61 protein-coding genes (1 of these 61 cut by a window edge) are annotated in these 56498 nt (G+C 54.5%); 24 read left to right on the forward strand and 37 right to left on the reverse strand.

The window, feature by feature from the left end; translation table 11 throughout:
- Nucleotides 1-135: 135 nt before the first annotated feature.
- Genes ACHUEV_RS05815 through ACHUEV_RS05825 form a run of 3 tightly spaced genes read left to right on the forward strand, consistent with a single transcriptional unit; the run spans nt 136 to nt 1936 of the window.
- Nucleotides 136-564 carry a VOC family protein gene (locus ACHUEV_RS05815; RefSeq protein WP_394178119.1) on the forward strand — a complete coding sequence of 143 codons (429 nt, stop codon included), beginning with the start codon at nt 136-138 and terminating at the stop codon, nt 562-564.
- The gene (locus ACHUEV_RS05820; protein WP_394178120.1) at nt 558-1262 is read left to right on the forward strand and encodes a DUF1194 domain-containing protein; all 705 of its coding nucleotides are present in this window, start codon (nt 558-560) and stop codon (nt 1260-1262) included. The genes ACHUEV_RS05815 and ACHUEV_RS05820 overlap by 7 nt, the downstream gene beginning before the upstream one ends.
- Nucleotides 1259-1936, forward strand: coding sequence for a DUF1194 domain-containing protein (locus ACHUEV_RS05825; protein ID WP_394178121.1), 678 nt, complete (start codon nt 1259-1261; stop codon nt 1934-1936). Before ACHUEV_RS05820 ends, ACHUEV_RS05825 begins: the two co-directional genes overlap by 4 nt.
- Nucleotides 1937-2009: 73 nt before the next feature.
- Here the strand turns inward: ACHUEV_RS05825 and ACHUEV_RS05830 are convergent, their stop codons facing one another.
- The 4 genes from ACHUEV_RS05830 to ACHUEV_RS05845 all read right to left on the reverse strand — a co-directional run bounded on the left by ACHUEV_RS05830 (nt 2010) and on the right by ACHUEV_RS05845 (nt 4214).
- Entirely contained in the window at nt 2010-2531 is a 522-nt protein-coding gene (locus tag ACHUEV_RS05830; protein ID WP_394178122.1) for a MarR family winged helix-turn-helix transcriptional regulator, read from the reverse strand.
- Between the two features lie 154 nt (nt 2532-2685).
- Complete coding sequence (locus ACHUEV_RS05835) at nt 2686-3396, reverse strand: leucine-rich repeat domain-containing protein (RefSeq protein WP_394178123.1); 711 nt, start codon at nt 3394-3396, stop codon at nt 2686-2688.
- Nucleotides 3397-3549: 153 nt separating this feature from the next.
- Nucleotides 3550-3822 (reverse strand): succinate dehydrogenase assembly factor 2, encoded by a 273-nt coding sequence (locus ACHUEV_RS05840; protein ID WP_394178124.1) that lies wholly within the window; start codon nt 3820-3822, stop codon nt 3550-3552.
- Entirely contained in the window at nt 3819-4214 is a 396-nt protein-coding gene (locus ACHUEV_RS05845; RefSeq protein ID WP_394178125.1) for a helix-turn-helix domain-containing protein, read from the reverse strand. Before ACHUEV_RS05845 ends, ACHUEV_RS05840 begins: the two co-directional genes overlap by 4 nt.
- An 82-nt stretch (nt 4215-4296) precedes the next feature.
- On the opposite strand from ACHUEV_RS05845, the gene ACHUEV_RS05850 reads away from it, so the two are divergent.
- Complete coding sequence (locus tag ACHUEV_RS05850) at nt 4297-5499, forward strand: pyridoxal phosphate-dependent aminotransferase (RefSeq protein WP_394178126.1); 1203 nt, start codon at nt 4297-4299, stop codon at nt 5497-5499.
- Nucleotides 5496-5903 carry a hypothetical protein gene (locus tag ACHUEV_RS05855; protein ID WP_207766504.1) on the forward strand — a complete coding sequence of 136 codons (408 nt, stop codon included), beginning with the start codon at nt 5496-5498 and terminating at the stop codon, nt 5901-5903. The genes ACHUEV_RS05850 and ACHUEV_RS05855 overlap by 4 nt, the downstream gene beginning before the upstream one ends.
- A 6-nt stretch (nt 5904-5909) precedes the next feature.
- Here the strand turns inward: ACHUEV_RS05855 and ACHUEV_RS05860 are convergent, their stop codons facing one another.
- The 4 genes from ACHUEV_RS05860 to ACHUEV_RS05875 form a co-directional block, all read right to left on the reverse strand.
- Nucleotides 5910-6857 (reverse strand): 2-hydroxyacid dehydrogenase, encoded by a 948-nt coding sequence (locus ACHUEV_RS05860; protein WP_394178127.1) that lies wholly within the window; start codon nt 6855-6857, stop codon nt 5910-5912.
- Nucleotides 6854-7192, reverse strand: coding sequence for a tRNA-binding protein (locus ACHUEV_RS05865; protein ID WP_394178128.1), 339 nt, complete (start codon nt 7190-7192; stop codon nt 6854-6856). Before ACHUEV_RS05865 ends, ACHUEV_RS05860 begins: the two co-directional genes overlap by 4 nt.
- Entirely contained in the window at nt 7185-8000 is an 816-nt protein-coding gene (gene proC / locus ACHUEV_RS05870; RefSeq protein WP_394178129.1) for a pyrroline-5-carboxylate reductase, read from the reverse strand. Before proC ends, ACHUEV_RS05865 begins: the two co-directional genes overlap by 8 nt.
- 76 nt (nt 8001-8076) lie before the next feature.
- Nucleotides 8077-8580, reverse strand: a complete 504-nt coding sequence (locus ACHUEV_RS05875; RefSeq protein WP_106355229.1) for a type III secretion system chaperone family protein — start codon at nt 8578-8580, stop codon at nt 8077-8079.
- Nucleotides 8581-8813: 233 nt separating this feature from the next.
- Between ACHUEV_RS05875 and ACHUEV_RS05880 the strand changes: the two genes are divergently transcribed.
- Together ACHUEV_RS05880 and ACHUEV_RS05885 are read left to right on the forward strand one after the other, a co-directional pair.
- Nucleotides 8814-9845 carry a M42 family metallopeptidase gene (locus tag ACHUEV_RS05880; RefSeq protein ID WP_394178130.1) on the forward strand — a complete coding sequence of 344 codons (1032 nt, stop codon included), beginning with the start codon at nt 8814-8816 and terminating at the stop codon, nt 9843-9845.
- Complete coding sequence (locus ACHUEV_RS05885; RefSeq protein WP_394178131.1) at nt 9842-10699, forward strand: aminoglycoside phosphotransferase family protein; 858 nt, start codon at nt 9842-9844, stop codon at nt 10697-10699. The genes ACHUEV_RS05880 and ACHUEV_RS05885 overlap by 4 nt, the downstream gene beginning before the upstream one ends.
- An 18-nt stretch (nt 10700-10717) precedes the next feature.
- Here the strand turns inward: ACHUEV_RS05885 and ACHUEV_RS05890 are convergent, their stop codons facing one another.
- From ACHUEV_RS05890 to ACHUEV_RS05900, 3 genes are all read right to left on the reverse strand, one after another.
- Complete coding sequence (locus ACHUEV_RS05890) at nt 10718-10909, reverse strand: hypothetical protein (protein WP_394178132.1); 192 nt, start codon at nt 10907-10909, stop codon at nt 10718-10720.
- Between the two features lie 222 nt (nt 10910-11131).
- Nucleotides 11132-11275, reverse strand: coding sequence for a hypothetical protein (locus ACHUEV_RS05895; RefSeq protein ID WP_394178133.1), 144 nt, complete (start codon nt 11273-11275; stop codon nt 11132-11134).
- A 232-nt stretch (nt 11276-11507) separates the two neighbouring features.
- Nucleotides 11508-11747 (reverse strand): accessory factor UbiK family protein, encoded by a 240-nt coding sequence (locus ACHUEV_RS05900; protein WP_106355225.1) that lies wholly within the window; start codon nt 11745-11747, stop codon nt 11508-11510.
- Nucleotides 11748-11850: 103 nt separating this feature from the next.
- On the opposite strand from ACHUEV_RS05900, the gene lgt reads away from it, so the two are divergent.
- The 4 genes from lgt (at nt 11851) to ACHUEV_RS05920 (ending at nt 15667) form a co-directional block, all read left to right on the forward strand.
- Nucleotides 11851-12729, forward strand: a complete 879-nt coding sequence (lgt, locus tag ACHUEV_RS05905) for a prolipoprotein diacylglyceryl transferase (RefSeq protein WP_394178134.1) — start codon at nt 11851-11853, stop codon at nt 12727-12729.
- Nucleotides 12726-13784 carry a class I SAM-dependent methyltransferase gene (locus tag ACHUEV_RS05910; protein ID WP_394178135.1) on the forward strand — a complete coding sequence of 353 codons (1059 nt, stop codon included), beginning with the start codon at nt 12726-12728 and terminating at the stop codon, nt 13782-13784. Before lgt ends, ACHUEV_RS05910 begins: the two co-directional genes overlap by 4 nt.
- On the forward strand, nt 13781-14536 hold the full coding sequence (pgeF, locus tag ACHUEV_RS05915) for a peptidoglycan editing factor PgeF (RefSeq protein ID WP_394178136.1): 756 nt from the start codon (nt 13781-13783) through the stop codon (nt 14534-14536). Before ACHUEV_RS05910 ends, pgeF begins: the two co-directional genes overlap by 4 nt.
- A gap of 363 nt (nt 14537-14899) precedes the next feature.
- On the forward strand, nt 14900-15667 hold the full coding sequence (locus tag ACHUEV_RS05920) for a Hint domain-containing protein (protein WP_394178137.1): 768 nt from the start codon (nt 14900-14902) through the stop codon (nt 15665-15667).
- Between the two features lie 12 nt (nt 15668-15679).
- Here ACHUEV_RS05920 and ACHUEV_RS05925 read toward each other — a convergent pair whose 3' ends face one another.
- From ACHUEV_RS05925 to ACHUEV_RS05945, 5 genes are all read right to left on the reverse strand, one after another.
- Nucleotides 15680-17032 (reverse strand): MATE family efflux transporter, encoded by a 1353-nt coding sequence (locus ACHUEV_RS05925; protein WP_394178138.1) that lies wholly within the window; start codon nt 17030-17032, stop codon nt 15680-15682.
- A gap of 188 nt (nt 17033-17220) precedes the next feature.
- Nucleotides 17221-18831, reverse strand: coding sequence for a DUF4166 domain-containing protein (locus ACHUEV_RS05930; RefSeq protein WP_394178139.1), 1611 nt, complete (start codon nt 18829-18831; stop codon nt 17221-17223).
- Complete coding sequence (locus ACHUEV_RS05935; RefSeq protein ID WP_394178140.1) at nt 18828-19232, reverse strand: thiol-disulfide oxidoreductase DCC family protein; 405 nt, start codon at nt 19230-19232, stop codon at nt 18828-18830. Before ACHUEV_RS05935 ends, ACHUEV_RS05930 begins: the two co-directional genes overlap by 4 nt.
- A 21-nt stretch (nt 19233-19253) precedes the next feature.
- Nucleotides 19254-19649 (reverse strand): GFA family protein, encoded by a 396-nt coding sequence (locus ACHUEV_RS05940; protein WP_394178141.1) that lies wholly within the window; start codon nt 19647-19649, stop codon nt 19254-19256.
- A 54-nt stretch (nt 19650-19703) separates the two neighbouring features.
- Nucleotides 19704-20588: an NAD-dependent epimerase/dehydratase family protein gene (locus tag ACHUEV_RS05945; protein WP_394178142.1), complete on the reverse strand. Its 885-nt coding sequence runs from the start codon at nt 20586-20588 to the stop codon at nt 19704-19706.
- A gap of 142 nt (nt 20589-20730) precedes the next feature.
- Here ACHUEV_RS05945 and parE point away from each other — a divergent pair, with 142 nt between their 5' ends.
- Both parE and ACHUEV_RS05955 read left to right on the forward strand, forming a co-directional pair.
- Nucleotides 20731-22692 (forward strand): DNA topoisomerase IV subunit B, encoded by a 1962-nt coding sequence (parE, locus tag ACHUEV_RS05950; protein WP_106355201.1) that lies wholly within the window; start codon nt 20731-20733, stop codon nt 22690-22692.
- A 22-nt stretch (nt 22693-22714) separates the two neighbouring features.
- Complete coding sequence (locus ACHUEV_RS05955; protein ID WP_394178143.1) at nt 22715-23299, forward strand: hypothetical protein; 585 nt, start codon at nt 22715-22717, stop codon at nt 23297-23299.
- Between the two features lie 302 nt (nt 23300-23601).
- Here the strand turns inward: ACHUEV_RS05955 and ACHUEV_RS05960 are convergent, their stop codons facing one another.
- From ACHUEV_RS05960 to proS, 6 genes are all read right to left on the reverse strand, one after another.
- Nucleotides 23602-23991: a c-type cytochrome gene (locus ACHUEV_RS05960; protein ID WP_394178144.1), complete on the reverse strand. Its 390-nt coding sequence runs from the start codon at nt 23989-23991 to the stop codon at nt 23602-23604.
- A gap of 53 nt (nt 23992-24044) precedes the next feature.
- Entirely contained in the window at nt 24045-24728 is a 684-nt protein-coding gene (locus ACHUEV_RS05965) for an ABC transporter ATP-binding protein (RefSeq protein WP_394178145.1), read from the reverse strand.
- Entirely contained in the window at nt 24721-25977 is a 1257-nt protein-coding gene (locus ACHUEV_RS05970; protein ID WP_394178146.1) for an ABC transporter permease, read from the reverse strand. The genes ACHUEV_RS05965 and ACHUEV_RS05970 overlap by 8 nt, the downstream gene beginning before the upstream one ends.
- Nucleotides 25978-25993: 16 nt before the next feature.
- Nucleotides 25994-26704, reverse strand: coding sequence for a ThuA domain-containing protein (locus ACHUEV_RS05975; RefSeq protein ID WP_394178147.1), 711 nt, complete (start codon nt 26702-26704; stop codon nt 25994-25996).
- Nucleotides 26701-27318: a DUF2937 family protein gene (locus ACHUEV_RS05980; RefSeq protein ID WP_394178148.1), complete on the reverse strand. Its 618-nt coding sequence runs from the start codon at nt 27316-27318 to the stop codon at nt 26701-26703. Before ACHUEV_RS05980 ends, ACHUEV_RS05975 begins: the two co-directional genes overlap by 4 nt.
- A 154-nt stretch (nt 27319-27472) precedes the next feature.
- On the reverse strand, nt 27473-28813 hold the full coding sequence (gene proS / locus ACHUEV_RS05985) for a proline--tRNA ligase (protein ID WP_394178149.1): 1341 nt from the start codon (nt 28811-28813) through the stop codon (nt 27473-27475).
- 172 nt (nt 28814-28985) lie between these two features.
- Here proS and ACHUEV_RS05990 point away from each other — a divergent pair, with 172 nt between their 5' ends.
- The 4 genes from ACHUEV_RS05990 to ACHUEV_RS06005 are packed head-to-tail and all read left to right on the forward strand — an operon-like array spanning nt 28986 to nt 34552.
- Nucleotides 28986-30089: an AI-2E family transporter gene (locus tag ACHUEV_RS05990; protein ID WP_394178150.1), complete on the forward strand. Its 1104-nt coding sequence runs from the start codon at nt 28986-28988 to the stop codon at nt 30087-30089.
- A 2-nt stretch (nt 30090-30091) separates the two neighbouring features.
- Nucleotides 30092-30745, forward strand: coding sequence for a P-loop NTPase family protein (locus ACHUEV_RS05995; protein WP_394178151.1), 654 nt, complete (start codon nt 30092-30094; stop codon nt 30743-30745).
- 57 nt (nt 30746-30802) lie between these two features.
- A complete protein-coding gene (locus ACHUEV_RS06000; RefSeq protein ID WP_394178152.1) occupies nt 30803-32971 on the forward strand; it encodes an RNA degradosome polyphosphate kinase in 2169 nt (722 codons plus the stop codon).
- Between the two features lie 33 nt (nt 32972-33004).
- Nucleotides 33005-34552 carry a Ppx/GppA family phosphatase gene (locus ACHUEV_RS06005; RefSeq protein WP_394178153.1) on the forward strand — a complete coding sequence of 516 codons (1548 nt, stop codon included), beginning with the start codon at nt 33005-33007 and terminating at the stop codon, nt 34550-34552.
- Between the two features lie 4 nt (nt 34553-34556).
- On the opposite strand, the gene ACHUEV_RS06010 is transcribed toward ACHUEV_RS06005, so the two are convergent.
- The 5 genes from ACHUEV_RS06010 to scpA all read right to left on the reverse strand — a co-directional run bounded on the left by ACHUEV_RS06010 (nt 34557) and on the right by scpA (nt 39503).
- Nucleotides 34557-35555 carry an endonuclease/exonuclease/phosphatase family protein gene (locus ACHUEV_RS06010; RefSeq protein ID WP_394178154.1) on the reverse strand — a complete coding sequence of 333 codons (999 nt, stop codon included), beginning with the start codon at nt 35553-35555 and terminating at the stop codon, nt 34557-34559.
- A complete protein-coding gene (locus ACHUEV_RS06015; RefSeq protein ID WP_394178155.1) occupies nt 35552-36232 on the reverse strand; it encodes a TerB family tellurite resistance protein in 681 nt (226 codons plus the stop codon). The genes ACHUEV_RS06010 and ACHUEV_RS06015 overlap by 4 nt, the downstream gene beginning before the upstream one ends.
- An 11-nt stretch (nt 36233-36243) precedes the next feature.
- Complete coding sequence (locus ACHUEV_RS06020; RefSeq protein WP_394178156.1) at nt 36244-36711, reverse strand: GNAT family N-acetyltransferase; 468 nt, start codon at nt 36709-36711, stop codon at nt 36244-36246.
- A complete protein-coding gene (locus tag ACHUEV_RS06025; protein WP_394178157.1) occupies nt 36708-37307 on the reverse strand; it encodes a VOC family protein in 600 nt (199 codons plus the stop codon). The genes ACHUEV_RS06020 and ACHUEV_RS06025 overlap by 4 nt, the downstream gene beginning before the upstream one ends.
- 69 nt (nt 37308-37376) lie before the next feature.
- Nucleotides 37377-39503: a methylmalonyl-CoA mutase gene (scpA, locus tag ACHUEV_RS06030; protein WP_394178158.1), complete on the reverse strand. Its 2127-nt coding sequence runs from the start codon at nt 39501-39503 to the stop codon at nt 37377-37379.
- 89 nt (nt 39504-39592) lie between these two features.
- On the opposite strand from scpA, the gene ACHUEV_RS06035 reads away from it, so the two are divergent.
- Nucleotides 39593-40063 carry a DUF4174 domain-containing protein gene (locus ACHUEV_RS06035; protein WP_394178159.1) on the forward strand — a complete coding sequence of 157 codons (471 nt, stop codon included), beginning with the start codon at nt 39593-39595 and terminating at the stop codon, nt 40061-40063.
- A 5-nt stretch (nt 40064-40068) separates the two neighbouring features.
- Here ACHUEV_RS06035 and ACHUEV_RS06040 read toward each other — a convergent pair whose 3' ends face one another.
- The 4 genes from ACHUEV_RS06040 to ACHUEV_RS06055 all read right to left on the reverse strand — a co-directional run bounded on the left by ACHUEV_RS06040 (nt 40069) and on the right by ACHUEV_RS06055 (nt 44689).
- On the reverse strand, nt 40069-42066 hold the full coding sequence (locus ACHUEV_RS06040) for an acetyl-CoA carboxylase biotin carboxylase subunit (protein ID WP_394178160.1): 1998 nt from the start codon (nt 42064-42066) through the stop codon (nt 40069-40071).
- Nucleotides 42067-42159: 93 nt separating this feature from the next.
- Nucleotides 42160-42366 (reverse strand): hypothetical protein, encoded by a 207-nt coding sequence (locus ACHUEV_RS06045; RefSeq protein ID WP_394178161.1) that lies wholly within the window; start codon nt 42364-42366, stop codon nt 42160-42162.
- A 343-nt stretch (nt 42367-42709) separates the two neighbouring features.
- Nucleotides 42710-43072, reverse strand: coding sequence for a hypothetical protein (locus ACHUEV_RS06050; RefSeq protein WP_394178162.1), 363 nt, complete (start codon nt 43070-43072; stop codon nt 42710-42712).
- Nucleotides 43073-43162: 90 nt separating this feature from the next.
- Complete coding sequence (locus tag ACHUEV_RS06055) at nt 43163-44689, reverse strand: acyl-CoA carboxylase subunit beta (protein WP_394178278.1); 1527 nt, start codon at nt 44687-44689, stop codon at nt 43163-43165.
- 191 nt (nt 44690-44880) lie between these two features.
- Here ACHUEV_RS06055 and ACHUEV_RS06060 point away from each other — a divergent pair, with 191 nt between their 5' ends.
- Genes ACHUEV_RS06060 through ACHUEV_RS06070 form a run of 3 tightly spaced genes read left to right on the forward strand, consistent with a single transcriptional unit; the run spans nt 44881 to nt 48034 of the window.
- Entirely contained in the window at nt 44881-46092 is a 1212-nt protein-coding gene (locus ACHUEV_RS06060) for a multidrug effflux MFS transporter (protein WP_394178163.1), read from the forward strand.
- 52 nt (nt 46093-46144) lie between these two features.
- Nucleotides 46145-47545, forward strand: coding sequence for a helix-turn-helix domain-containing protein (locus tag ACHUEV_RS06065; protein WP_394178164.1), 1401 nt, complete (start codon nt 46145-46147; stop codon nt 47543-47545).
- Between the two features lie 27 nt (nt 47546-47572).
- A complete protein-coding gene (locus ACHUEV_RS06070) occupies nt 47573-48034 on the forward strand; it encodes a CoxG family protein (RefSeq protein ID WP_394178165.1) in 462 nt (153 codons plus the stop codon).
- Between the two features lie 8 nt (nt 48035-48042).
- Here the strand turns inward: ACHUEV_RS06070 and ACHUEV_RS06075 are convergent, their stop codons facing one another.
- From ACHUEV_RS06075 to betI, 6 genes are all read right to left on the reverse strand, one after another.
- Nucleotides 48043-48285: a YdcH family protein gene (locus ACHUEV_RS06075; RefSeq protein WP_394178166.1), complete on the reverse strand. Its 243-nt coding sequence runs from the start codon at nt 48283-48285 to the stop codon at nt 48043-48045.
- Nucleotides 48286-48363: 78 nt separating this feature from the next.
- On the reverse strand, nt 48364-48990 hold the full coding sequence (locus tag ACHUEV_RS06080) for a thermonuclease family protein (protein ID WP_311135514.1): 627 nt from the start codon (nt 48988-48990) through the stop codon (nt 48364-48366).
- Between the two features lie 76 nt (nt 48991-49066).
- Nucleotides 49067-50725, reverse strand: a complete 1659-nt coding sequence (betA, locus tag ACHUEV_RS06085) for a choline dehydrogenase (protein ID WP_394178167.1) — start codon at nt 50723-50725, stop codon at nt 49067-49069.
- Complete coding sequence (betB, locus tag ACHUEV_RS06090; RefSeq protein WP_394178168.1) at nt 50725-52176, reverse strand: betaine-aldehyde dehydrogenase; 1452 nt, start codon at nt 52174-52176, stop codon at nt 50725-50727. The genes betA and betB overlap by 1 nt, the downstream gene beginning before the upstream one ends.
- A 44-nt stretch (nt 52177-52220) precedes the next feature.
- Nucleotides 52221-53729, reverse strand: a complete 1509-nt coding sequence (betC, locus tag ACHUEV_RS06095) for a choline-sulfatase (RefSeq protein WP_394178169.1) — start codon at nt 53727-53729, stop codon at nt 52221-52223.
- A complete protein-coding gene (gene betI / locus ACHUEV_RS06100) occupies nt 53726-54307 on the reverse strand; it encodes a choline-binding transcriptional repressor BetI (protein WP_394178170.1) in 582 nt (193 codons plus the stop codon). The genes betC and betI overlap by 4 nt, the downstream gene beginning before the upstream one ends.
- Nucleotides 54308-54398: 91 nt before the next feature.
- On the opposite strand from betI, the gene choX reads away from it, so the two are divergent.
- The 3 genes in view from choX to choV are tightly spaced (at most 60 nt apart) and all read left to right on the forward strand, a layout consistent with a single transcriptional unit that may run on beyond the window.
- Nucleotides 54399-55322: a choline ABC transporter substrate-binding protein gene (choX, locus tag ACHUEV_RS06105; protein WP_394178171.1), complete on the forward strand. Its 924-nt coding sequence runs from the start codon at nt 54399-54401 to the stop codon at nt 55320-55322.
- Between the two features lie 60 nt (nt 55323-55382).
- Nucleotides 55383-56216, forward strand: coding sequence for a choline ABC transporter permease subunit (choW, locus tag ACHUEV_RS06110; protein WP_106355128.1), 834 nt, complete (start codon nt 55383-55385; stop codon nt 56214-56216).
- Nucleotides 56213-56498 carry the 5' end (the start) of a choline ABC transporter ATP-binding protein gene (gene choV, locus ACHUEV_RS06115; protein ID WP_394178172.1) on the forward strand. Its footprint extends 734 nt past the window's final position, so only the first 286 of its 1020 coding nucleotides appear in the window; the start codon lies at nt 56213-56215; its stop codon lies off the right edge, out of view. Before choW ends, choV begins: the two co-directional genes overlap by 4 nt.

Below are 56498 nucleotides of genomic sequence, written 5' to 3' on the forward strand. Positions count from 1 at the left end.
ATGATATGCCCCCTTAAAATCACCAACTAAAAACGACCGCTTCGGCGGATTGTTCGCATCGTTCCATTTTTGCGTTTTCCTGTCATGCTCTAGGCACTAGGTTCCAATGGGAAGACATCACAAAGGAACAGAGCAATGGCCCTACGATATTTACATACGATGGTCCGGGTAAAAGACCTTGAAAAGACGATGGCGTTCTTTGCCCTCCTCGGGCTGAAAGAAACCCGTCGGCACGACAGTGAAGCCGGACGATTCTCATTGATCTTCATGGCGCCAGAAGGACAAGAAGAGTGCCCAGTCGAATTGACCTACAACTGGGATGGCGACGATGCGCTGCCGTCCGACAGCCGCCACTTTGGTCACCTCGCCTATGCGGTCGATAATATCTACGAGACATGCCAACTGCTCATGGACAATGGCGTGACCATTAACCGCCCCCCACGTGATGGGCACATGGCGTTTGTGCGGTCCCCCGACAACATCTCGATCGAGCTGCTGCAAGCTGGCGAAAGCCTGCCACCCGCTGAACCATGGGCAAGCATGGAAAATACGGGCCATTGGTAAAAAACGCCCTCATCGCCGGGCTCTGCCTACTTGCAGCCCCGGCAGAGGCATGCCGCCTTGCGCTGGTTCTAGCAATTGACGTGTCGTCGTCCGTGGACGCGTCAGAGGACCAACTACAGCGCGCAGGTCTTGCGGCGGCATTGGTTGCCCCTGACGTTCAAGCAGCATTCTTTGCCAGCCCAGACCCTGTCGCGCTGTTCATTTTTGAATGGAGCGGAAGATACAATCAGAATGAAATACTGCCCTGGACCATGATTAAGGGCCGTGAAGACCTGCTAATTGCCGCCGAAACGATTTTGGATAGCAAACGCAACCACGATGACTTTCCAACTGCGATGGGCTATGCGCTTGGGCATGCGGCGATACAACTTCAACAGATGCCACACTGCCTATTTCATACGATTGACGTGGCTGGTGACGGAATCAACAACGAAGGCTTTGGACCAAAAGCCGCCTATCGTGCCTTTCCCTTTGATGACGTGACGGTTAATGGCCTTCTTATCCAATCGAACGGCAACATCGGAACACCGGACCCGCTCATGTTCTATCGCAATCAAGTTATTCGTGGCCCAGGCGCATTTATAGAAATAGCGAACGACTTTGATGACTATGAAAACGCCATGCGCCGCAAATTAATCCGAGAAGTTACACCACAGGTGATCGGCGGCACCTTTCAATACATGGACCAGCCCGGATGATAAGGTTTGCGATCATTGGTCTTTGTCTACCAAGCATGGCTGACGCCGCCTGCCGACAGGCACTTGCGTTGGGGCTTGATGTATCAGGTTCAGTTGACGCAGAAGAATACCGTCTACAGCTGGACGGTCTAGCCATGGCACTGCAAAGCGAACGTGTCCAAGAGGTTTTATTCCTCCAGCCTGCAGCCCCAATCATCATAGCCGTGTACGAATGGAGCGGCCCAGAAGATCAGAAAATCATCCTGCCCTGGACAGCCTTGACCGGCCCCCCCGAACTAACAAAGGCAGTCACGACATTATGGTCATATCAACGTAGCGCCGCAGCACCAACAACCGCAATTGGGTCGGCGCTTCTTGCTGGGTTTGCGTTGCTTAACCAGCAGCCGAACTGCTGGAAACGCACGCTTGACCTGTCGGGTGATGGTCATGCCAATACTGGCCCCCGCCCTCAAGATATCTCGTCCACGAAAATGCCCGACGGTGTCGTCGTTAATGGGCTCGTGATTGATGCATCTACTGATGCAGAGCTTGCAAACTATTACAAATCTTACGTCATTCGCGGCCCCGGTTCTTTCGTCGAAATCGCCACTAGCTTTGATGACTATGCAGCAGCGATGGAACGGAAACTACTGCGCGAACTAGAAAGCCTAGCCACAGGCGCGTTGGATGAGTGAATGGGCCGGCACGACAGCACCGGCCCTATCGAACAAAACAATCGTTAAGCCACATTGCCGCGCGATCGGCGCGTCAATAGATGTAACGTATCTGCTCTGTCCAATAGCGCTCTACGCGGCGCAGTGATGTCGTGATGTCCTCAAGACCTTCGTGATCCAGCACCTCGCGATCCACCAAACCGTCAGCGTGCGTCGCGAACAGTTTAGCCACGATCACGCGCACGTTGCGCCCTTTTTCCGACAGACGCACCCGCACAGATCGCCGATCAATTTCGCTGCGTTGGTGATGCATATAACCCAACTCAACCAGCTTTTTGAGGTTATATGAAACGTTGGACCCTTGATAATAGCCACGTGTTTTTAATTCTCCAGCCGTAACCTCATTATCGCCTACGTTAAACAACAACAGCGCCTGCACAGCATTGATCTCTAAGATGCCGACACGTTCAAACTCGTCCTTGATGACATCAAGCAGCAACCGATGCAGCCGTTCGACCAATGTCAGCGCATCAAGATAGATTGCCATGAAACTGGCGCTACGCGCGGCCGAAAGCCCCGACGGTTTCGGCCCATCAATATCTGTGTGAATACTCATCTCATTACTCCGTCTTCAGCTTAGAAACACAGCTAAAACGAAATAAAAAACATTCAGTTAAATGATAAAATTGAAATCAAGTTGCAACGTTGGCAGCGGCCAACGCCAATAGTTTCGCACCGCATAGACGCGGTCAACATCCATCCAGAACGACTTAGCCTTCGATATATTTTTCGTACATTCTGCGAAGGCGCGTCTGATAAAGAAAGAGTGTACCTGGCTGATAGTTCACCTCAAATGGTCGCCCGTTGAACACCTCTGGTACAGACGCAACTAGAGCCTCGTAGTGATCTCTTGAGCCGTCAATTGCATGTGCATTGTGAAGATTGACCCAGCCTAGCGACTGCATTTGTGTGACAGGTGCAAGTGAGGCAATTTGCGTGCTGCCAATATCAAGGCGCTCAAGTGATGGTATACCAACGAGCGGTGTCAGATCCGACACCCATGCCCCACCAATATCAAGGTTATTCAAGTTTGATAGCCCTTGCAGCGGCGACACATCATTGACCCATGTGTCGCGCAAAACTAGGTGCGTAAGTTCAGAATGAACCGCCAGAGGACGCAAGTCTGAAATCTGCGTACCACTAATGTTCAAGCTCACCATTGCTTCAACTTCGGCAAGATTGGCGGGCAACTCGCGCAGTTTAGAAAAGGGCCTTAGATCAATAACGCGTTTGTTGTTTTGAATACTATCGGCAACATGAACGAAGGCTTCGTCATAAGCGTCGCTTGCTACCTTTGATTGCTTTTGTTGCAGGTAACCACCAAAGCCCACAATCCCCACGATAAGAATGATTAGAATTCTGCCAAAGGTTTTCATCTGAACTAAATGCCCTTTTTCGTTACCTAAAACGTAAGTATTCATTTCTTTTGCGGCGGCAAAATCGCCTAAATCAATTTCTAAACCAATCTATATGGGATAAATCCGCAACCGCGCCTCACGCGACAAAATTACTTTGGCATTGTTGCGGAACTACACCGAACAATGTCCTCTGACGCAAAACATCGGCGGATAGTTTTACGTTGGGCGCGTAATCCCGTGCGCGCCTTCGGTGATCTGAGCAACCAGCTTTGTGTATTCTTCAGGAACAGCCAGCTGTCCACCTACCCAGCCGTAGATGTCATGATCGTTTTCTGCGAGCAGCGCGTCGTACAAAGCCAAATCAGCGTCCGTCATGTCGGCAATGTGCGCATCGGCATAGGCGGATAGGATCAGGTCCATCTCTTTGATACCGCGCCGCATTGACCGCATCCGCATCCGTTTAATCATGGCTTCGCGTGTTTCGGTCATTGCTGTTCCTTAATTGCCGTGCGCAGGCGCTTTTCTAACTGCCCAAGCTTTTTACCTGATTGGGCGATCTGCGACCGCAAAAGCCGCATTTCGGCCAAAAGATCAAGCAGATCTGACGAAATCTCCATACCTTCTTCTGGCGCTTCGGGGCCTTCGCCCTCTCCGGTAAGCAGCCAACTTAGCGACACCCCTAATATGCCAGACAGCATTTGCAGCCGGTTTGCGCGGGGTTCTTTGGTGTCGTTTTCCCAGCCCTCAATGACCGAAGGCTTAACGCCCAAACGGCTCGCCAGTGTCTTTTGCGTAAGCCCAGATGCTTCGCGTGCTCCTGCAAGCCGGTCGCCGAATGTTGCGGCTTCTTCGCCAAACCAATCGCCTTCAGTCTCGGTCATCTTTGATATCCTTGTTGCTTGCGTTCGCGGATTACCCCATCCTATGACAGGCATAGCTATAATTTACCACCGGATGACAAAAATGACCTTTCTATCTGCGACCCTCGACCGCGTTAAGCCGTCACCGACAATTGCCGTGACGACAAAAGCCGCCGAGCTAAAAGCTGCAGGTCGCGATGTTATTGGGTTGGGCGCGGGCGAACCAGATTTTGACACCCCGCAAAACATCAAAGACGCTGGAATCGCGGCAATTAATTCCGGCAAGACGAAATACACTGCCGTCGATGGCATCCCCGAACTGAAACAAGCGATCTGCGCCAAGTTTAAGCGCGACAATGATCTGACCTATACATCAGCCCAAGTGACTGTCGGCACAGGTGGCAAGCAGGTCTTGTATAATGCATTCATGGCGACCCTGAACCAAGGCGACGAAGTCATCATCCCCGCCCCCTATTGGGTCAGCTACCCCGATATGGTGCTGCTTGCTGGTGGTGAGCCAGTTGCAGTTGCCGCATCCTTGGAAACAAACTTCAAAATCACAGCCGCACAACTAGAGGCCGCGATCACGCCCAAGACAAAGTGGTTCTTGTTTAACTCTCCTTCTAACCCCACAGGTGCGGGATATTCATGGGACGAACTAAAGGCACTCACCGACGTATTGATGCGGCACCCTCACGTCTGGGTCATGACCGACGATATGTATGAACATCTTGCATATGACGACTTTAAGTTCTGCACCCCTGCCCAAGTTGAACCGGGTCTTTATGACCGGACGCTCACAGTGAACGGCGTGTCCAAGGCCTATGCCATGACCGGTTGGCGCATCGGCTACGCCGCTGGCCCAGAAACACTGATCAAGGCAATGCGCAAAGTTCAGTCACAGTCCACGTCAAACCCATGTTCGGTCAGCCAATATGCTGCGGTTGAGGCCCTGAATGGCCCGCAGAATTTTCTTGCGCCCAACAACGAAATGTTCGTGCGTCGCCGCGATTTAGTTGTCGATATGTTGAATGCCGCAGAAGGCATCATCTGCCCAAAGCCGGAAGGCGCGTTTTATGTCTACCCGTCCATCGCGGACTGCATCGGCAAGACATCGGCCGCTGGCACGTTGATCGATAATGATGAAACCTTTGCGACCGCCTTGCTTGAAGAAACAGGCGTGGCAGTGGTCTTTGGTGCAGCCTTTGGTTTGTCACCGAATTTCCGGGTCAGCTATGCAACATCAGACGAGTCACTCAAAGAAGCCTGCACCCGCATCCAAAACTTCTGCAAGGGGCTCACATGAACGATCTGCCCCCCTATTACTTTCGGGTCCGTGATAACGGGGCTGCCGTGTTTCGGCTTGATGTCGAAAACCGCCAGCGTCGTATCGAAATGGATCAAATCGCGATCATCAATACCAACCGAGGCGACTATAAACCCCAAAGCGGTTACACGCTGACCGATGATGATATCGCCGCCATCGAAGAATGGCTTGCCGCGCGCACGAAACTGAACGCCCACCGCGATATTGATGATATTCACCGTGCGATTGATCAGATGAATATCACGACCCAATGGGTCCAATCCAAAGCCACTGACGCGCAGTTAGAAGACATCACTGACCGCTTCTTGCTCGCAATGCATGATCTGCGCAGCGTACTGGTCCGCAAAAAAGCGGACCGCATGACAAAATCGAACGGCGAATAGGCAGGCCTAGACGCCCTGCGGCAGTGGTCGCCCTTCGTCCCAAGCGATAATGTTATCTAGCGCCATCTGGCCCATCGCCTCACGGACCTCAAGCGCTGCGGTCCCAAGATGCGGCAGCAGGACAACGTTTTCCATCGCACGGAATGCGTCTGGGACAATCGGTTCTTTCACAAACACATCTAGTCCCGCGCCAGCGATCTGGCCAGCCTGAAGCGCCGCGATCAGCGCGTCTTCGTCAACAACGTCACCACGTGCAATATTCACGAAAATACCGCGCGGCTTCATCGCAGCGAGCGCTGTCGCGTCGATCAAGTTCGTGTTGCTACCGCCACCGGGAACCGTGACAACAACGATATCCGCCTGCCCCATCAAGTCTGCCAGCGTATCCACCTGCGTTGCTGGGAAATCCACGTCTTTGCGTGATCGGTTGAAATAGATCACTGGCATCTCGAAACCATAATGACAGCGGCGCGCAACAGCCTGCCCGATACGGCCCATACCAACAATGCCAACCGTCTTACCGGTCACATGCGTTCCCAACATCTCGGTTGGGCCCCAACCCGTCCATTTGTCGGCGCGCACAAGGCGCTCACCCTCACCTGCGCGACGACAAGTCGACAAGATCAAGGTCATACCAATATCGGCAGTCGCGTCGGTTACGACATTTGGCGTGTTCGACACTGCAACGCCAGCCGCCTTGGCTGCGTCGGCATCAATATGGTTATAGCCAACTCCAAAATTCGCAAGCACACCACAACGCAAGTCGCCTTCAAAGGCCTCTGCGCTAAACTGATCACCAAGCGTCGTCAGGATCGCGTCATATTCCTTTAGGGCAGTATTCGCTTCTGACGCGGTCAAACCTTCGGACATATCACGCACAGTCACATCATATCTTGTACGCGCTGCGGCAATATTCGCCTCGGGAAATGCCCGAGTGAGTAGTAGCTTTTTCAATGCAGTCTTCCTCCCACAGGTACAGTTTGATCAGGACCGACCAAAACGACCTCACCTTTTTCGTCCGGCATCCCAAGAACAAGCACCTCGGACATGAATTTGCCGATCTGGCGCGGCGGAAAATTCACCACGGCCAGCACCTGTTTGCCGACCAGTGTTTCTGCCGCGTAATGCGCTGTAATCTGGGCAGATGTTTTCTTTTCGCCGATCTCATCGCCGAAATCGATCCATAGCTTGATCGCTGGCTTGCGTGCTTCTGGATATGGCTCTGCGCGTATCACCGTACCGACACGCACATCGACTTTTAAAAAGTCGTCAAAACTGATCTCATTCATTTGCTAGCTCACGCGACCGAGCAGCAGCCGCAGCGACGGCACGACGCATCAAAGCCCCAAGGCCTGTTTCATCATCCATCAAGACCTCAAGTGCTGCTTGGGTCGTGCCATTGGGCGAAGTCACGTTAACGCGCAACTGTGTGGGGTCTTCGTCTGCGTTTTCGGCAAGATCACCAGCACCGCCAACAGTCGCCTTGGCAAGCTCCATCGCAAGCTCAGCAGGCAGGCCCTCTGCCTCTCCGGCAGCGGCCAAGGTTTCAATCATGTGAAAGACATAAGCGGGACCAGAGCCTGACACAGCCGTAACCGCATCCATCTGACCTTCGTTATCAAGACGCACAGTTTGGCCGATTGACCACAATAGCGCCTCGGCCAAATCCATATCGTCTGGCATGGCTTTCGCATTGCCAATCAGTGCAGTAATGCCGTGGCCAATTGCTGCTGGCGTATTTGGCATCGCGCGGATGATTGGCGTTTTATCACCCAGCATGTCTTCGAAAGTACGTATCGGGGTTCCGGCTGCGACCGAAATAACCAAGGTTTTCCCATCGCCTAGCGATTTCACATCGGGCAATGCGTCGGCCATCATCTGGGGTTTCACGGCGACCAAGGCGATTGCAGGATCTTTCGGAAGATCACCACCCATATTCACGCCTTGTGATTTTAGCCAGTCAGATGGGTTCGGTTCGATGACCCAAACTGATTTTGGCGGCAAGCCGTTGCGCAACCAACCGGCAAGCATCGCCGACCCCATTTTACCGCAACCCAGAAGAACAAGACCGCGCGTAGCGACGTCATTCATGTCCATAATATGCACCTTCTTGATAGAGTGGTGCAAGATTACGCAAAGTCAGGCGGGCTTTAAACCCACCTTACGCTTTATTTTAGGCGCGGCCGTATGCGCCGCCAATGGCGATCTGCACCGCTTCGGCGGCTGAACGCTCTGCCCAAGTCACCAATTGGATCGCTGGATAGTACTGTTCGCACGCGCTCACCGCGGCTTTGATCATGGTGTCAATTTGATCTGGGCCAGCCATCTGATCACCAGCAAGCATCAGGCCATAACGATATACCATCAGCTTCTGTTCATCCCACCATGTGAACGACCCAGCCCAACAACGATCGTTGATCGTGTTTAGCGCCTCGTACAGCGCGGGCATCCGGTCTGCGGGTGGTTCCATTTCATACGTACAGATCAAACGCAGCGTTTCATCATATGCGGACCACGCCAATGTCACGGAATATGTGCGCCACTGACCTTCGACAACCATTGCGATTTGATCATCGTGAATGCGGTCGAATTCCCATTCATGATGCTCTGCGATGTGCTCCACCAAATCAATCGGGTGAAGATCCTCTGCCTCGAGATACTGTTCGGACAATGCCATATGCTCGGCCTCGCTAACTTGGCGCATGGGTCATGGCAGTGCCCAAGCGCTAGGTGCCTGCTCTAGGGGCAGTGTTGTTTGTGTTCGCCCCATACAACATATCGTGGGGCCATTAGGGGGATTCTGTAAAGCAATTTCTTGGGGATAAGTCGGGGCCACGGAAAATTTGCTGGGGATAATTGTGTTTTGATCTGTCAGAACACACAGTGCATCGCAAATATAGGAGCCCCAACATGAATACCGATCTACTCAAACGTTTATGTGAAATGCCCGGTGTTCCCGGCAACGAAGACCGCGTTCGCGATCTAATCTCGAACGAGATCGAAGGCCTATTCGACGAAATCACCGTCGACCCAATGGGGTCACTGCTATGCAAGCGGAATGCGACAGGCCCTGACCCGCTTAAGATAATGCTACTGTGCCACATGGACGAGATCGGCTTTCTGGTCAGCCACATCACCGAAGACGGTTTTCTTTACCTGCAGCCCGTAGGCGGTTTTGATCCACGCAACCTATTTTCACGACGCGTTTTGGTTTGCACCGATGATGGCGACTATAAAGGTGTCATGAACCCCGGCGGAAAACCCGTCCATATTGCATCCCCAGAAGACCGCAAAAAAGTGCCCGAACTAGGCGAATTCTTTGTGGACCTCGGCATGGGCAAGAAAGCTTGTGACCTCGTCAAGGTTGGCGACTTTGTAGTGATGGACGAACCATTCCTTGAGATGGGCGATAAATTTGTGTCCAAAGCGTTGGACAACCGGATCGCTTGCTGGCTTGGGATCGAAGCAATCCGGCAACTTGGCGAAAAAGGGCGCGGTGCCGAAATTCACGTCGCCTTTACCTGCCAAGAAGAAGTGGGCCTGCGCGGCGCACGGACTGCATCCTATGCCATCAAACCCGATATCGGTCTTGGCATCGATGTGACGCTTTCATGTGACACGCCCGGCATCCCCGAAAAAGACGCGACGACCCAGCAGGGCAAAGGATTCGGCCTACACGTGCGTGATAGTTCGTTCATCGCCGACAAGGCACTAGTCAACGAAGTCGAAGCCTTGGCTATCAAAAATGACATCCCCTACCAACGAACCATGCTTGCCGCTGGCGGCCAAGACGGTGCGGCGGCACAACAGGCGGCAGCGGGCGCGCGTGCAGTCGGCATCGTTGTCGGAACGCGCTATATCCACACGGTGACTGAAATGGTCGAAAAGAGCGACCTACAAGCCGCGCTGGATATCCTTGTTGCGTACCTAAGCGAATATTGAGCCGCCTCACGATCACAACAGAACTGGTCCGCGCAATGGTTGCGGAGCAGTTTCCAGATTGGGCGGATTTACCTATTCGCCCAGTCAAAGCCTCGGGTTGGGATAACTACACATTCCACCTCGGCACCGAAATGTCTGTTCGACTGCCAAGCGCGAAAAGATACGCGGCACAGGTCGCGAAAGAGCAGACTTGGCTACCACGCCTCGCCCCACACCTTCCTGTTCCAATCCCAACGCCCGTTGCCATGGGTCTGCCGTCGCACGGCTACCCGTTCCACTGGAGCATTATGAAGTGGCTTACAGGCACACCGGCTAATCAGGCATCCAGTGCCAATCAAACACAGATTGCGTCTGATCTTGCTGATTTCCTTTCTGCACTGCAATCCGCGCCAGCCGAAAACGGGCCACTTGCGGGTCCACAAAACTTCTACCGCGGCGGCGAACTATACAACTACAAGGATGATGTGCGGCGCTGCTTGAACGAACTATCGGGTCACGTAAACGTCCAAAAAATCGAAAAACTGTGGGACGTTGCCTGCGCCAGCCGGTGGGATCGCCCACCAGTTTGGGTCCACGGGGACATCGCGCCCGGCAACTTTCTAGTCACGGAGAATCAGCTGTGCGCCGTGATAGATTTCGGTGCCTCCGGTATTGGCGACCCGGCATGCGACCTAACGATCGCATGGACGTATTTCACAGGCGACGCGCGTGAGACGTTTATCCGATCCATGGGCACGGATGCTAATACATGGGCGCGGGCCAAGGGTTGGGGAATATGGAAGGCGTTACTTGAACTATGCGAACACAAACAGGGCGCGCAAGAAACGCTAAAAACACTAATAAATGATGACTAAAAACGTCACCTACCCCAATTAAAGGCTGGCAAGCCCAAGCAAAGGCAACCATCCTTTAAGGACAACAGACTTACCCAATACCATCGTGAGTGCAGTGAAAGCGGCGGGGCGCACATAGACAAACATCACTAACCAGATGCCTAGAAGCAGCATCATCCAATAATAAAGGTTATCAAGTTTATCACCGTAACCCATTGGGGTTAGCAGCATTGTGACTGCCGGAGAAGGATCTACAGCCAAACCGCTCAGGCCGATAGTCCCTATACAAAACAGTATAAGCCCAGCAAGAGACGTCACAACATTAGATAGGTAACTTATCAAAACGGTCACCAGTTCAGGTAGAGGGTTAACGGTTCACCACTCTACCTATAGTATAAAAACGATTTGATTAAATAGTCAAAAATAGAAACGTCGCAAAAATTTCGACGGCAGTTAGCTGTTTACGGCCTTCAGGCCCAGAACTGTCGGCTTCTTACCTGCACTGCGTGACACATCACTGAGGGCGCGCGACTTTTTTTGCGGCGCACCACAAAACAAAACCACAACCAACGAAGCTATTAGAATGATATCCAGCATAGTCTTCCCTCCAATGAATACTTACCCCCTTAAATTACCGGGAGAAGTTATTCTAATTAAGGGGAAAAATGCCCGAAAGATGGCACAGACGCGTCAACTCTCTGAAGAAAACCTAAAGAACATAGCTTTTTGTTTAGGTTTTCTCTGAAAATTGAAAATAACGTAGTCTGGGTGGTTTAGTGCACTCAAGGAAAGCCAATGACGAGATTGGCCCTCCAAGAACTGCTTTAGCTTATTTCGCTTCCAGTGCAGCGATACGCGCGGCAAGCGCTTCGTTTTCTTCGCGGGCTTTTTGGGCCATTGCACGCACCGCGTCGAATTCTTCGCGCGTTACGAAATCGCGGTCAGCCAACCAGCGATCCATCATAGAAGACATCGCCGTCGACGCTTCGTCCTTGGCACCTTGCGCAACACCCATGGCATTGGTCATCAGCTGGCTCAGGTCATCAAAAATCTTATTCTTGCTTTGCATAGCACTCTCCGTTCGCGGTTAAGTCCTATATGGGGCTTGGGACCGCTGCGCACAAGCGTTGTAGCTGGTTGACTTCGCCGCAGCACCAAGAGAGGAATAGCGCATGTTTGCAGCGATCCCCTTCCCCGATATTTCGCCCGAGATCATCTCGATAAACCTCTTTGGTATGGAACTGGCGCTGCGCTGGTACGCCATGGGCTATATCGTTGGTATCGCGATTGGCTGGCAGCTGATCAAACTGGCGCTACGCCGTCCGCAGCTGTGGCGTAACGGTCCGCCAATGCAGGAAAACCAGCTTGAGGATCTTCTGACGTATATCGTCATTGGTGTCATCGGTGGAGGGCGTCTGGGTTATATCTTGTTCTATAAGCCCAGTGAATTCCTGTCCAACCCACTTGATATCATCAAGATTTGGGAAGGCGGGCTTTCATTCCACGGCGGGTTCCTTGGTGTGATCCTTGCCGTGATCCTGTTCAGCCGCCGTAAATCGGTTCCGCTGTCTGATCTTGCCGACATCATTGCAGTCGCCGCAACGCCCGCGATCCTGCTGGTGCGTTGCGCAAACTTTATCAATGCCGAGCTATGGGGACGGCCTACAGATTTGCCTTGGGGCGTGATTTTTCCGGGCCAAGCTGCACAATCATGCGCGACGCTTCTTGCTGACTGTGCACGCCACCCGTCGCAGCTTTATGAAGCAGGGCTCGAAGGCCTTCTTCTCGGCACGCTCCTCATCCTGCTCGCCTTCCGCTTTAACGGGCTGAAGAAACCTTGGCTGCTGACCGGGACATTCTTTGCCGGTTATGGCTTTGCCCGCTTCCTTGTTGAATTCGTGCGCCAGCCAGACGCGCAATTCCAAAGTGTCGGAAATGAGCTTGGGCTTGCATTCCATTATAATGGTTATGGGCTGACAATGGGACAGACGCTGACCTTACCGATGATCATCATTGGCCTGACCGTCGTGGCAATGGCGTGGCGCCGATGACACCGCTTGCGCAGCAGCTTATTGCACGGATCGGACGCACAGGGCCGATCACGCTTGGCGACTATATGGCCGAATGCCTCCTGCACCCCGACTACGGTTACTACGCCACCCGCGACCCATTGGGCGTAAAGGGCGATTTCATCACCGCGCCCGAAATCAGCCAGATGTTCGGCGAACTCATTGGGCTTTCACTCGCGCAAAGCTGGCTGGACCAAGGCGCGCCGACAAAGATTGCACTTGCTGAGCTTGGCCCCGGACGCGGCACGCTGATGGCCGACATTTTACGCGCGACCAAATCCGTTCCCGGCTTTCATGCGGCTTTGACTGTACATTTTGTCGAAGCCTCCCCAGTTTTACGCAAAGCCCAAGCCCGCGCCGTTCCCAACGCTGTCTGGCATGATGATGTCACGACCCTGCCTGATCTGCCTTTATGGCTGGTCGCGAATGAATTCTTTGACGCGCTCCCCATCCGGCAGTTTGTCCGTGAAGGCACGGGATGGCGTGAACGGATGGTTGGCGTCAGTGATGACACCCTCACCTTTGGTCTCTCAGCTGCGGCACCGCTTGCCATGCTTGAACACCGGCTCGCGGACACCAAAGACGGTGACCTGATAGAGCATTGCCCCGCCCTGCCCGGTGTTATGCAGCATATCAGCCATAAGATCGCGGATCACGGCGGCACGGCGTTGATCATCGACTACGGCGACTGGCAGTCATTGGGCGATACATTGCAAGCACTGTCTTCCCACGAAAAAGCCGATCCGCTGGCCGAACCCGGCACTGCTGATCTGACGGCACATGTGGATTTCGCCGAAATCGCGAGCAATGCTGCCCCTGCCAAATTCAGCCGCCTGACACCCCAAGGTGTCTTCCTCGAACGACTGGGGATCACACAACGCGCACAAAAGCTGGCGACCCGATTGCAAGGCACAGCACTTGAAACGCACGTAAAAGCACATCGGCGCTTGACCCACCCTGCCGAAATGGGCGACCTTTTCAAAGTGATCAGTATCTATCCTGTTTCGGCAACCCCGCCCCCCGGATTGGAACCATGACTCTCGACATTATCACCAGCCCCGACCTAGACGGCACAACGCACGGATTCTTTACGCGTCGTGGCGGCGCATCATCCGGCGTGTTCGCAGGATTGAACTGCGGTTACGGCAGCTCTGACCAGCATGATATCGTCAGCATTAACCGAGCACGCGTCGCCGAGGCAATGCACGTGGCACCCGATCACTTGGTTGGTGTGCACCAGATACACTCGGCCGACGCGGTCATCGCCGATGGCCCGCAAGATCAACACCCCAAAGCAGACGCGATTGTCACGGCCACCAAAGGTGTCGCGCTGTCGATCCTGACAGCCGATTGTCAGCCCGTGCTTTTCGCCGATACCAAAGCTGGCGTCATCGGCGCGGCGCATGCTGGCTGGAAAGGCGCACTGAACGGCGTGCTAGAACGCACCGTGCAACAGATGGAAGCCCTAGGAGCGAAAGCAGCAAACATCAGCGCTGTGATCGGTCCATGCATCAGCCAGCCGGCGTATGAGGTCGGTCCTGACTTTATGGAACAGTTCATCGCCGTGGACCCGATTTACAATCGGTTTTTCGTTGCAGGGAACGATGATCGCTATCACTTTGATCTGCCCGGTTTTGGCCTGATGAAGCTGCGCGAATGCGGCATTTCACGTGCAAGCTGGACCCACCACTGCACCTATGCCGACCCAGCGCGGTTCTACAGCTACCGTCGCACCGTCCATAAAAAAGAAGCAGACTATGGTCGCTTGATCGCAGCGATCACCATTTAGCCCAATCGAAAACTCCATCAATACGCCTAACTAATGCCCGAATCGCCAATAATGTTTGGCTCATCGGGTCAAAGGCTTGACCCCCGCCTAACAGGAGGGACGACGATGAAACGACGCTGGCAAACAGCACTTCGGACAGCAATCGGTGATTTTGACGCGGTGTTGCCGTGGCAACGCGGCAAAGCACGACAACACATGATTTCCCGTCGACGCTAGCCGTTTCATCCTGGCAGGTTTCTGCCCATTTCAACCGACGACTTTGACATCGCACGTCAATTCGACTTAGTTCGCCCAAACTGAAAAAACTAATCAAATATAGATCTTAGGCAACGATATTTGATGTAGCACCCGATAGGCCACCGTATGAATACACCCCCGAACACTGGGGCAGACGCCACACTTGAAACCTCTACCGCGACCGTCTCAACGGGACGGCGGGTTACCAAGGTTCCGATGCGCAAATACGAGGTCAGCTACCTAACCCGGAAAGGCGAGATTGCGGAGTTGTCGCGCATGGCGCCGGCGCTCCCCACGTTCGAAAATGCGTTTGGCGCACTTGGTCGCGGGGCCATGGTGGTGACCCAAAACGGACCAATGACAGTCGAAGACCTGTTGCCCGGCGATAGCATTCGCTTGGCCAGCGGCGACTTCGACACGCTCGTTTGGCGCGGGACGATGGTTATTCAGCCAGACGACGATAATTCTAACGGTGAAAATCGCCGATTAACCCGAATTACTGCGGATGCATTGGGTCCATCGCGGCCGTCGCCCGACCTGATCCTCGGGCCAACTGCCCACCTGTTGCACCGCGCAAACGGTATCCGCACTTTGACCGGCAAACGGGCCGCGTTTATTCCCGCCCGCGATTTCATCGACGGCAGCCAATTCATCGAACTGCGCCCTGCTATGCCTGTGAACGTCTATCAACTTGGCTTTACGCGCCAAGAAAGCTTGATGGTCAACGGCATCGAAATCGAAAGCCTGCATCCCGGTACGTTTTTTGGGCTTGGCCTGCGCGGTGAGATGCTCGCGCAATATCTCTCGTTGTTCCCGCACAAGATCGATTTGGATGATTTTGGCGAAATGCGTAACCCGCGCCTGCGCCTGCGCGATTTAGAGCTACTAGAATAGTTATCCTTATTGCTAAGTGATGCGTGGCGCGCGAGACCAGAACCGCCACATCAGAAGCACCGAGGCCACAACAAGCCCCGCGACCAATCCAAACCAAAGCCCCAAAGCACCGTAACCGAACCAGAACGCAAGCGCGTAGCTGGCCGGAAGCCCGATGATCCAATAGCTGATCGTCGCCATGACCATGGGAACCGCAGTATCCTGCACGCCGCGCAACAAGCCCAGCGCAAGAACCTGGGCCGCATCGACAATCTGGAACAACGCGGCGACGGCCACCAGCTGTGCACCAACGGACAAAAGCGTCAAACGTGCGGGTTCGTCCGGGTCGATAAACAGAGACACAAGGAACTCCGGAAACAGCATAAACAGCGCAGATGTCACCAAGGCAAACACGCCTGACATCCCAATCGCAGTAATGCCGCCACGACGCAGTGAAGCAGGATCTTTTCGCCCCATCGCACGCCCTGCCCGCACAGTCGCTGCTTGGCTAAAGCCGATATGGACCATGAATGTCAGGCTCGCCAACTGGATCGCAATACCATGCGCGGCCAATTCGATGGGACCAATCCAGCCCATCATGACGGCGCTGGCACTAAACAACCCACCCTCGGCCAAAGATGTCAGCCCGATGGGCCAGCCAAGCATGAAAACACGATGCAGGATCTCGCGTTCACTACGCCAAAAGTTCTTGAATAGGTGGTACTGCGGCAGCACGCGCAATGTGTAGACGATCAGAATAATGACTGCGACGATCGTCACAGAGACCGATGCAATCGCCGCCCCACGGATGCCAAGCTCAGGTGCGCCCCAATTCCCAAAGATCAACGCGTAATTCACGAATGCATTTAAGACCGCAGTTCCGACCGTCGCCCAAAGCAACACTGAAATATGTTCAAGCGCGGCTAGAAACGATTTCAGCGTCATGACCATCAGCGCTGGGATCATCTGCCAAATCGTAATCTGCAGATAGAAATGCGCCAAACGCGCCACGTCTGCATCTTGGCCGATGGCGATCAAAATATCCTCGGCCCAAAAGAACGGCGCCATCACGGCAAGCCCGTAGAAAATCGACAACCACAAGCCCATTCGCGCCACGCGACGTACTTGGGTTTCGTCGTTTTCCTCGGCTGCGGATGCCACAAGCGGGGTGACCGCCTGCGCAAAGCCCCCACCGACGATAAATACGATAAAGATCATCGTGCTGGCGATCGTCGACGCAGCAAGCGCAGTCACATCATACCAACCAAGCATAATCGTGTCGGTCATGTGGATTGCAAACTGCGCGACGTTACTCAGGATTAAGGGCATCCCAAGCTTCGTCACCGCCCGGATATGCTCAGGATATGATTGCGCAATACGTTCCATGTGCAAAGGCTTAGGGAGGATTTCAGGCTCCGTCCATAGACATCAACGCAACTGCCGTGACATGCTGAACTAAAATTGGGGGCGACGATGACAAGCGACTATGCATCACTGATTTCCGACGCACAGCCGTTCTATCAAAAGCTGGAGGCCAACAACACAAAGGACTGGTGGAAAGAGGACCGCGCGACCTACGACGCGCGCTCTAACCAACCCCGGTAGTGCACAACAAGAGCACGTGTGAACGGCGCCATTAGCGCAATGTCAAAATAGAAACGGCCATCTTTAGCATACTCTTGCGACACGCTTTTGGGCAGCGCAAAGCGGGGCAGCGGGATGGGGCCTATTCTTCCACTCGTCACTGGAAAGTGCAATTTGTCATCGCTGACATGTAGCCCCAAGGTGAAGGTAAATGGGCCAAACCGTTCCGTCATCTGACCTTTGTGCTGGCGTAGGCATGAGGTGAACCTTTGACCATCAAAATCACGTTCCCACCGCTCGCCCCCGTTGTAGGGTAACATCATCACCCGCACGGGAATATCCGACGACTCTGGCGGGAACCGAAAGAGCGTGCCTAAAAGACGCGCCCAAACAGATTTTCCACGCGTGACCGAACCACGTCCAGCCCATCGGCGCGGTCCGTAAACATCGTGAAGTTCCTGTACTTCTACCGGCAGGGTCGCGTTATCGGCCCCAAGATGGAGGGCAAACAAAGGTTGGACTTCTTCAGTTATCGCCTCGGTCGAGACTGCCAAATCAGCCATGCCATCGCAAATCGCATCAAGCGAGACAACCGCAACAGCGGGCCGCGCCCCTGCTGGAACTTGTGACGGCTGTCGCAAAACGACACGTGCCGCGACTGCAGGAATGAATGGCCCCTCGCCCTTGGTCGCCACCATCCGCCATGTCCGGCGTTCCCATCCCGTGCCTGATCGCACAGTGACAGCAACCGACATACCGCCCGCATCCGTCCCAAACGGATAAAGCAGTTTTGCCAGCCATAACAGGAACCCGATCAGCCATCCCGGTATTGGAAATCGCCAAAAGCCGCGCAGCCAAGAAAGGACGGCCAACGACCAATTCATCACGCCAAGCTCTAGCCCCGCGCGAAACAGCACAGAACGCACCCCAAAGGCCTGCGCAAATAATCTGTGATCGGGAACCACAATCATCCAGCCCGACCGCACAATCCCCTTGCCTATGTCGAAACGCGCAGGGCGCGACCAGCTGCGCATTGGGACATTGGCGCCATCTATCGGCACATCAAAATCAGCACCACATTGATGCAGAATACTCGCTACGACAGACCGTCCACGCGGCGCGCGGTTTCCCGGTAGGATGGCAGTACTGATCGTATCAACTTCATCCGCACCTTTGATGAGTTCAGCCACGGCCGACGAAGAAATCGCCGGCACACTCGACACACCGGACAGCACGAACACGCCTGCAGCCTTTGCCGCTTCGTCCAATGCTGCAATTCCGGCGCAAAAGGCAGGATCATCCGCCAGATCAAGGTAATTCACGCCCTGCGCGATGCAGGCCTTTGCAAACGAATATGGGTCGTCACCGTAAGCGTGAAATGGGCCTGCGGCATCAACGACTGCATCAGGTTTCAGTGCCCAAAGCGGTGTCAGATCACCAGAGCGGTCCACGGCCAAATGCCCAGCCCCGAACTGAGCAGCCAGTGCCTCTGCCTTCTCAGCGGAACGCCCGGCCACGATAACCTCGTGCTTGTCACGGGTGAGCAAATCAACCAGCTTTGCCCCGAACACGCCGTAGCCACCAAGGACGATAATTTTCACGACAACAACCTCGCGCGGAATTTCGGGTCGGGCAAGGCACACATATCCCCGCGCCCAAACATCGCATAGCGGTTACGGGCAACACGGGCATAAAGCCAATTGCGGATTGGACGCGGGATCACCCGCAAAGCCACGAACAATCGGCCCCACCCGCCAGAGCGTTGCCCAACCCGGATCAACGCATCAAAATCGCGCCAGACCGCCCCGTTTTCAATAAACAACCAAGTATCTGGATCTAACGGATCAAGCCCATTGTCACGCATCAACGCCGCCCCGGTATCAGATTGGATCGGAGCGATCTTAATCTCGCCCGACTTATCAAGCCAATGGATCATACGCGCACCCCAACTACATAGGGCACAGGTGGCGTCCATGACTGCGATTGGCTCAGAGGTTTTCATGCTTAACAACCCACCAACACGCTAGTTCCAAATCTGCATGTCATGTGCTGCCAAATCAATCCAATCGGGCTTGCGATTGTCGTATACGGACACTTGCGGCATCGGCAAATCGCCGGGTGCAAAGACACCAACAGGAATAGCTATCCCGTCGGACTGATCATTTTCATACCAAACAGTCACGCCGCAGTTTGGACAAAAATGGTAAGTTATCACGCTACCTTCGTCACCAGTGCGGATAAAACTGCGACTTTCTCCACTCAGACTAATGGCATCTGCCGCAAACCGGGCATTCCAAGAAAACGCACTACCAGTTCGGGTCCGACAGTCATTACAGTGACATATGGCGACACGTAACGGGTCACCTGTCGTAACAGCATTCAAAGTACCACAGGCGCATGAAGCAGTACGTTGTCTCATTTCAATAGCCCCCTTGAAGTCGTATTCGTTGGGATTTGCCTGCATTGAAGGTGCCTAGCCCAACACATCCCGCCAAGAATGCTTGGGCACGAACCCGACCATCTGCTTCGCTTTGTCATTCGCATAAAACGTCTCGTCCGGCCGCATTTCACGTTTGACTGGCACGCCTTGGTAAAACTGCGCGATGACTTCTTCGGATGTGATCCCAACCGACATGTCGTCGTTGGCCACGTTGAACACCTCATACCCCAGCCCATCCGTTTTCAGGCAACAATCAACCATATGCCCCAGATCGCGCGCATCGATGTACGCAAAGATGTTACGGCGTCGCAGCGCGGGGTTTTCAATAAAGGCTGGGAAGTTCGTCGCGTATTCATGCGGCTCGATCACGTTGTTGATCCGCAGCCCATAGATGTCGATGCCTGAACGGGCCTGAAACGACTTGGCCGTCATCTCATTGCAGACCTTGGACATGGCATAACTGTCGTGCGGCACGGTGGGGTGATCTTCGTCAATGGGCACGTAATTGGGTTTCACCTCACCATCGGCAAAACAAACAGCATAGGTGGTTTCGGAACTTGCGAAAATGACCTTGGGGATACCCAGCTTCACGGCAGCTTCGATCACATTGTATGTGGTGATGGTATTCTGGCGAAAGCATTCGCCATCCGTGCCGATCATCACGCGTGGCACAGCCGCGAAATGCACGACGGCATCGTATTTCGGCACACCGGTTCCCGCGTCCAATTCATGAAAATCGGTGAACTGTGACATGGCCCCAATGACTTGACCGGCATCCGTCAGATCAATCAACAGCTCAGATACATCCAAACCCGAAGGGGTCATATCTGCGTTTACGACCGTATGGCCCTGCCCCTGCAAATAGGTAATCGCATGTTTGCCAGCCTTGCCGCTGCCACCAGTAAAAAAGATACGCATGGTTTGTCCCCCTTTATCCGTGAACCTAACTTGCCCGCAGCCAAGAGCAATGGGAGAATAGACGCCAATCAACGTCCTTTGCCAATTGCCCCAGCCGCCTGTGCCTGCCATTATGGCCCAAACCAAAAGAATGAGCAGTACCATGGCCGATGATCTTCTCTCTGGGGGCGCTTCCCCTGACGACTACAATGCATCCTCTATCGAAGTGCTTGAGGATATGGAGCACGTGCGCCTACGTCCCGGCATGTATATCGGGGGTAAGGACGAACGCGCGCTGCACCACATGGTCGCGGAAATCATCGACAACTCCATGGACGAAGCGGTCGCCGGCCACGCCACATGGATCGAGGTCGAGCTCCACGAAAACGGTCACGTCACTGTACGCGACAACGGGCGCGGTATTCCGATCGGGGCACACCCCAAGGACCCAACCAAATCTGCGGTCGAAATCATCTTTTGCACGCTGAACGCGGGCGGTAAATTCTCGGGCGACAGCTACCAGACATCTGGTGGTCTGCACGGCGTTGGCTCGTCGGTGGTGAACGCCCTGTCCGATCACCTGCGCGTTGAAGTCGCCCAGAACAAGGAACTCTACGCGATGGAGTTTTCGCGCGGCGTCCCCAAAGGGAAACTTGCGAAAATCGGCGCAGCGCCAAACCGGCGCGGGACTGCGGTGACATTCCACCCCGACGAAGAAATCTTTGGCAAGCTGACGCTGAAACCCAAAACACTATTCAGAATGGCGCGGTCAAAGGCTTACCTATTCTCTGGCGTTGAAATCCGCTGGAAGACGGGAATCAATGATGGCGACACCCCACTAGAAGCCACATTCAAATTCCCCGGCGGCTTGGCCGACTACCTGACCGAAACCATGTCAGGCGCGACGACCTATTCTGAAAAACCCTTTGCGGGCACCGTGTCGTTCCAAGACAAATTCAACGTCCCCGGCAAGGTCGAATGGGCCATCAACTGGACCCCTGCCCGCGACGGCTTCATTCAGTCCTACTGTAACACCGTCCCCACCCCCGAAGGCGGCACGCACGAGGCCGGGTTCTGGTCCGCGATCCTCAAGGGGATCAAAGCCTACGGTGATCTGGTCGGCAATAAAAAGGCCGGGACAATCACGCGCGAAGACCTGACCACAGGTGCCGGCGCACTTGTGTCTTGCTTTATCCGTGAACCAGAATTCGTCGGGCAGACAAAGGACCGCCTTGCCACCACAGACGCCCAGCGAATGGTCGATGCCGCGGTGCGTGACCACTTTGACAACTGGCTTGCCGCGGATACCAAATCCGCAGGTGCGATCCTTGATTTCCTTGTACTGCGCGCCGAAGAACGCCTTCGCCGCAAACAAGAAAAAGAAACCTCGCGCAAATCCGCGACCAAGAAACTGCGTCTGCCGGGCAAACTGACCGACTGTACCTCCAAAGACCGGGTCGGCACCGAACTGTTCATCGTCGAGGGTGACTCGGCTGGCGGTTCTGGCAAAGGCGCGCGTGATCGTAAGACACAGGCGCTGCTACCGCTCAAAGGTAAAATCCTTAACGTCTTGGGGGCCGCATCGAACAAACTGTCGTCCAACCAAGAAATCAACGACCTCTGCGAGGCATTGGGCGTTGGCATGGGCACGAAATTCAACGTCGATGATCTGCGTTACGATAAGATCATCATCATGACCGATGCGGACGTTGACGGGGCGCATATCGCGGCGCTGTTGATGACCTTCTTCTTTACACAGATGCGACCGCTGATCGACCAAGGGCACCTCTATCTGGCCTGCCCACCGCTCTACCGGCTGACCCAAGGGGCGCGGCGCGTCTATGTGGCCGATGACGCCGAAAAAGACGCGATGATGGAAAAGGGCCTAGGCGGCAAAGGCAAGATCGACGTGCAGCGGTTTAAGGGTCTGGGCGAGATGGACGCAAAAGACCTCAAAGAAACCACGATGGACCCGGCCACCCGCAAACTCATCCGCGTCACCGTCCACGACGACGAACCCGGCGATACAGCCGATCTGGTCGAGCGCCTGATGGGTAAAAAACCAGAACTGCGGTTCCAATATATTCAAGAAAACGCGCAGTTCGTGGAGGAGTTGGATGTTTGAGTAAGTGTAAGGAGTAAACTCATTGTTTAAGCGCGACCAGAATGACGCACTTGAAAAATCTATCCGCAGGGCTTTGTCTGCTTACGATGAGGGAGATTTCAACGATGCATTGTTGCGAATTAGCCAAGCGATAGATATCCTCGCTAAAAGGCGCTACGGAGGCGGCAATAAGAAACGAATGATCTCCTTTCTTAATGCATTTGAACCAGTTGCGATGCTTTTTGCTACCAATTCATTATTCGTAGATTGTCAATTCGGTGATCGGGGATTTGGTCAAATCATATATGAAGATGTTAGATGCGCTCTCATGCATGAGAACCAATTATCAGAACTTATAGAATTTACAGATGGCTCTGAACTGATGGGCGGAATAAACACCGGCAGTAAAAATAGTGCTAATCTTTACCCTAAAAAATTAATACTTGGACTCATTTTTTCAGCTCTCATTTGCGAGCAATGTGAATGCAAATTCTCCTCATACACGCGCAAAATTACATTTCTTGATATAACCTTGGAAGTTGTAGATTGGAGAGGATCAGAAAAATTTGTGTTAGCAGCAATGTCTGCATACTTCCGGATGGACTCCAATTTCTCATTTGATCGTTAACATCATAGCTCTTGCATTTATTTCCGTAAGTATGGCGTGTTCCAACCAGTAATTCATATCGCTATTATCAAGCACTATCTTTGTGAAACGGCGACTCCCCGGTCTAGGCACAACGCGGATCACAGATCATCGAACGCCCCGTTTATCCCACAATTCCATCTAAAATGTCCGACGCTTTGCCGACGCAATTCCGACGTGATGCCGACAGCCCCAAAACCCATAAAACAAAGGCGTTAACCTATGATTCGCAGCCCCGCCCCGTAGGGTGGGTTTCAACCCACCGCACGCTGACAAAAGCAGCCCTACCCTTCGCGTTGTAGCAGCTCAATGTAATCAGTCAGCAGCAACAGCTTGGTCGGTACAGGCGTTCCCAGCCCGTTTTCCTCGACAATCACGGTCGCGCCCAGATCGCCTGCGCCGAACTCCGGCATCGCCACGCTAAAGTGCGCGTCGCGTTGCAGCCCGTCGATGGTGCTCATGACTTGGTCCCGTGGAAACACCCCACCATTACGCGAAGCGATCGTCGTCAGGTCCGGCGGCACTGTATCCAACCCACGCGCATAAGGCCCGTCACCGCGCGCGTCCGCACCGTGGCAGCCAGCGCATTCGGTTGCAAAAATCTCTGCCCCAGTTTCAGGTTCCTCGACACAGGCGGCCAGCGTAAGCGCCGCAAACATCATCAAGTACCGCATGTATATCTCCCTATTTTCATCACGTTAGCAGTATTGCTACGGATGACATTGATCTAGATCATCTCTAACACGCCAGCAGTCAGACGCACCTGTCGGTCCATCCGCGCGGCAAGTTCAAGGTTATGTGTCGCAATGACCGCCGCCAGCCCGGTGTCGCGCACCAACGTCATCAACGCGTCAAACACTTGGTCCGATGTATCAGGGTCAAGGTTCCCTGTCGGCTCATCCGCGAGCAAAAGCGCGGGTTCATTCGCAAGCGACCGGCAGAACGCTACCCGCTGCTGTTCCCCACCCGATAGCGCCGCCGGACGATGCGACGCCCGCTCTGCGATGCCGACCTTGCCCAGCAAATCCATCGCCCGCGCATGCGCGGCCTTTTCAGTTACCCCATTTGCTAACTGTGGCAGCACGATATTTTCAAGCGCGGTAAACTCTGGCAGCAAGTGGTGGAATTGATAGATAAATCCAACCGTATCGCGGCGCACAGCTGTCCGTTTGCGATCCGACAGATTGGTCATATCCGTCCCACCAATCGTCACCGTCCCTGTGTCCGGCGTATCCAAAAGCCCAGCAATATGCAGCAGCGTTGACTTACCCGCGCCCGAAGGCGCGACAAGGGCTACGACCTCGCCCGGTTTTACGGACAGCGATACGCCTTGCAACACACGAACTTCGTTCGGTTTTCCGGCGTTGTAGGTTTTTGTCAGGTCTGCGACCTCAAGCGTGAAATCATTCATAGCGCAGCGCCTCGACCGGGTTCATCCGGGCAGCACGGCGCGCCGGGAAAATAGTGATAATCCAAGACAGCCCCAGCGACAGCGACACTGATTTTAGAACGTCAGATAGATGGAGTTCAGCAGGCACAGCATAGATTCCGCGGATCGAAGGATCCCAAACGCCCCCGCCCGAGACAAAGTTCACAAAGCTGAAAATCTGGTCGATGTAGATCGCAAACAGGCACCCAAGCACAACGCCGCAAAGCGTTCCAATGGTCCCGATACCGGCACCACAGATAAAGAACACACGCATGATCGACCCTTCGGTCAGCCCCATGGTCCGCAAAATTCCAACATCACGCCCCTTGTTTTTAACGAGCATAATTAGACCACTAATGATGTTCATCGACGCCACAAGCACTAGGATCGACAGGATGATGAACATCACGTTGTCCTCGATAGTCAGCGCACGCAGATAGCGGCGCACACGATCTTCCCAGCTATAGGCCCACATGCCTCCGCCCGCGGAATCAGCAATATATTGCTTTAGCCCTTCGGACAGGGTGATGTCGTCTAGCTGAACGGCAAGCTCATCCGCGACACCATCGCGGTTAAATATAAACTGCGCGACATCCAGCGGCAGATAGGCGCGTACTTCATCAATCTGATAGCGCCCGGTTGAGAAGATATAGACGACATCATAGGCGTTGCGCCGTGTGGATTGCCCCATGGGCGTCGCCGCCCCAGAGCGTGTCGTGATCTCAATCCGGTCCCCGATGGTCACCCCAAGGTTCGCGGCCAGTTCAGAGCCAAGCGCGATCCCGTTGGGCAGGTCGTCGATGTTGCCGTAGCTACGGTCACTTTCAACGATTGCGTCAGAAACCTTAAGGTCTTCAAGTCTGATCCCATAGATATCCGCCAGCCCCAGCCGTCCAGATGCATTCGCCATCGCCTGCCCGCGTACCAGCGGAAACACGTCTGTCACATGGTCCTGTTCAAGTATGCGCGCAGATACGGCTTCGTAATCGTCGATGGTCCCGCCCGGCTGCTGTACCGTAACATGCGCATAGGCACCCGCGATGGTATCAACGAATTCAGCGCGAAATCCTGACCGCACAGCAAGCGTCGCAATCAAGGCGAAAACGGCCAAGGTGACCCCGATAAGACTGATCCAAGTCATCACGCTGATGCCGCCTTCGGCACGTTTGGCACGAATGTATCGCCAAGCGATCATCCATTCGAATTTGGCAAATGGGCGAGTAGACGTCATGAAATCTCTTTTTCTATTACCAATGGTTTCCGGGGCTTTGGAACTGTGTGATGTCCTGCCCGGCTACTGCTGCTTTGCTTTGGGCCGCCCACAACAAACCGCGACGTAGCATCTCATGCGCGGGGCCGCCAGCGATCACGTTCGCCTGATGCCCCAAAGAATTGTAATAAACCCGTCCCAATCCCCAGGCCCGTGTCCAGGCCACTGGTATTTCGACCGCGCCATTCGGGCTGTGATACCATGTCACCACATCCGTACGGCTTGTTGCTAACACGTTGTTGGCTGGATCGACGTGCAGATAGTATTGTTCGGTCTCGACGTCGAAATCACCGATCCCTGCGACTAATGGATCGTCCGAAGTGATTGTGATCCGATGTTTGACGCCGTCGCCGCCGGGATGCGCGACCCAGTTTGCACCAGTGATGAACTGCCATAGAGGAGAGCCACGAAACGCGTCGCACATGCCACCGTGGCACCCTGCAATCCCGGTACCATGCGCAACGGCCTCTGACACATTGGTCGCCGCTTCACGTGATAGGTCGCTCATCGTCCAAACAGGAACGATGAGATCATAGGTCTTCAACCGTTCCCCATCGTCAAAACAATCAAGGCTATCGGTGACCGCTGTGTCGATCCCCGCGTCACGTAGCATCGTATCAAAGATAGCCGCGACTTTGTCGGGTTCATGGCCTTCCCAGCCGCCCCAAGTAATAAGTGCTTTGGTCATCTTTTCGCTCCGGACAATGGGCGAATGTGGCTTTGGGGTTGGGCCGCTGGCGTCGGGCGCCGGACGGGCGGATCTGCTTTTATACGCGTATTCTGCCCCTTGGCTGCGGGCTTAGCTTTCGCTTTTTTACGTCGAAATGGCGTGGTCAACATCCCCAACAAGGCGGCAAAGATAGCCCAGCCACCAACAAACCCTGTACCCGCCGCCGCCGCGCCAGCGGTGCTAACTGGAACGGCAGGGATGAAGTCCTGCCAAACTGCTTGGAAGGTCTCGGTGTCTGTCATGCGATGCGGCATAAGCATCCGTTCAATCGGAGACGCATCACGCAATGCAATTAGATTATCGCTTAGTCGCGTATGCCGTGAAATGGTTCGCCGCCACATGGCCTCTTGCCCTTGCATCAGGGGAACCGCCGCCATCGCTTCCAACATTTCTTCGCGGCCAAGCCCGTCCTGCAAAGCGGTCGCGTCGAATTCTTTGACTTGGCGTGACAGTTCATCCACCTGGCCACCAAGTCGTTGAAGATACTGCTGCGAAAATTCCGGGAATTGGGACAGACCGGCAGCGCCAGCAACCCCGCCTGCAAGGCAAAGCACCCGGATCATATCCGGCATCCCGTCAAATCAGTCTGTGTCATCTGCTGCCTCAACACATGTTATTTTCGGGCAGCATAACAGAGATTTCGCGACCCGTTAACGTATCTTGAAAAAATGGGCGCTGATCCGCAAGGACCGCGCCCATTCCATCACATCAAAGTGCTGTGTTCGCTTATGCGATACCTTCGTAGATCTTGGTGATCTTTGCGATGGCCTCTGCTGCGGGCACCTCGGTGGCTTCGCCTGTCCGGCGGCAGGTGACTTCGACGACACCGTTTTTGATGCCGCGCGGGCCGATAGTGATCCGCCAAGGTAGACCAATCATGTCCATAGTGCCGAACTTGGCACCGGCACGTTCATCACGGTCATCATAAAGCGGCTCTAGACCTGCATCAATGAACTGTTTGTACAGGTCTTCACATGCCGCGTCGCAAGCCGCATCACCTGAACGCATGTTCAAGATGCCGACGTGGAAAGGCGTAACGCCTTCCGGCCAGATGATACCCTTGTCGTCATGGCTCGCCTCGATAATCGCGCCCAGTAGACGGGACACACCAATACCGTGCGACCCCATGTGGACAGGCACTTTGCCGCCTTTGCCATCATCGACCAGCGCGCCCATTGCATCAGAATACTTAGTGCCAAAGTAGAAAATTTGGCCAACTTCAATGCCACGTGCGGTACGGCGACGCTCCTCAGGAACGTCCGCAAAGACTGCTTCGTCATGGGTTTCATCGGTACGGGCGTAACGACTGGTGAATTCGTCCATGACAGCAGCACAGGCAGCCTTATCATCATAATCGATCTCGCGATCACCGAATTTCAAATCGGTAATTTCGCTGTCGTAGAACACCTCTGATTCACCTGTGTCGGCCAGAACAAGGAATTCGTGGGTATCGTCGCCACCAATAGGGCCGGAATCAGCACGCATTGGGATCGCTTGAAGACCCATGCGTTCGTAGGTGCGCAGGTAACTGACCAAGTGACGGTTATAGGCGTGCAGCGCGTCTTCTTTGGTTAGGTCAAAGTTGTAACCGTCTTTCATGTAGAATTCGCGGCCACGCATCACGCCAAAACGCGGGCGGACTTCGTCGCGGAATTTCCACTGGATTTGATAAAGCGTCAGCGGCAAGTCTTTGTAGCTAGTGACATGCGACCGGAAAATGTCAGTCACCAGTTCCTCGGCGGTTGGCGTGAACAGCAACTCACGGCCACCGCGGTCTTTGATGCGCAGCATTTCTTCGCCGTAGGCATCATAGCGGCCACTTTCGCGCCACAGGTCCGCCGACTGGATCGTTGGCATCTGTATGGCGATGTGGCCCGCGCGTGCCTGTTCTTCGTGCACGATGTTTTCGATCTTGCGCAGCACTTTGAAACCAAGCGGCAACCACGAGTAGATACCCGCGCTGGCCTGTTTGACCATGCCTGCCTGCAACATATAGCGGTGGCTGACGATCTGCGCCTCGCGGGGCGTTTCTTTGAGAACGGGGAGAAAGTAGCGGCTCATGCGCATCGGATCGACCTTCTTGGAATAATAAGTTGTTACGGGTGTAATCTGCGTGCGCGCCCCTCGCAAGCGAAGACATGTGCCCAAATGGTCAGCAATCGCCTGATAATTTGCCTGCTACCCTTGCACAGCTTAGCTCCATACCGCATCTAATTGGACAAGTAACAAGGGGTGACAGATGGCGCTGCCAGTTCAACAACAAGCAAAATATTGGGGAATCGTGACGGCTGTCATGCTCGTCGTGCTCTGGTTTTTGGGTGATGTGATCCTTCCTTTTGTGTTGGGCGGTGCTATTGCATACTGTTTTGATCCAATTGCGGATCGGCTCGAGGCGGCTGGCTTTAGCCGCACGGCGGCGGTTACGATCATCACATTGGTTGCCGTTATCCTGTTCATCTTGTTGATCCTGCTCGTAATCCCGACGTTGATTTCGCAAACAACGCAGCTCATCGATACGGCACCACAGTTATTTAACCGCCTTCAGTCTGCACTCACGGAACGTTTCCCGTCTCTTGTCGATTCAGAAAGCACCGTGCGCAAACAGCTATTGGCGATTGGTGAAGCCATCCAATCAAAGGGCGGAGAGCTAATTAACGGCGTGCTTAGCTCTGCCATTGGGTTGCTGAATGTTGTTGTTTTACTGGTAATCGTTCCTGTCGTCGCATTCTATCTGTTGCTTGATTGGGACAAGATGACCGCCCGTATTGATGACCTTTTGCCACGCGATCACGTTGACACGGTTCGCATGCTTGCCCGTGAGATCGACCGCACCCTAGCGTCGTTCATTCGTGGCCAAGGTACAGTCTGCCTAATCTTGGGCACCTATTATGCCGTCGCGCTCATGATTGCTGGGCTGAAGTTCGGGCTGATTGTCGGGTTTATTGCAGGGCTGGTTACGTTCATTCCCTACGTGGGCGCGCTGGTTGGTGGGGTGCTCGCCGTTGGGTTGGCCCTTTTCCAATTCTGGGGCGGCAGCGAAGTCATCGATGGCGAAACGGTCACCCAAACAACCAACTGGTTGCGGATTGGCATTGTCGCTGGCATCTTTTTCTTAGGGCAATTCCTTGAAGGCAACATTCTGACACCAAAACTAGTTGGCGGCTCTGTAGGGCTTCACCCGGTTTGGCTGCTATTTGCATTGTCAGTGTTCGGATCGCTATTCGGATTTGTCGGAATGCTCGTCGCGGTGCCTGTTGCGGCAGTCATTGGCGTACTGACCCGTTATGGGATAGAGCACTACAAAGGCGGGCGCCTTTACCGCGGACTATCAACGGACGAATAATCATGGCTGATCAACTTACTTTTAACTGGCCAACAGGTGTTGCGCTGGGGCCGAACGATTTTTTCGTGTCCGGCGCGAACGCGCAAGCATTTGCAATGCTGACAGCCCCACAATCGTGGCCCGATCGCAAGCTCGTTGTCGCGGGCCCCAAAGGTTGTGGCAAAAGCCATCTGGCACGTATCTTTCAGATACAGACGGATGCGTTAACAATCGACGCGGCGCAACTGCCCGCAGATTTTCAGACCGACGCAAAATTCGTTATTGTTGAGGACATGGAAAGCCTGCCAGAGTCATCTGAAGAGGCAATGTTCCATCTTCACAACCATCTACGCAACACGGGCGGCACGTTACTGATGACGGCGCAAAGCGCGCCAAGCCGTTGGCCAGTCGCCCTTCCCGATCTGGCCAGCCGGATGCAGGCCACGACGGTAACCCAAATCGAAAATCCTGACGACGCGCTTTTATCGGCGCTCGTGATGAAGCTGTTTGCGGATCGCCAGATGATGCCCAAACCTGCGCTGGTCCAATATTTGACGACGCGCATTGAACGGTCATTTGCTGCAGCCGCCGACATCGTCGATCGGCTTGACGAAGCCGCTCTCACAACTGGTCGCAAAATCAATAAGGCGCTCGCTGCGGACCTGCTGGACAACTAACGCGCGTACCGCGATAATTGTCACAAAGCCGCAATACATGCGGCGCATAAGGCCGTTATGAATACAGCAAACTTTCTCGAAGCAGATTTTCCTGCCGCGACCAAACTTGATCTAGATATCACGACGCCAGCGCGTTTCTACAACCGCGAATTAAGCTGGCTTGGCTTTAACTGGCGCGTGCTGGAAGAGGCCGAAAACACGCGCGTACCCTTATTGGAGCGACTGCGCTTTCTATCTATTTCAGCGACCAACTTGGACGAGTTCTTTAGCGTCCGTGTCGCGGGCCTACGTGAACTCGCGAATGCCGGAAACGTCACGCCGGGCATTGATGGCCTTACGCCTGCCGAACAGTTGGTTCTGATTGATGCTGACGCCCGCAATCTGATGGCCCGTCAGCAAAGCGTTTTCACAGCCTTGCAGTCGGAAATGGCGGACCAAGACATCCACCTGCTCACGCAAAAAGACCTAAGCGAGAGCGATATCGCCTACCTCGAAGATGTATTCCTAGAACAAGTATTCCCGGTTCTGTCACCGCTGGCGATTGACCCTGCCCACCCGTTTCCGTTTATCCCGAACGAAGGCTTTGCGCTTGCGCTGCAACTTGAGCGCCCCAGCGACAAACGCGGCCTGCGCGCGTTGCTACCAGTGCCAGCCCAGATCGACCGATTCATCGCCCTCCCCTCTGAACAAGGAAACTGGTTCCTCCCGCTCGAAGAACTACTGCTTTTGCAGATCGGCCAGCTATTCCCAGGTTATAAAGTCAAAGGCAATTGCGCATTCAAAGTACTGCGCGACAGCGATCTTGAGGTCGAAGACGAAGCAGAAGATTTGGTGCGTGAATTTGAAGTCGCGCTTAAACGCCGCCGCCGCGGTGAGGTCGTACGCTTAAAAATCTCAGCCGAGGCACCTGCGGCGTTGCAAACGCTGATCATGTCTGAACTGCACGTCACCTCTGAGGCGGTCGTCGAAGTGGACGGCATGATCGGTATTTCTGACCTTAGCGAATTGGTTCTCGACAGCAGGCCCGATCTACTCTGGCCTTCGTTCTCGCCGCGCGTTCCAGAGCGTGTCCAAGACCATGACGGCGACATGTTCGCAGCAATCAGCCAAAAAGATATGCTGCTGCACCACCCATACGAAACCTTTGATATGGTGGTCCGTTTCCTACAGCAGGCCGCGCGCGATCCCGATGTCGTTGCGATTAAGCAAACCCTTTACAGGACATCCAAGCGATCCCCGATTGTTGAGGCCCTGTGCGAAGCAGCTGAAGATGGCAAATCGGTCACCGCGCTGGTCGAACTGAAAGCCCGCTTTGACGAGGCTGCCAATATCCGTCAATCGCGTCGTCTCGAACGCGCTGGCGCGCATGTGGTCTATGGTTTCCTAAACTATAAAACACATGCGAAGATCAGCACTGTCGTCCGCCGCGAGGGCGACAAACTGGTCACATACACGCATTTTGGAACCGGCAACTATCACCCGATCACCGCACGGATTTATACCGACCTGAGCCTGTTCACTTGCGACGCAAAGCTGGGCCGTGATGCAACCAAAGTCTTTAACTACCTGTCTGGATATGCCCAGCCAGAGACGCTTGAAAACCTTGCTATTTCGCCGCTAAGTCTGAAACAAACCTTGCTAGATCGCATCGCAGCCGAGGCCGATAACGCGCGCGAAGGCAAACCCGCAATGATCTGGGCAAAGATGAACTCTTTGATCGAATCCGATGTGATTGATGCGCTTTATGCGGCATCGCAAGCGGGCGTAAAAATCAGCCTCGTGATCCGTGGTATCTGTGGCCTTCGGCCCGGGGTCAAAGGACTTTCCGAGAATATTAGGGTTAAATCTATCGTCGGGCGATTCTTAGAACACTCGCGGATCGTGTGTTTCGGTAATGGGTCTGACCTGCCGTCGAAAAAGGCGAAGGTCTATATCAGCTCTGCCGATTGGATGGGGCGCAACCTGAACCGACGTGTTGAAACACTGGTCGAAATCAAGAACGCTACCGTGAAGGCACAGATCGTTAGTCAGGTTATGGCTGCGAATATGGCTGACGTCGCGCAAAGCTGGGTGATGGCGGCAGACGGCAGTTTCAGCCGTGCGATCATACCCGAAGGCGAGTTCGCCTTTAATTGCCACCGTTTCTTTATGGAAAACCCGTCTTTGTCTGGTCGCGGTTCAGCAGGTGCATCTGACGTCCCGAGGTTGACGCATACCGACGATTGACCGATACCTGAAAAGGTAGAATACGGGGATCACATGACGACACAACCAGATCCGGACACCATTGATTGGGGTCCTTTTGGGCGACCACTGTTCGAAGATGCAGCGGCCAAAAACCTTAGTCGTGTTGGCGTCATCGACGTTGGTTCTAACTCGGTCCGTTTGGTCGTGTTTGACGGCGCGGCGCGGTCACCCGCCTATTTTTACAACGAAAAGATCATGTGCGCCTTGGGTGCTGGCCTATCTGAAACTGGCCACTTAAACCCCGAGGGCCGCAAACGCGCGCTTTCCGCAATCCGCCGCTTTGCAGCCTTGGCCGAGGGCATGGGTATCCTGCCCCTGACTGCCGTTGCGACCGCCGCTGTCCGCGAAGCCAGCGACGGCCAAGACTTCCGCGATGAAATTCTAAAAGAAACCGGCGTAAAGCTGTGGATCATCGACGGAAAAGAAGAGGCCCGGCTTTCGGCCCAAGGTGTATTGCTTGGCTGGCCGGGTAGCTATGGGTTGGTCTGCGACATCGGCGGTTCTTCCATGGAGCTCGCCGACCTTGCCGAAGGACGTGTTGGACAGCGTGTGACCTCTGCGCTTGGCCCGCTTAAGCTGCGCGAAATCAAGGGGGGCAAAAAGGCCGTAAAAGAATACGTACGCGAAACCATGGCCCGTTTGCACGACGAAATGGGCAATGAAACGGGGATGCGCTTGTTCCTTGTTGGTGGTTCATGGCGGGCGATCGCGCGTGTCGATATGGAACGCCGAAACTACCCGCTAACCGTTTTGCATGAATACCGCATGTCATCACGCCAGATCAGCAAGACGGCAAAGTACATCGCAGAATCTGACCTTCAAGATTTGCGCGGCCGCTGCAATATTTCAGACAGCCGGATGTCGCTCGTGCCGCTGGCGTCGATTGTTCTGAAAGAACTGATGCGCACCTTTAAACCAAAAGATGTTGCGATTTCGTCTTATGGTATCCGTGAGGGCATGTTGTTTGAACAAATGCCGCGTGAACTGCGTGAGCGTGATCCACTGGTCGAGGCATGTCGCTTTGCCGAGGCTAAGGACGCGCGCCTGCCCGGCTTTGGTCGGTTGCTGTATGACTTTGTGAAGCCACTGTTCCCGCGCGCCAATTGGCAGCGTAAGCGGATCATCAAGGCGGCCTGCCTGTTGCACGACGTGAGCTGGCGTGCGCACCCGGATTACCGCGCAGAGGTTACGTTTGATAACGCGACCCGTGCCAACCTTGGCGGACTAAAGCACTATGAACGTGTGCTATTGGGGCTCGCGCTTATGAACCGCTACACGAATAAAACCGACAAAACGCGCTTTGCCCCGCTGTTCGAGATGCTTGAACCTGCACAAATCAAAGAGGCCGAAGTCCTAGGCAAAGCGATGCGGCTTGGTGCCATGCTGTGGCTGTCAGCCGATGAGCCGCCAGGCACGCTCAAATGGAGAGCAAAGACACGCGAGCTTACGCTTGTGCTTACCGAACATGCGCGGCCCCTTTATGGTGAAGTCGCAGAGGCCCGCTTTGCCGCGCTAGTTTCCGCACTTGATGCAACAGGAACGGTTAAATTCACCAAATAGCGCCTTAGGTCGATAAATCTAACACCACTGGAAAGTGGTCAGATGCCAGCAATAGTGCGTTCCGCAGTGCTTCGTTTTCGTAGCAATCGGGGTGATCAAACGGATGCCAAATCTGCCATCTAGGTGATTTATCACGCAGCCCCGGCGACACCATTATGTAATCAAGCAGTGCTTGAAGATATGGTTCGCCTTTACGTTTAAACCGGGCCGTCGCGGGTACCGCGCCTATCCGACGGCTAAGCGCCAAACGGGCATGCGGGTCGAACATCTGTGTCCCATCGCCTTCGCCCAGAACAATTTCGACACCAGACCGACCGAACAGTTTCTCATATTCGTCTAGGCCCGGACCATCATTGAAATCACCCAGCACGATCAGGTCGTCGCCAGCGGCAAGATGGGCTTCGACCCGTCCGCGCAACCAGACACATTGCGCCAATTGCTTACGACGGTTTTCGATAGAAATCCGGATCGCCTCAGCCTCATTACGTGCGCCATGTGGGGCTTTTGACTTGGCATGGACCCCGATCAAACGCAGCGGCCCTGCAGGTCCGTCGATCGCCAACTCTAACGGCGGCTTTGACCACCGGATCGGTTCTGGCGCGGCGTCCACATCAAGGTCCATCGCAAATGTCTGGTCAAACCTCGGGTACTTATCGTCACTCAACGGGTCATGCTTCGCAGTAACCACATCAGGATCATAGAGCAGCGCAATTTCTTGCTGTGTCTCGTTCGAATACCCCATCAGGGCCGAACGCGCCCTTAAACCAAAAGCGCTGGCAAAGTTTTCAAGCGCCGTCACCGTGTTACGATGTGGGCTCATGTCAGGTGCTTCAATAATCATAACCGCGTCAGCATCCAGCGCCGTGAATACATCACCCAAAGCCTGCGTTTGCTGTGCGCGTGTCACATCCCAGCGCGAAGACCACCCACCGTCGTTGATCAGCTTTCCTGCGTTGTTAAACAGGCTGTTAAACCATTCGACGTTGTAGGTCGCTATTCTCATCTGCGGGCACCTTGGATTTCTTCCCAAGCACGGTTTATCGCAACCATGCGGCGTTCGGCCAGTTTTACGGCCTCTTCTGGGACGCCGCGCGCGATCATTTGATCAGGGTGGGTATCGCGCACTAACTGCCGCCAAGCGCTGCGGACCTCATCCATAGGTGTCTCAGGCAACACACCTAACACATCGTATGGGTCACGTTCTGCCTCGGTCACGAACTGCGCGCGGATACCGCGAAAACGCCGATCATCGAAACCGAATATCTCTGCGACCTTAAATAGGAAATCATCCTCTTTCGGATGATAAACACCGTCAGCCATCGCAATCTGGAACAAGCCCTCCATCAGATGGCAAAGTGGTCGGTCATCATCTCCAAACATTGCCTTGATCTGGCGGGCATAGCTCTCATAGCCAGCAACGTCCTGCCGCGCGAGGTTGAACACACGCGCTGCGTTCTCCTCTTCCTCTGGGGGAATGACGAATACTTCACGAAAGGCCACGACTTCATCGCGTGTCACAATTCCGTCGGCCTTGGCCATCTTGGCACCCAAGGCAATCACAGCAATCGCAAAGGCCACAGTCCGGTCGGGTGAAGTCCGCAGCTTTTCAAAGACCGCAGAGAGCCCCTCACCTGCAGTAAGTGCGGCAAGCGCTTCGGCAATGCGCGACCAGATCGACATGTGCATTCCTTTCAAAGGTGCTTTTGCATCAATACGAGATCGATCCAACGGCCGAACTTGAACCCCACTTCGGGCAGGGTTGCAACCATCTGAAACCCAAGCGCGGCATGAAATCGCACCGCGCCAGGGTTCTCTGCGCTGCAGCCAGCAAACAGCGTATGCATGCCAGCATTTTTCGCATCCGTGCACAGGGCGCCCATCAATTGTCGCCCTACCCCCTGCCCATGGGCATCAGAATGCAGCATGATCGTGTGCTCTGCCGTGTACCGATAGCCCGCACCACCGCGAAACTGGAAATAGCGTGCAAAGCCAAGAACACGGCCCTCATCCTCCCACACAAGACAAGCCTGTTCGATCAGAGCAGCAACGTCGTCTACTGATTTTTCATCCGGGTTAAACGTGATCGTCGTATCTCGGATGGCAGCATTCCATATCTGCGCGATTGCTGGCGCGTCACCGGCCACGGCTGGGCGTATCATCGTAGTTCCTTAGTCCCATTCGGCCCGTCAAATCGGGCAACGAACCCGGGCGATCCGACCTCAAGTTTAATGCGCGGATCGTCTATCGCCGCAAGCCCTTCTATTTCTGCGGCTTCCGGATGCGAGACAATAAATTCACTTAATCTTAGTCCAGACAATTTAAGGCTCATGGCAGGGTGAACAACCCCTTCGCCCCATTTGATCAAGGTTGGAAAGCCGCCACCATAGGGCAGACTACCACCATCAGGAACGGTGATATCCCATCGCAGATCACCGCGCGACAACCCCCGTGCTGGTCCAGCGGTATCGGCATAACCGGACGGGTCATCTGATTGGCAAATCCAATTGGCCAATCGTGGCGGGCCAGTAAAATCGTCCAGACCGAACCAACTATGCCCCGCTGCTGGGGTCGCATCTGGGTCTTTGGCGATGACCTCAAGGTAGATGCCATCTGCCAGCCCGAGCAACATGTTGTGGGTGCCGTACGGCTCATGATTACCGCCGGGCTGTAATTGCACGTCAAGCTGTGATTGCACCCACGCGACACCGTCGTGCAAAGTTGTGGCTGCAACGGCCAAATGGTCAAGAACTAGCATGCGGTCTGCCTTTAAGCGCTAACGATGAATAGCGCTAACAAAACCCCATTTCAGACTTGATGCAAGCGGTCAGCTCCGGGCCTCGCGGATCAGCGCCAGGATGTCTTGTGCTGCTTTTGGGATGTTCGTACCGGGGCCGAAGATGGCTTTGACGCCGTTGTCATACAGGAATTGATAGTCCTGCTGCGGGATGACGCCACCGCAGATTACAATAATGTCGTCGGCATTTGCATCCTTAAGCGCCTGCACTAACTGTGGTGCCAGCGTCTTGTGACCCGCAGCTTGCGAACTGATCCCGATGACATGCACGTCATTGTCGATCGCGTCTTGTGCGGCTTCGGCTGGCGTTTGGAACAGCGGGCCAACATCGACGTCAAAACCAATATCGGCGAATGCCGTCGCGATGACCTTAGCACCTCGGTCGTGACCATCTTGGCCCATCTTCACCACAAGCATCCGCGGGCGGCGGCCTTCGTCTTCGGCAAAGGCTTCTACACTGCGCTGAATTTCAGCAAAGCCTTCGTCGCCTTCGTAAGCGGCCCCATATACACCAGCGAGCGTTTTGACCTCTGCTCGGTGCCGTCCAAATGTCTTCTCCATCGCCATGCTGATTTCTCCGACTGTGGCGCGCGCGCGCGCGGCTTCGACTGCAGCTTCTATAAGATTTCCGCCTTCGGTCGTACGGCGGGTGAGTTCATTGAGCGCCGCGTCAACAGCGGCCGCATCGCGGGCAGCCTTGGTCGCGGCGATACGTTTGACTTGGCCCTCGCGGACCGCGTTATTGTCGATATCAAGGATATCAATCGGGTCTTCTTTGTCCTTGCGGTATTTATTCACGCCGACGATCACTTCGGTGCCGCGATCAATGTCCGCCTGCCGACGGGCGGCGGTTTCTTCAATACGCAGTTTGGGCATCCCAGAAGCCACCGCCTTGGTCATGCCCCCCATTTCTTCGACTTCTTCGATCAGCGCCCACGCCTTATCCGCTAGCTCAGCGGTCAGATTCTCGACGTAATACGACCCGGCCAGCGGATCGACGACATTGGTGATGCCGGTTTCTTCTTGCAGGATTAGCTGCGTGTTGCGGGCGATGCGTGCGCTGAATTCAGTCGGTAGCGCGATCGCCTCGTCCAGCGCGTTCGTGTGCAACGATTGCGTGCCACCCAGCGCTGCGGCCATCGCCTCATATGCCGTGCGGATGACGTTGTTGTAAGGGTCTTGTTCTTGCAAAGAAACGCCGCTGGTCTGGCAGTGTGTACGTAGCATGGATGACTTTGGGTTCTTTGGTTCGAACTCTTCCATGATCCGAGACCAGAGCAATCGGGCGGCGCGTAGTTTCGCGGCTTCCATGAAGAAATTCATACCTATTGCGAAAAAGAACGACAGACGCCCGGCAAATGCATCGACATCCATGCCCCGCGCAATCGCGGCACGGACGTATTCACGGCCATCTGCCAGCGTGTAAGCCAGTTCTTGGACAAGGTTCGCGCCCGCCTCTTGCATGTGATAGCCAGAGATTGAGATAGAGTTGAACTTCGGCATCTCATTCGAGGTGTATTCAATAATATCCGCAATGATCCGCATCGAGGGTTCTGGTGGATACACATAAGTATTCCGAACCATGAATTCCTTTAGGATATCGTTCTGGATCGTCCCTGACAGCAACGCTTTATCGTGACCCTGCTCTTGGCCAGCGACAATAAAGTTCGCAAGGATCGGGATCACTGCGCCGTTCATTGTCATCGATACGGAAACCTTATCCAACGGAATGCCATCGAACAGGATTTTCATATCCTCAACGCTATCGATCGCAACGCCAGCTTTGCCAACATCGCCCTCGACCCGAGGGTGGTCGCTGTCGTAGCCACGGTGTGTTGCCAGATCAAAAGCAACGGACACACCCTGCTGACCGGCATCCAGGGCCTTACGGTAAAACGCGTTCGATTCTTCAGCGGTCGAAAAACCTGCATATTGGCGGATCGTCCAAGGGCGGCCAGCGTACATCGTAGCCTTTACACCGCGCGTAAAGGGCGCTGCACCCGGAATGCCACCCATATGTGGCAGGTCAGCGGTATCTTCGGCAGTGTACAACGGCTTGACCGCGATACCTTCCAAAGTGTCCCATGTCAGGGCGTCCAAGGGCTTGCCACGTAGTTCTTTTGTGGCGATTTCTTCCCATTTTTTCTTATCGGTCATGCTGGCCTCCTGCTGAGGGTGCGAATTTTATTTCGCTGAATTGCGCTTGGCCCTTAGTATTTGGGCCAGCGGCAGCTATATCTAATGTTATGAAGTTACTAACGAACATCGGTTTAACCGTTTTATTCATCGTTTTCGGCCATACGCTGGCAGCCCAAGAACAAACAGTTCTGGAACGCTGGGAGGCCGACCACACCGAAATTTTCGATGCAAGTGATGTGTCGCTGGACGAAATGCTGTGGCTTGTCCGGCCCTTGATTGTCTTTGCAGATAGCCCCAACGACCCAAGATTCAGGCAACAGATGGATCTGCTTGCCGCAGGCCTTGATGACCTAGCAGAGCGTGATGTGATCATCATCACCGACACGGACCCAGCCGCGCGCACATCGGTGCGTAACACCTTACGCCCGCGTGGGTATTCTATGGTTTTACTCGGCAAAGACGGGCGCGTCGCGCTGCGCAAACCCGCCCCATGGAGCGTACGAGAACTATCACGATCTATCGACAAAATGCCCCTGCGCCAGCAAGAGGTCGAAGACCGTCGTTTGTTGGCGCAGTAGGTCACTTATTCGAACTCCATGATCACGTCATCCACGGCGAGGCTATCGCCGCCTGCTGCGTTGACCTTTTTCACGATGCCCTTGCGTTCAGCGCGTAGGATGTTTTCCATCTTCATCGCCTCAACAGTGCACAGTGCTTGACCTTCTTGAACCTCGTCGCCTGCTTGCACATCGACCTTCACGATCAGACCGGGCATCGGGCAAAGTAGGAACTTTGAAGTATCCGGCGGCAGCTTTTCTGGCATCAGTTTGGCGAGTTCCGCCTGACGCGGGCTGCGTACGTGGACCTTAATATCAGCCCCACGGTACCTCACCCGGAAACCACCCGAAATTTTGCCTACCTTGAGAACCAGTGGCGCACCGTCGACAGTTAGACGCGCAAGCGGATCACCCGGCGTCCAATCGCTTTCGACGCGCAGCGTTGCGCCACCGATTGTGACAGTAGCGCCATCACGGTCGGCGTCTATTTTTACTTCATGTGACGCGCCTTGAAGGCTTACGACCCAATCTTCGCCAACGTGACGTTCATGGTTGCCCATCGTGCCCGAAATGCGTGCGCGTCGGATTTCGCCAACACGGTGCATGGCAGAGGTCGCCGCAGCGATCCGGATACAAGCATCCTCGTCCAACGTTACGCCTTCAAACCCTTCGGGGTATTCTTCTTCGATAAAGGCGGTCGTCATGTTGCCGCTGGTGAATTTCGGGTGGTCATAGACCGCAGCCAAGAACGGTAGGTTGTGACCGATGCCTTCGAGTTCGAACCCATCCAACGCCAAACGCATTTCTTCAATCGCGGTGGCGCGATCCGGTGCCCAAGTACACAGCTTTGCAATCATCGGATCGTAATACATGCTGATCTCGCCGCCTTCGAACACGCCAGTGTCGTTGCGAACTGCCCGCGTAGGCGTCGCCTCTTCGGTTGGTGGGCGATAGCGTGTCAAACGGCCAATTGATGGTAGGAAGTTACGATATGGGTCTTCGGCATACAGGCGGCTTTCCATCGCCCAGCCGTTAATTTTCAGATCGGACTGCGCGAACGGCAGCTTTTCACCAGCAGCGACACGGATCATCTGTTCGACCAGATCAACGCCCGTGATCAGTTCGGTGACGGGATGTTCCACCTGCAAGCGCGTGTTCATTTCCAGAAAATAGAAATTCCGGTCACCATCAACGATGAATTCCACCGTACCCGCGCTTGTGTAGCCAACCGCCTGCGCCAATGCGACAGACTGTTCGCCCATCGCTTTGCGGGTCGCTTCATCAAGGAATGGGCTTGGTGCTTCTTCGATCACCTTCTGGTTCCGGCGCTGAATCGAACATTCACGTTCGTGCAGGTAAACAGCGTTACCATGGCTATCCGCCAAGACCTGAATTTCGATATGGCGTGGTTGGGTCACGAATTTTTCGATAAAGATGCGGTCGTCGCCAAAGCTGCTGGCCGCTTCGTTCTTGGAACTTTGGAAACCTTCGCGTGCTTCGTTATCGTTCCAAGCGATACGCATCCCCTTACCACCGCCGCCAGCAGAGGCTTTGATCATGACGGGATAACCAACTTGGTTGGAAATCTTCACTGCCTCTTCGGCGTCTTCGATCAGGCCCATGTAACCCGGAACGGTAGAAACATTTGCGTCTTGGGCGAGCTTCTTGGACGTGATCTTATCGCCCATCGCCTCAATCGCGCCCTTAGGTGGCCCGATAAAGGCGACGCCAGCGGCTTCTAACGCCTCAGCGAATTTGGCGTTCTCAGAAAGGAAACCGTAACCGGGGTGTACTGCCTCTGCGCCGGTCTGCTTGATCGCATCCAACACCTTGTCGATGACGATGTAAGACTGGTTCGCAGGGGGTGGGCCAATGTGAACCGCTTCGTCCGCCATTTTCACATGCAGCGCATTTTTGTCAGCATCAGAATAAATCGCGACGGTCTGAATGCCCATTTTGCGTGCTGTCTTGATCACGCGGCAGGCAATCTCGCCTCGGTTAGCGATTAGGATTTTCTTAAACATGTTGGCTCCCCCAAACAAAAAATCGCCGCCGGAGTAATACCCGGGCGGCGATTCATTTGATTTAGACGCGCCGAAATGACGCGCGTATTTGTGTTACTTACAACCGTTGATGCCTGCATCGTCGCAAAGCACGCCGACGGCAGCGCCTGCGATCGCAGTGCCCGTTGGATCTGTGCCCAGAACTTCTGCTGCCACAAGGCCGCCCGCTGCGCCAGCGACGCCGCGCTCAACGTCACCTTCGAGACAGCCAGCGAGGCCGAACATTGCCACTGCGGCAAGAATGATAGATGTCTTTTGCATAGTTTTCTGCCCTTTGAATATGTGTTTGCAGGCCAAGAATTGGCCCTATTCACAGGTAAATCAATAGCCACAGTTGCGTGATATTCAATAACAGTCGCTTTTCCGCCGATGGACAGCGGTAATTGAGCGTCCGGTCTGCCTAGTGAGGAGGCAGACCGGGATAGAGTTGGGTCAGTGTGTTGATCTCGAAAGGCGGCACGATCAGTGGCGTGCTGCACCCTTGATGCAAGTGTGCGGGAAACAGCGGAATCTACATACCCGCTTATTGTGCCCCCCCATAAATGGGCGGTTTTCCGCTGAGAGCGAAGGCAACACACCATATGAACACCAACAGCCATCATGCCTATTTTCCGAATATCTCGGGAAAACTCACACGGGCGACATTCACGTTGATCTTCAGCATCGCCTCGTAGTCGGCGGGATCAAACGGGTCCTCGGCTGGGATCACCTCTCGGCCGAACAGCCAGCTCAGGCGACCGGCATCAAGGTTACCGCGCACGAATGGTTCTTCGCCAAAGTGTTCCCACAGCGCCTGCATAAAACCGGCGTCGGCGCGTTTGTCGGCTGGACGGCGATCAGGGTAACGGACGCGCTCGGTCAGTTCTGTCGCACCATCCTTATTGGCGCGACGAAGCACGAACTGAAAATCCGTACCCGGCAAGCGTCCCGGAAAGCCGCGATGTTTATCCATATATGGCAATGCCATGATGTACCCTTTTTCTATTGTGGTCTGCGCGGATCAGATAACCCAAACCCACAGACGGCAACCAGCGCGAAAACGCGCGCGGCACCTTTATCACAACGGAATGTTGTCGTGCTTTTTCCACGGATTTTGCAGCTTCTTGCTGCGCAAGCTTGCAAAGGCGCGGCATACCCGTTTGCGTGTCGAATGCGGCATGATCACTTCATCGATGAACCCTTTTTCGGCTGCAACAAATGGATTGGCAAAACGATCTTCGTATTCTTTCGTACGCTCTGCGATTTCCTCAGGGGATTTTCCGCGGTGGATAATCTCGGTGGCGCCCTTGGCGCCCATCACCGCGATCTCAGCCGTCGGCCACGCATAGTTGAAATCACCCCGCAGGTGTTTTGACGCCATCACGTCATATGCGCCGCCGTATGCCTTACGGGTGATGACAGTAACTTTGGGTACGGTGGCCTCACCATAAGCAAAGAGCAATTTCGCTCCGTGCTTAATAACGCCACCGTACTCTTGCGATGTACCAGGGAGGAAACCGGGCACGTCAACGAGGGTCAGGATCGGAATTTCAAAGGCATCACAGAAGCGCACAAATCGCGCGGCCTTGCGTGAACTGTCGATATCAAGACAGCCAGCCAACACCATCGGCTGGTTAGCCACGACGCCGACTGTCGATCCTTCAAGGCGGATAAATCCGGTCAGAATATTCTTCGCAAACTCTTCCTGAATTTCATAAAAATCGCCTTCATCCGCGAGCTTATGAATAAGCTCTTTCATGTCATAAGGTGCGTTCGGGTTATCAGGGATCAGCGTATCAAGGCTGTCCTCGATCCGGTTCACGTCATCGAAAAACGGACGAACAGGTGGCTTCTCGCGGTTATTTAGCGGCAAGAAATCCACCAAGCGTCGCGCCTCGGCCAAGGCCTCGACATCATTATCGAACGCACCGTCTGCGACACTGGATTTCTTGGAATGGGTCGATGCACCGCCAAGCTCTTCGGCGGTCACGACTTCGTTCGTGACAGTTTTCACAACGTCTGGACCAGTCACAAACATATAGCTGCTGTCTTTGACCATAAAGATAAAGTCGGTCATCGCCGGGCTATACACGGCCCCGCCCGCGCAAGGCCCCATGATCAGGCTGATCTGTGGAACAACGCCCGATGCCATAATATTGCGCTGAAAAACCTCTGCATAGCCCGCAAGCGACGCAACGCCTTCTTGGATACGCGCCCCACCCGAGTCGTTAATACCAATCACTGGCGCGCCATTTTGCATCGCCATATCCATGATCTTGCAAATCTTTTGGGCGTGGGTTTCCGACAACGAACCACCAAAGACGGTGAAATCCTGCGAGAACACATAGACCATGCGACCGTTGATTGTGCCCCACCCAGTCACAACGCCATCGCCTGCTGGGCGGTCCGCCTCCATCCCGAAGTCGGTGCAGCGGTGTGCAACAAACATGTCGAACTCTTCGAAAGAGCCCTCATCCAGCAACAGGTCAATCCGCTCGCGCGCTGTTAGCTTGCCTTTGCTGTGCTGTGCAGCGATCCTACGTTCACCACCGCCAAGCCGCGCGATGTCACGCCGGTTTTCGAGCTCTTGCAAAACATCCATCAGATCGCCCCTTCGTCAATTCAATAGCTACCCATAACCGCAAATAGCACCACCAAGAAGCACGAAGGCGAATATTTGCAAATTATCCAGTTAGCGAATTTCACATTTTGCAAATGTGCAAATTTTTGCTATTTGGTCAAATTTTGTCGAAACCTTGAATAGACATCCCAGATGCGCGGCCCTACCTCTTGGAAATGAGCAATTTACCTTTCATTCGTTTTTTAGATCGAACCACCCCGCCACATATCGTAACGCTCGTGCTTATTACTGGCATGTCGGCGTTAAGCATGTCGATTTTCCTGCCATCCCTCGCCAAGATGACGGCCTATTTCGACACGGATTACGCGATCATGCAGATCGCACTTTCCGGCTACCTCGCGGCGACCGCCGTTCTGCAAATATTCATCGGACCAATTTCGGACCGATACGGCAGGCGCATCATGATTATGGGTGCACTGATAATTTTTGTCATCGCATCTATCGGCGCACTTCTTGCACCCACAGTACAGACCTTTTTGTTTTTCCGCATCTTACAGGCTGCCGTTGCCACGTCACTGGCACTTAGCCGCGCCATCGTGCGCGATATCGTCTCCCAAGAAGAAGCGGCATCCATGATGGGTTACGTCACGATGGGCACAGCACTTGTCCCGATGTTCGGCCCGATGATCGGCGGATTACTGGACGAAGCATTCGACTGGCACGCCATATTCATATTTCTGGCCGCCGCAGGGTTCGCCACACTAATACTGGTTTACCTAGACCTTGGTGAAACTGTTGCAAAAGGCGGCGTGAGCTTTCGCGATCAGGTCAAAGCATATCCAGAGCTACTCGGCTCGCCTCGGTTTTGGGGCTACGCCCTGTGCAGCGCATTTTCATCCGGCGCTTTCTTTGCACTGCTGGGCGGCGCATCCTTCGTCGGCAGTGAAATCTTTGGACTTTCCCCAATGTGGAGCGGGATCGCGCTTGGCGCACCAGCCATTGGATATGCAATCGGCAATTACCTGTCGGGGCGATATTCTGTGAAAGTCGGCATCAACAAGATGGCCATCATTGGCACGAGCCTTACCATCTTGGGGCTTGGCGCATCAGCAGCCCTGACGCTCGGCGGCCTTGCCCATCCGCTTAGCTTCTTCGGGTTTTGCGTTTTCCTCGGCCTTGGCAATGGCATCGTCCTTCCGAACGTCATGGCCGGATCGATCTCGGTCAGACCACACCTTGCTGGCACAGCGAGCGGGTTAAGCGGCGCAATCATGATCGGAGGCGGCGCGGCGCTGTCGCAATTCGCTGGCGGTATCCTAACTGTAGAAACAGGCACGCTTCCGTTACAGCTCCTAATGCTGGGAACTGCCGTGCTTTCATTGCTGTCGGTATTGTTTGTCGTCTGGCGCGAACGCAAGATCACTTGACCCCACCTTTGCATTAGCTAATTTAAGTTAGCAAACTTGCAAAGGTAGCCAGATGGCCGTTCAAAAACTCTATGCTGGCGCAAAGCTGCGCGAACTACGTGGACGGCTATCGCTGACGCAAAAGGATTTCGCAGGTAAGCTTGGCGTATCCCTGCCCTACCTAAACCAGATGGAAAACAATAACCGCCCCGTATCGACGGCAGTGGTACTGGGGTTGGCGCAAGAGTTCGGGTTCGACGTGACTGAGTTGCAAGCCGGGGATGAGGCCCGCCTTGTCGGGGACATGCGCGAAGCGATGGCCGATCCGGTGCTCAGCGGCGCGGCCCCTGCCCTTGCTGACCTGCGACTAGTTGCGGCAAACGCCCCTTCGATTGCACGTGCGTTTCTGGATCTACACGCCGCTTATCGCCAAACTCATGAACGACTGGCCTCCCTAGACGAGGCATTGGGCCGTGAAGACGCCCGCCTGCAACCCAGCCCATGGGAAGAGGTGCGCGACTTCTTTCACTATTGCGACAACTACATCGATGCCGTGGACCGAAGCGCCGAACGATTTGCAAGCCAACGCAAACCAGATGAGACAATCGCGGACGCCGTTATTCGTGCACTGTCAGCCCAGCAAATCAACGTCGTTTACGGCGACACCAATACGGTTCGCCACTACGATGCGCCTAGCAAAACGCTAACCATTTCGCGCTATGCCCATCCCGCGACCCAAAGCTTCCAATTGCTGTTACAGCTCGCACTGATCACCCAAGAATCGTTGCTAGACGCAACACTGGACCTTGCCCGCTTTCAATCACCCGAGGCCCGCAGCATCGCGAAGGTCGGACTTGCGAACTACTTTGCGGGGGCCGCCCTGATGCCGTACGGCGCATTCCTAGACGCTGCACAAAAAGAACGACACGACCTAGAGGTGCTTGCGACGCGTTTCGGCGCATCCATCGAACAAGTCGCGCACCGCCTTTCGACCATGCAGCGCCCGGGCGCTAAGGGCATCCCGTTCTTCTTTGTTCGTGTCGATCAGGCTGGAACGATCACCAAACGCCACTCCGCCACCACGCTACAATTCGCACGCTATGGCGGGGCCTGCCCGCTGTGGAACATGCACCAGGCATTCGAAACACCGGGCCAATTCTTGCGCCAACTTGCAGAAACACCCGATGGCGCACGCTATTTCTGCCTTGCCCGCGACGTTAGCAAATCGGGCGGCGCATATAATGTGCCAACACGGCGCTATGCGATTGGATTAGGGTGCGAGGTGCGCCACGCACCCGCCTTGGTCTATGCAGATCACATGGATTTGGGCGCGGCAGACGCCTATGCCCCGATCGGGATTTCGTGCCGAATCTGCGAACGCCGCAATTGTCATCAGCGGTCAGTACCCCCACTTGAACGCCAATTGCGCGTCGACCCAAATACGCGCGGCGTACTACCCTATCAAATCGACTGAACGTCATTCTAGGAAAGAAAACACAATATGGAACTGACAGGCACACGTGTCATCGCTGCAGACATTGATACGGTCTGGGCGCATCTGAACAATGCTGAAACCTTGCAAGCCTGCATTCCGGGCTGTCAGGAATTGTCAGGATCGCCGGACGAAGGGTTTGCCGCAGTGGTCAAACAAAAGGTCGGCCCAGTATCCGCGACCTTCAAGGGTGGGGTAACGCTTGAAAACGTTAACGCTCCGAACAGCTATACTATCGTCGGCGAAGGCAAAGGCGGTGTTGCAGGATTTGCCAAAGGGCGGGCCGATGTTACGCTCTCAACCGTCACTGAAGGGACCGAACTTAGCTATGTGGTCGATGCAAAAGTCGGCGGCAAGCTAGCGCAATTGGGCAGCCGCGTGATCGGTGGCTTTGCCAAAAAGATGGCCGATCAGTTCTTTGAAAAGTTTCAAGAAACTGTCGAAGGCAGAGACAATGACGCCTCTGCCTAAGATGTGGATTAGGTCGCGTTTGCTAGCAAATTCGCGATTTGGTCTTTCAGGGCCAACCGTTCTTTGCGCATCTGCGCCATGTTCAAATCGTCTGTCGGCTCTACGTCGGTCTCAGCGCGGTGAACGGCCCGGTTGATGTCGTGGTATTCATCGTACAGCTTTGCGAAATGCGCATTAGACGCCTTTAGCTGCTGCATCGCTTCAACTTGATTTGGGAATTCCGCTATCAGTTCATGAGGTGTGTGAGACATGGTTCTATCCTTCTGATGTCCAATTGAGGTCATCATAAAACGGCCCGTATGACCTCACATTGATCCGGATCAACAAATTTAACGACGTGCTGGTCGCCAACCCGCCGCTTCGGCCTCGGTTACGGTACAAAACCAGCGCTCGCCGGTTGAGGCGTTTATCCCGGTGCGATCATAGTTTTGATTTCCCGGAACATGATAGATTTTGCCGCTGTCCGATATATTACCCTTGATCACGCAATCGGTCGTCGGAGCATTGCGTTCTGCGACCTGTTCCGACCGATACTCGGCTGGTGCCTGCACCTGAAAACCCCAAAGCCCCCGGCCCATGATAGCCGCCGCCTTTTCATCCAGATCATAATCGCCTGAATATTGCCGATAGGCCCAAGCATATCCTGCATTCACAATCGCGGCGCCCATGTCCGCACCATCGACAGTGCAGCGTGCAACGATGCGCCCATATCGATCAGTATCAACCTTGGTGCATCGCGCCTCGCGGCCTTCGTATTGCACCAAGACTGCATTGCGCGCCCAAGCACCGCAATCCCATTCGTCACCATTCGCCGAACACGGCTGCCCCATCTCAGGCGCATCAATGCCATGCAAACGCACCCGAACACCGCCAACGTCCAGAGTATCCGCATCGATCACGTGGATAACACCGTTGGGCGCAGCCAATGCAGGCGACGCAATCAGTGTAAAAATCAAAAAAGACCAAAACCGGAACATGCCGGTTAACTAGTTGTTAACACCGCCCCCATTCAAGGGGCGATGTTAATAAAGGTTAACGCTGTGATGTTTCCCAGTTTGGGTTAATCCAAGGCTCATCGTTCACAGCTGGCAACGGGTTACGCTGCAGAATGTGGTCAGACACTTTTTCCCCGACCATGATCGACGGCGCGTTCAGGTTCCCGTTGGTAATACGCGGGAAGATCGAGCTATCAGCAAGCCGCAGACCTTTAACCCCGATCACGCGGGCCTCTGGATCAACAACAGCCATTGGGTCATCAACCGCGCCCATCTTGCAGGTACCACACGGGTGATAAGCACTTTCGGCATGTTCGCGGATAAAGTTATCCAACTCTTCGTCAGACTGCGCTGCTTCTCCTGGTTGGATTTCGTGACCGCGATATTCGTCAAACGCCGCTTGCCCAAAGATTTCGCGGGTCAGGCGGATACATTTGCGGAAATCTTCCCAATCGGAAGGGTCGGACATATAGTTGAACTCGATCTTCGGATTGTCGTTCGGATCGCTTGACCGCAGCGTAACCTGCCCACGCGATTTCGACCGCATCGGACCAACGTGTGCTTGGAAACCATGCCCTTCCGGTGCGACCTTGCCATCATAGCTGACTGCAATCGGCAGGAAGTGGAATTGGATATCAGGGTAATCAACACCCTTGTCAGAGCGAATAAAGCCAGCGCTTTCAAACTGGTTCGAAGACCCCAGACCGGTTTTCCAAAGCAACCATTCCAGCCCGATCTTGGCCTTGCCGCGCAGGTTCCAATAGGAAAACAGCGTGACAGGTTTTGTCGCTGCTTGTTGAATGTAAAGTTCCAAGTGGTCTTGCAGGTTCTGCCCAACTCCGGGACGATCCGCGACGACTTCGATACCATGTTCAGCCAGATGATCCGCTGGCCCGATACCAGACAACATCAGCAATTTTGGTGAGTTCAGCGACGACGCCGCGACGATGACTTCGACGTTGGCTTTAATCACTTCGATCTTATTGCCGCGGCTGACTTCGACACCAACAGCCTTGCCATTTTCGATCACAATACGACGGGCAAAAGCACGGGTGATGTTGCAATTGGCGCGTTTCAACGCAGGCCGTAGATATGCATTCGCAGCCGACCAGCGATACCCTTTGTAAATCGTCGCATCAAAGGGGCCAAAGCCCTCTTGCTGTTGGCCGTTGTAGTCACCTGTGACAGGATAACCCGCCTCTTCGCCCGCTTTTACAAACGCGCGGGTCAGTGGATTTTTGCGCGGGCCGCGCGTGACATGCAGCGGACCGTCGTTGCCGCGCCATGCTGGATCACCGCCATGACCACCATCGTGCCAATGTTCCATCCGTTTAAAATAGGGCAGCACATCCGCATAGGACCAACCATGCGCACCGCTTTCGGCCCAGTGATCAAAATCACGTGCGTGACCGCGCACATAGATCATCCCATTGATCGAAGACGATCCCCCGATGACCTTGCCACGCGGTGTGACCAACGACCGGCCACCCAGATGCGGCTCGGGCTCTGTTTTCAGGCCCCAATCGTACATCTTCATGTTCATCGGATATGAGAGCGCTGCTGGCATCTGAATGAACGGACCACGGTCTGATCCGCCGTGTTCGATGATAAGCACCTGCTTACCTGCTTCGGCCAGCCGATACGCCATGGCACAACCGGCCGAACCGGCCCCAACAATTACATAATCTGCTTGCATTAGAACGGTGCCTCGACTTCGCCCATCGCCACGTACACACCTTTGATCTGGCTATAATGTTCGATGGCCGCTTTGGAGTTTTCGCGCCCGACGCCCGACATTTTCGACCCACCAAATGGGGCCTCAACTGGTGCAAGGTTATAGGTGTTGATATAGCATGTGCCTGCCTCAAAACCGGCGGCCATACGATGCGCACGGGTTAGATCGGCGGTGAACACACCAGCGGCCAGACCAAATTCGGTCGCATTGGCGCGCTCTAGAACTTCTTCTTCGGTATCGAAATCAAGCACTGACATCACCGGCCCAAAGATTTCATCGCGAGCGATCGTCATGCCGTCGGTAACGTCTGCGAATACTGTGGCCTCTAGGAAGAAACCGTCGCCATCCACACGTTTACCACCAGTCACAAGCGTCGCACCTTCTTCATTGCCTTTGGCAATGAAGCCTTCGACGATATCGCGCTGACGTCCCGAGACCATCGGACCAAAGTTCACATCGGGGTCTTGCGGATCACCCATTTTAATGCCCGCGAGCCGTTCGGTCATACGTTTCAAAAACGCATCCTTGATGCCCTTTTGCACGAACACGCGTGTACCGTTCGAACAGACCTGACCTGTGGAATAGAAGTTACCAAGGATTGCGCCAGAAACGGCATTTTCGAGATCAGCATCGTCAAAGATAACCAGCGGAGATTTACCGCCCAGTTCCATGGTCACGTGGCGCATACCTTCGGCAGCGGCGGCATAGACTTTGCGGCCTGTTGGCACTGAACCAGTCAGAGATACCTTATCAACGCGTGGGTCACTGATCAGCGATGCGCCGACTGCACCGTAGCCTTGGATCACGTTATAAACGCCAGCGGGGGCACCTGCCTCAACCAGAATTTCTGCGACTTTGAGCGCACAAAGCGGCGTCATTTCAGACGGTTTGAAAACCATCGCATTGCCACAAGCAAGCGCAGGCGCAGCTTTCCAACATGCGATCTGCGTGGGGTAGTTCCAAGCGCCGATCCCGACGCAAAGGCCCAAAGGCTCGCGGCGAGTATAGACGAAATCATCTCCCAGTTGGATGTGTTCGCCCGTAATGCTAGCGGCCAACCCGCCGAAATATTCCAACGCATCGGCACCGGATGTGGCGTCGGCGACGGATGTTTCCTGATACGGCTTACCCGTGTCATAGGTTTCGAGCACTGAAAGTTCATGGTTGCGTTCGCGCATGATGTCAGCAGCTTTACGCAACACGCGACCACGGTCGGTCGCGGTCCAGCTTGCCCATTCCTTTTGCGCGCGTTTGGCTGACGCCAATGCTTGTTCAACAATCGCCGGGGTCGCGGCATGTAGGGTCGCGATAGATTTGCCCGTCGCGGGGTAAATCACATCGATCACCTCGCCTGCGGTATCTTCGACATATTGGCCATCGATAAAGTGGCTAGCGGTAGGTTGTGTGGTCATGGCAGGTGCCTCCGGCGGGAGTATTTGAAACAAGATGAGGGGGGTTATTCGCCACGTGGAAAACGTTGGCCTTCCTCAAGAACATTTAGGTCCATGTGATTGCGCATGTAGCGTTCAGACGCTTTTTGCAGCGGCTGGTAATCCCATGGGTAGTAATTACCATTGCGCAGGGCCTCATAGACGACCCAGCGGCAGGCTTGTGAGTGGCGCACATCGGCGTCGAATTTGGCAAGGTCCCAGCGGGCTTCGGATTTGGCGCGAAGCTGTGCGACTGTGCCTTGGTGTTCGGCGACTTCGGCAAGGTTGGTCAGCTCGTGCGGGTCGGCGTCCATGTCGAACAACTGATCCGCATCTAGTGCGCAGCGGTTATATTTCCATTTACCATAGCGCAGGGACACAAGCGGCGCGTAGCTGCCTTCTGCGGCGTACTCCATTGCCACTGGCGTATCGCGTTCACCGCCCTGCCCCAGATGCACAAGGCTTTCGCCGCTGGTCCAAGGCATGACTTCGGACATATCCACGCCCGCGATATCACAAAGCGTTGGTGTTACGTCGATGGTGCTCACTGGTGTTTCTATCAGCCCCGGCTTCATCTCTGGGCTTGCGATCATCAGTGGCACCCGGGCCGACCCATCAAAGAACGACATCTTAAACCACATACCGCGTTCGCCCAGCATATCGCCATGGTCGGACACAAACATGATCGTCGCCTCTTGCCGCGAATCCTTTAGCGTTTGCAGGATTTCACCGATTTTATCGTCGAGATAGCTGATGTTCGCGAAATACGCCTGACGTGCCCGACGGACATGTTCGGGTGTGATGTCGAAATTCTTGGCATCCATCGCGTCATACAGGCGCTTGGAATGCGGATCGAGATCGTCGTAAGCGATTTCACCGACTGTCGGATCAAGATGTTCGCAATCGTTGTACAGGTCCCAGTATTTCTTGCGGGTCACATAGGGATCATGTGGATGCGTAAAGCTGACGGTCAGGCACCAAGGGCGCGTGTCATGCCCGCGCGACAGGTCATAGATTTTACGGGTCGCGTGATATGCGACCTCGTCATCATATTCCATCTGGTTAGAGATTTCAGCCACACCTGCGCCCGTGACGGAACCCATGTTGTGATACCACCAGTCAATCCGTTCGCCGGGTTTACGGTAATCAGGGGTCCAGCCGAAATCAGCTGGGTAGATGTCGGTGGTAAGCCGCTCTTCGAACCCGTGCATTTGGTCTGGTCCGACAAAATGCATCTTGCCCGAAAGGCAGGTTTGGTATCCCGCCCGGCGCAAATGGTGTGCATAGGTCGGGATGCTAGAAGCAAATTCCGCAGCGTTGTCATAGACTCCATTCCGGCTGGGCAGTTGTCCAGACATAAACGCAGCACGCGCAGGGGCACACAAAGGTGACGCCGTATAGCTGTTTTTAAAACGGGTCGAACGCGCGGCCAAAGCTTTGAGGTTTGGCGCATGTAGCCAATCAGCAGGGCCATCAGCGAACAGCGTGCCGTTCAACTGGTCGACCATGATGATCAAGATATTTGGTTGGCTCATGCGTGTTCCTTTAATTCGGCCTGCAGCAGGGCAAGCACATGTTCTGTGGCGTCGATTCCCATGTCGCTGCTTTGGTCAAGACCGCGACGTAGGTAGAGGCCATCAATCAGCCCAGCGATTCGCTCGGCTGCGGCATCTGCGCGATCACCGATCAGCGGGCGCAGGTCATAAACAAGGTTACTATGTAGGCGGCGTTGATAAATCGTCAGCAAACGTTGGGCTTCCGCACTGGACTGCGCCAAAACGTAAAAATTCAGCCACGCGGCAATGACTTCGCGACGGAAATTCGAATTCGTAAAGCCTGCGCGAATAATCGCCTGTAATCGCGATACATTATCGTCTGCCATCGCCAAAGCACCACGTACTTCGGCACCATAAACTGTCAGCGTATGTCGCATTGCAGCCAAGAAAATTTGGTCTTTGCCACCAAAATAGTGATGCGCCAAGGCAGAAGACATTCCGGCACGCTTAGCAATACGGCTAACCGTTATATCCAGCGTCCCTGCGGCACCGATTTCGTCAATCGTCGCTTTCACTAGCGCTGCGCGACGGATAGGTTCCATCCCAAGCTTTGGCATCTAATTCTCACTGTGAGGTTGCCAAAGCAGACTAGATTGTTCTTTATTGACTCGTCAATCAAGAAAAAGATCCAAAACTGGGAGCTATGAAATGAAACTCAAATCAACTTTGTCCGTACTGGCGATCTGTGCTGCGGCACCTGCACTGGCAGACTGCGACACAGTGCGCTTTTCCGACGTAGGTTGGACAGACATCACTGCGACAACTGCGGCGACGTCTATTGTGCTTGAGGCACTGGGCTATGAGACAACAACGGACATTCTGTCTGTACCTGTCACGTACGCATCAATGGCCGAAGGCGACATCGATGTGTTCTTGGGCAACTGGATGCCGACAATGGAAGGCGACATCGCGACATACCGCGAAGCTGGTACAGTCGACACCGTACGCACAAACCTTGAAGGCGCGAAATACACGCTGGCGACTAACGCTGCCGGTGTTGCCGCAGGAATCACTGACTTCGCATCTATCGCCCAAGCCAAAGACGCGCTGGACGGCAACATCTACGGCATCGAAGCAGGTAACGACGGCAACCGCCTGATCATGGACATGATCGACGCTGATGCATTCGGCCTAGACGGTTTCGAAGTTGTCGAAAGCTCTGAGCAAGGCATGCTGGCACAAGTTGAGCGCGCAAACGACCGCGACGAGCCTGTTGTATTCTTGGGCTGGGAACCACACCCAATGAACGCCAACTACGAAATGACTTACCTGCCCGGTGGCGATGACTACTTTGGCCCGGACCTTGGTGGCGCGATCGTTGCGACCAACACACGTGCTGGCTATGTCGCTGAATGTGCGAACACAGGTAAGCTGCTGGAGAACCTCGTTTTCACACTCGCTATGGAAAACGAAATCATGGGTGCGATCCTAAACGACAACGTTGATCCAGAAGATGCAGCCAAAGCATGGCTGGCTGGCAACGCTGATACATGGACACCATGGTTGGACGGCGTAACAACCAAAGACGGTGGCGACGCGGTTGCTGCTGTGACAGCTGCACTGGCTGAATAAAAAACAGATTGGGGGGCCGCATGACGCGGTCCCCTTTTCATTACGACTAAAGGGACGATGATGGACTGGCTAACAGAACATAAAATACCAGTCGGAGACTGGGCCGAGACCGCCGTGGACTGGCTCAAGACCTATGGGCGCGCATTTTTTGACACGCTAAGCGACGGGTTAGATTGGATGATCGACGGGATCGTCTGGTGCCTGCAAACGCCGCCGATGTTCTTAATCATTGCCCTGTTCATTGCCCTGACTTGGGTTTTGCAGCGCTCTTGGAAAGTATGCGTGTTGGTGCTGCTGTGCCTGCTGTTCGTTGTGAACCAAGGATATTGGGAAGAAACAACTGACAGCCTTGCGCTGGTGCTATCGTCGTGTGTGGTTTGCATGGGGCTAGGCGTGCCGCTAGGCATCTTCTTTGCGCACCGCCCAAAGCTTTACCAAACATTTAGCCCGATCTTGGATCTGATGCAGACACTGCCTGCCTTCGTCTACTTGATCCCAGCAATCGTATTTTTTGGGCTTGGCATGGTGCCGGGACTATTCGCGACGGTGATCTTCGTGCTGCCCGCACCTATTCGCCTGACATACCTGGGCGTGTCCAACACCCCTACCCCGCTGCTAGAGGCCGCTGAATCTTTCGGTGCAACAGCCTCGCAGCGCCTATGGAAAGTCGAACTGCCCTATGCGTTCCCGCAAATCATGGCGGGCCTAAACCAAGTCATCATGCTGTCACTGTCGATGGTCGTGATCTCGGCCTATGTGGGTGCGAATGGGTTGGGTAAGCCTGTCGTGCAGGCCTTGGGGCGTAACGACCCCGGCCTAGGATTTGAATCTGGATTTGTCATCGTGGCCGTTGCAATCATGCTGGACCGGATGCTGCGGGTGAACACAAAATGAGTGCTGTAGAATTTGATAACGTCTCGATCGTATTCGGGAACAAACCGCTGTCAGCCCTGCCACTGATGGACGAAGGTCAGGAACGCGAAGAAATTCGTGGGGCCACCGACCAAATCCTTGGCGTGCACAATTGTTCGCTGAACGTTGAAGAAGGCGAGATCCTTGTGCTGATGGGCCTGTCCGGGTCTGGCAAATCGACATTGCTGCGGTCGGTTAACGGGCTGAACCCCGTCGTGCGCGGCGATGTTCGGATCAAGACATCCCAGGGCATGACATCTGTCA

Origin of the sequence: Yoonia maritima, from assembly GCF_043641945.1 — a bacterium.
In the GTDB taxonomy this organism is placed as follows: Bacteria; Pseudomonadota; Alphaproteobacteria; order Rhodobacterales; family Rhodobacteraceae; genus Yoonia; species Yoonia maritima_B.

Bases quoted from the DNA above. Each gene is read 5' to 3' on its own strand.
- ACHUEV_RS05815 (WP_394178119.1), top strand. From the start codon at position 136: ATGGCCCTACGATATTTACATACGATGGTCCGGGTAAAAGACCTTGAA.
- ACHUEV_RS05825 (WP_394178121.1), top strand. From the start codon at position 1,259: ATGATAAGGTTTGCGATCATTGGTCTTTGTCTACCAAGCATGGCTGAC.
- ACHUEV_RS05830 (WP_394178122.1), bottom strand. From the start codon at position 2,531: ATGAGTATTCACACAGATATTGATGGGCCGAAACCGTCGGGGCTTTCG.
- ACHUEV_RS05835 (WP_394178123.1), bottom strand. From the start codon at position 3,396: ATGAATACTTACGTTTTAGGTAACGAAAAAGGGCATTTAGTTCAGATG.
- ACHUEV_RS05840 (WP_394178124.1), bottom strand. From the start codon at position 3,822: ATGACCGAAACACGCGAAGCCATGATTAAACGGATGCGGATGCGGTCA.
- ACHUEV_RS05845 (WP_394178125.1), bottom strand. From the start codon at position 4,214: ATGACCGAGACTGAAGGCGATTGGTTTGGCGAAGAAGCCGCAACATTC.
- ACHUEV_RS05850 (WP_394178126.1), top strand. From the start codon at position 4,297: ATGACCTTTCTATCTGCGACCCTCGACCGCGTTAAGCCGTCACCGACA.
- ACHUEV_RS05855 (WP_207766504.1), top strand. From the start codon at position 5,496: ATGAACGATCTGCCCCCCTATTACTTTCGGGTCCGTGATAACGGGGCT.
- ACHUEV_RS05865 (WP_394178128.1), bottom strand. From the start codon at position 7,192: ATGAATGAGATCAGTTTTGACGACTTTTTAAAAGTCGATGTGCGTGTC.
- proC (WP_394178129.1), bottom strand. From the start codon at position 8,000: ATGGACATGAATGACGTCGCTACGCGCGGTCTTGTTCTTCTGGGTTGC.
- ACHUEV_RS05875 (WP_106355229.1), bottom strand. From the start codon at position 8,580: ATGGCATTGTCCGAACAGTATCTCGAGGCAGAGGATCTTCACCCGATT.
- ACHUEV_RS05880 (WP_394178130.1), top strand. From the start codon at position 8,814: ATGAATACCGATCTACTCAAACGTTTATGTGAAATGCCCGGTGTTCCC.
- ACHUEV_RS05890 (WP_394178132.1), bottom strand. From the start codon at position 10,909: ATGCTGCTAACCCCAATGGGTTACGGTGATAAACTTGATAACCTTTAT.
- ACHUEV_RS05895 (WP_394178133.1), bottom strand. From the start codon at position 11,275: ATGCTGGATATCATTCTAATAGCTTCGTTGGTTGTGGTTTTGTTTTGT.
- ACHUEV_RS05900 (WP_106355225.1), bottom strand. From the start codon at position 11,747: ATGCAAAGCAAGAATAAGATTTTTGATGACCTGAGCCAGCTGATGACC.
- lgt (WP_394178134.1), top strand. From the start codon at position 11,851: ATGTTTGCAGCGATCCCCTTCCCCGATATTTCGCCCGAGATCATCTCG.
- ACHUEV_RS05910 (WP_394178135.1), top strand. From the start codon at position 12,726: ATGACACCGCTTGCGCAGCAGCTTATTGCACGGATCGGACGCACAGGG.
- pgeF (WP_394178136.1), top strand. From the start codon at position 13,781: ATGACTCTCGACATTATCACCAGCCCCGACCTAGACGGCACAACGCAC.
- ACHUEV_RS05920 (WP_394178137.1), top strand. From the start codon at position 14,900: ATGAATACACCCCCGAACACTGGGGCAGACGCCACACTTGAAACCTCT.
- ACHUEV_RS05925 (WP_394178138.1), bottom strand. From the start codon at position 17,032: ATGGAACGTATTGCGCAATCATATCCTGAGCATATCCGGGCGGTGACG.
- ACHUEV_RS05935 (WP_394178140.1), bottom strand. From the start codon at position 19,232: ATGAAAACCTCTGAGCCAATCGCAGTCATGGACGCCACCTGTGCCCTA.
- ACHUEV_RS05940 (WP_394178141.1), bottom strand. From the start codon at position 19,649: ATGAGACAACGTACTGCTTCATGCGCCTGTGGTACTTTGAATGCTGTT.
- ACHUEV_RS05945 (WP_394178142.1), bottom strand. From the start codon at position 20,588: ATGCGTATCTTTTTTACTGGTGGCAGCGGCAAGGCTGGCAAACATGCG.
- parE (WP_106355201.1), top strand. From the start codon at position 20,731: ATGGCCGATGATCTTCTCTCTGGGGGCGCTTCCCCTGACGACTACAAT.
- ACHUEV_RS05960 (WP_394178144.1), bottom strand. From the start codon at position 23,991: ATGCGGTACTTGATGATGTTTGCGGCGCTTACGCTGGCCGCCTGTGTC.
- ACHUEV_RS05965 (WP_394178145.1), bottom strand. From the start codon at position 24,728: ATGAATGATTTCACGCTTGAGGTCGCAGACCTGACAAAAACCTACAAC.
- ACHUEV_RS05970 (WP_394178146.1), bottom strand. From the start codon at position 25,977: ATGACGTCTACTCGCCCATTTGCCAAATTCGAATGGATGATCGCTTGG.
- ACHUEV_RS05975 (WP_394178147.1), bottom strand. From the start codon at position 26,704: ATGACCAAAGCACTTATTACTTGGGGCGGCTGGGAAGGCCATGAACCC.
- ACHUEV_RS05980 (WP_394178148.1), bottom strand. From the start codon at position 27,318: ATGCCGGATATGATCCGGGTGCTTTGCCTTGCAGGCGGGGTTGCTGGC.
- proS (WP_394178149.1), bottom strand. From the start codon at position 28,813: ATGCGCATGAGCCGCTACTTTCTCCCCGTTCTCAAAGAAACGCCCCGC.
- ACHUEV_RS05990 (WP_394178150.1), top strand. From the start codon at position 28,986: ATGGCGCTGCCAGTTCAACAACAAGCAAAATATTGGGGAATCGTGACG.
- ACHUEV_RS05995 (WP_394178151.1), top strand. From the start codon at position 30,092: ATGGCTGATCAACTTACTTTTAACTGGCCAACAGGTGTTGCGCTGGGG.
- ACHUEV_RS06000 (WP_394178152.1), top strand. From the start codon at position 30,803: ATGAATACAGCAAACTTTCTCGAAGCAGATTTTCCTGCCGCGACCAAA.
- ACHUEV_RS06005 (WP_394178153.1), top strand. From the start codon at position 33,005: ATGACGACACAACCAGATCCGGACACCATTGATTGGGGTCCTTTTGGG.
- ACHUEV_RS06010 (WP_394178154.1), bottom strand. From the start codon at position 35,555: ATGAGAATAGCGACCTACAACGTCGAATGGTTTAACAGCCTGTTTAAC.
- ACHUEV_RS06015 (WP_394178155.1), bottom strand. From the start codon at position 36,232: ATGTCGATCTGGTCGCGCATTGCCGAAGCGCTTGCCGCACTTACTGCA.
- ACHUEV_RS06020 (WP_394178156.1), bottom strand. From the start codon at position 36,711: ATGATACGCCCAGCCGTGGCCGGTGACGCGCCAGCAATCGCGCAGATA.
- ACHUEV_RS06025 (WP_394178157.1), bottom strand. From the start codon at position 37,307: ATGCTAGTTCTTGACCATTTGGCCGTTGCAGCCACAACTTTGCACGAC.
- scpA (WP_394178158.1), bottom strand. From the start codon at position 39,503: ATGACCGATAAGAAAAAATGGGAAGAAATCGCCACAAAAGAACTACGT.
- ACHUEV_RS06035 (WP_394178159.1), top strand. From the start codon at position 39,593: ATGAAGTTACTAACGAACATCGGTTTAACCGTTTTATTCATCGTTTTC.
- ACHUEV_RS06040 (WP_394178160.1), bottom strand. From the start codon at position 42,066: ATGTTTAAGAAAATCCTAATCGCTAACCGAGGCGAGATTGCCTGCCGC.
- ACHUEV_RS06045 (WP_394178161.1), bottom strand. From the start codon at position 42,366: ATGCAAAAGACATCTATCATTCTTGCCGCAGTGGCAATGTTCGGCCTC.
- ACHUEV_RS06050 (WP_394178162.1), bottom strand. From the start codon at position 43,072: ATGGCATTGCCATATATGGATAAACATCGCGGCTTTCCGGGACGCTTG.
- ACHUEV_RS06060 (WP_394178163.1), top strand. From the start codon at position 44,881: ATGAGCAATTTACCTTTCATTCGTTTTTTAGATCGAACCACCCCGCCA.
- ACHUEV_RS06065 (WP_394178164.1), top strand. From the start codon at position 46,145: ATGGCCGTTCAAAAACTCTATGCTGGCGCAAAGCTGCGCGAACTACGT.
- ACHUEV_RS06070 (WP_394178165.1), top strand. From the start codon at position 47,573: ATGGAACTGACAGGCACACGTGTCATCGCTGCAGACATTGATACGGTC.
- ACHUEV_RS06075 (WP_394178166.1), bottom strand. From the start codon at position 48,285: ATGTCTCACACACCTCATGAACTGATAGCGGAATTCCCAAATCAAGTT.
- betA (WP_394178167.1), bottom strand. From the start codon at position 50,725: ATGCAAGCAGATTATGTAATTGTTGGGGCCGGTTCGGCCGGTTGTGCC.
- betB (WP_394178168.1), bottom strand. From the start codon at position 52,176: ATGACCACACAACCTACCGCTAGCCACTTTATCGATGGCCAATATGTC.
- betC (WP_394178169.1), bottom strand. From the start codon at position 53,729: ATGAGCCAACCAAATATCTTGATCATCATGGTCGACCAGTTGAACGGC.
- betI (WP_394178170.1), bottom strand. From the start codon at position 54,307: ATGCCAAAGCTTGGGATGGAACCTATCCGTCGCGCAGCGCTAGTGAAA.
- choX (WP_394178171.1), top strand. From the start codon at position 54,399: ATGAAACTCAAATCAACTTTGTCCGTACTGGCGATCTGTGCTGCGGCA.
- choW (WP_106355128.1), top strand. From the start codon at position 55,383: ATGGACTGGCTAACAGAACATAAAATACCAGTCGGAGACTGGGCCGAG.